48 protein-coding genes and 1 pseudogene (2 of these 49 running past the window's edge) are annotated in these 57,671 nt (G+C 56.9%); 11 read left to right on the top strand and 38 right to left on the bottom strand.

Going from position 1 to position 57,671, the window contains the following annotated elements; genetic code table 11:
• The 5 genes from H7B67_RS06945 to moaA form a co-directional block, all read right to left on the bottom strand.
• Nucleotides 1-1,080: the 5' portion of a hemolysin family protein gene (locus H7B67_RS06945; RefSeq protein WP_185119054.1), read on the bottom strand. It extends 324 nt beyond the left edge of the window; only the first 1,080 of its 1,404 coding nucleotides appear in the window; its start codon is at nt 1,078-1,080; its stop codon lies off the left edge, out of view.
• 66 nt (nt 1,081-1,146) lie between these two features.
• Nucleotides 1,147-2,301, bottom strand: coding sequence for a radical SAM/CxCxxxxC motif protein YfkAB (gene yfkAB / locus H7B67_RS06940; protein ID WP_185119053.1), 1,155 nt, complete (start codon nt 2,299-2,301; stop codon nt 1,147-1,149).
• Nucleotides 2,302-2,413: 112 nt separating this feature from the next.
• On the bottom strand, nt 2,414-3,514 hold the full coding sequence (locus H7B67_RS06935; RefSeq protein WP_185119052.1) for an HD-GYP domain-containing protein: 1,101 nt from the start codon (nt 3,512-3,514) through the stop codon (nt 2,414-2,416).
• A 239-nt stretch (nt 3,515-3,753) separates the two neighbouring features.
• Nucleotides 3,754-5,196 (bottom strand): bifunctional metallophosphatase/5'-nucleotidase, encoded by a 1,443-nt coding sequence (locus H7B67_RS06930; protein WP_245363255.1) that lies wholly within the window; start codon nt 5,194-5,196, stop codon nt 3,754-3,756.
• A 63-nt stretch (nt 5,197-5,259) separates the two neighbouring features.
• Nucleotides 5,260-6,267, bottom strand: coding sequence for a GTP 3',8-cyclase MoaA (moaA, locus tag H7B67_RS06925; RefSeq protein ID WP_185119051.1), 1,008 nt, complete (start codon nt 6,265-6,267; stop codon nt 5,260-5,262).
• Nucleotides 6,268-6,392: 125 nt separating this feature from the next.
• On the opposite strand from moaA, the gene H7B67_RS06920 reads away from it, so the two are divergent.
• Complete coding sequence (locus H7B67_RS06920) at nt 6,393-7,127, top strand: molybdenum cofactor biosynthesis protein (RefSeq protein WP_185119050.1); 735 nt, start codon at nt 6,393-6,395, stop codon at nt 7,125-7,127.
• Between the two features lie 85 nt (nt 7,128-7,212).
• On the opposite strand, the gene H7B67_RS06915 is transcribed toward H7B67_RS06920, so the two are convergent.
• Nucleotides 7,213-8,427 (bottom strand): C40 family peptidase, encoded by a 1,215-nt coding sequence (locus tag H7B67_RS06915; protein WP_342592391.1) that lies wholly within the window; start codon nt 8,425-8,427, stop codon nt 7,213-7,215.
• Between the two features lie 173 nt (nt 8,428-8,600).
• On the opposite strand from H7B67_RS06915, the gene H7B67_RS06910 reads away from it, so the two are divergent.
• The gene (locus tag H7B67_RS06910) at nt 8,601-8,846 is read left to right on the top strand and encodes a PLD nuclease N-terminal domain-containing protein (RefSeq protein ID WP_425353882.1); all 246 of its coding nucleotides are present in this window, start codon (nt 8,601-8,603) and stop codon (nt 8,844-8,846) included.
• A 70-nt stretch (nt 8,847-8,916) separates the two neighbouring features.
• Here H7B67_RS06910 and sufB read toward each other — a convergent pair whose 3' ends face one another.
• From sufB to H7B67_RS06880, 6 genes are all read right to left on the bottom strand, one after another.
• Nucleotides 8,917-10,314 (bottom strand): Fe-S cluster assembly protein SufB, encoded by a 1,398-nt coding sequence (gene sufB / locus H7B67_RS06905; RefSeq protein WP_185119049.1) that lies wholly within the window; start codon nt 10,312-10,314, stop codon nt 8,917-8,919.
• 30 nt (nt 10,315-10,344) lie between these two features.
• The gene (gene sufU, locus H7B67_RS06900) at nt 10,345-10,794 is read right to left on the bottom strand and encodes a Fe-S cluster assembly sulfur transfer protein SufU (protein ID WP_185119048.1); all 450 of its coding nucleotides are present in this window, start codon (nt 10,792-10,794) and stop codon (nt 10,345-10,347) included.
• Complete coding sequence (locus tag H7B67_RS06895; RefSeq protein ID WP_185119047.1) at nt 10,778-12,007, bottom strand: cysteine desulfurase; 1,230 nt, start codon at nt 12,005-12,007, stop codon at nt 10,778-10,780. The genes sufU and H7B67_RS06895 overlap by 17 nt, the downstream gene beginning before the upstream one ends.
• Nucleotides 12,008-13,315 carry a Fe-S cluster assembly protein SufD gene (sufD, locus tag H7B67_RS06890; RefSeq protein WP_185119046.1) on the bottom strand — a complete coding sequence of 436 codons (1,308 nt, stop codon included), beginning with the start codon at nt 13,313-13,315 and terminating at the stop codon, nt 12,008-12,010. It lies immediately after the preceding gene.
• Between the two features lie 23 nt (nt 13,316-13,338).
• Complete coding sequence (sufC, locus tag H7B67_RS06885) at nt 13,339-14,118, bottom strand: Fe-S cluster assembly ATPase SufC (RefSeq protein WP_185119045.1); 780 nt, start codon at nt 14,116-14,118, stop codon at nt 13,339-13,341.
• Nucleotides 14,119-14,348: 230 nt separating this feature from the next.
• Nucleotides 14,349-14,921 (bottom strand): DUF1802 family protein, encoded by a 573-nt coding sequence (locus tag H7B67_RS06880; protein ID WP_185119044.1) that lies wholly within the window; start codon nt 14,919-14,921, stop codon nt 14,349-14,351.
• 280 nt (nt 14,922-15,201) lie between these two features.
• Between H7B67_RS06880 and mtnK the strand changes: the two genes are divergently transcribed.
• The gene (mtnK, locus tag H7B67_RS06875; protein ID WP_185119043.1) at nt 15,202-16,410 is read left to right on the top strand and encodes an S-methyl-5-thioribose kinase; all 1,209 of its coding nucleotides are present in this window, start codon (nt 15,202-15,204) and stop codon (nt 16,408-16,410) included.
• A gap of 88 nt (nt 16,411-16,498) precedes the next feature.
• Nucleotides 16,499-17,572, top strand: coding sequence for an S-methyl-5-thioribose-1-phosphate isomerase (gene mtnA, locus H7B67_RS06870; protein WP_185119042.1), 1,074 nt, complete (start codon nt 16,499-16,501; stop codon nt 17,570-17,572).
• Nucleotides 17,573-17,589: 17 nt separating this feature from the next.
• On the opposite strand, the gene H7B67_RS06865 is transcribed toward mtnA, so the two are convergent.
• Nucleotides 17,590-17,910, bottom strand: coding sequence for a YunC family protein (locus tag H7B67_RS06865; RefSeq protein ID WP_185119041.1), 321 nt, complete (start codon nt 17,908-17,910; stop codon nt 17,590-17,592).
• 220 nt (nt 17,911-18,130) lie between these two features.
• On the opposite strand from H7B67_RS06865, the gene H7B67_RS06860 reads away from it, so the two are divergent.
• A complete protein-coding gene (locus tag H7B67_RS06860) occupies nt 18,131-18,550 on the top strand; it encodes a hypothetical protein (protein WP_185119040.1) in 420 nt (139 codons plus the stop codon).
• Nucleotides 18,551-18,600: 50 nt separating this feature from the next.
• On the opposite strand, the gene H7B67_RS06855 is transcribed toward H7B67_RS06860, so the two are convergent.
• From H7B67_RS06855 to pckA, 3 genes are all read right to left on the bottom strand, one after another.
• Nucleotides 18,601-20,316 carry an EAL domain-containing protein gene (locus tag H7B67_RS06855; protein ID WP_185119039.1) on the bottom strand — a complete coding sequence of 572 codons (1,716 nt, stop codon included), beginning with the start codon at nt 20,314-20,316 and terminating at the stop codon, nt 18,601-18,603.
• Nucleotides 20,317-20,400: 84 nt separating this feature from the next.
• On the bottom strand, nt 20,401-20,775 hold the full coding sequence (locus H7B67_RS06850; RefSeq protein WP_185119038.1) for a DUF423 domain-containing protein: 375 nt from the start codon (nt 20,773-20,775) through the stop codon (nt 20,401-20,403).
• A gap of 191 nt (nt 20,776-20,966) precedes the next feature.
• The gene (pckA, locus tag H7B67_RS06845; protein WP_342592390.1) at nt 20,967-22,529 is read right to left on the bottom strand and encodes a phosphoenolpyruvate carboxykinase (ATP); all 1,563 of its coding nucleotides are present in this window, start codon (nt 22,527-22,529) and stop codon (nt 20,967-20,969) included.
• Between the two features lie 313 nt (nt 22,530-22,842).
• On the opposite strand from pckA, the gene yhbH reads away from it, so the two are divergent.
• Nucleotides 22,843-23,988 carry a sporulation protein YhbH gene (gene yhbH / locus H7B67_RS06840; RefSeq protein WP_185119036.1) on the top strand — a complete coding sequence of 382 codons (1,146 nt, stop codon included), beginning with the start codon at nt 22,843-22,845 and terminating at the stop codon, nt 23,986-23,988.
• Here yhbH and H7B67_RS06835 read toward each other — a convergent pair.
• Nucleotides 23,985-24,914 carry a LysR family transcriptional regulator gene (locus H7B67_RS06835; RefSeq protein ID WP_185119035.1) on the bottom strand — a complete coding sequence of 310 codons (930 nt, stop codon included), beginning with the start codon at nt 24,912-24,914 and terminating at the stop codon, nt 23,985-23,987. The two genes, yhbH and H7B67_RS06835, sit on opposite strands and share 4 nt — an antisense overlap.
• Nucleotides 24,915-25,049: 135 nt before the next feature.
• On the opposite strand from H7B67_RS06835, the gene H7B67_RS06830 reads away from it, so the two are divergent.
• The 3 genes from H7B67_RS06830 to H7B67_RS06820 all read left to right on the top strand — a co-directional run bounded on the left by H7B67_RS06830 (nt 25,050) and on the right by H7B67_RS06820 (nt 27,581).
• Complete coding sequence (locus H7B67_RS06830; RefSeq protein WP_185119034.1) at nt 25,050-26,069, top strand: alpha/beta fold hydrolase; 1,020 nt, start codon at nt 25,050-25,052, stop codon at nt 26,067-26,069.
• 238 nt (nt 26,070-26,307) lie between these two features.
• The gene (locus tag H7B67_RS06825) at nt 26,308-26,919 is read left to right on the top strand and encodes a TetR/AcrR family transcriptional regulator (protein ID WP_185119033.1); all 612 of its coding nucleotides are present in this window, start codon (nt 26,308-26,310) and stop codon (nt 26,917-26,919) included.
• A gap of 23 nt (nt 26,920-26,942) precedes the next feature.
• Nucleotides 26,943-27,581: a nitroreductase family protein gene (locus H7B67_RS06820; protein WP_185119032.1), complete on the top strand. Its 639-nt coding sequence runs from the start codon at nt 26,943-26,945 to the stop codon at nt 27,579-27,581.
• Nucleotides 27,582-27,706: 125 nt separating this feature from the next.
• Here the strand turns inward: H7B67_RS06820 and H7B67_RS06815 are convergent, their stop codons facing one another.
• From H7B67_RS06815 to H7B67_RS06790, 6 genes are all read right to left on the bottom strand, one after another.
• Nucleotides 27,707-28,741, bottom strand: a complete 1,035-nt coding sequence (locus H7B67_RS06815; protein WP_185119031.1) for an ABC transporter substrate-binding protein — start codon at nt 28,739-28,741, stop codon at nt 27,707-27,709.
• A gap of 71 nt (nt 28,742-28,812) precedes the next feature.
• On the bottom strand, nt 28,813-29,832 hold the full coding sequence (locus tag H7B67_RS06810; RefSeq protein WP_185119030.1) for an ABC transporter permease: 1,020 nt from the start codon (nt 29,830-29,832) through the stop codon (nt 28,813-28,815).
• 15 nt (nt 29,833-29,847) lie between these two features.
• On the bottom strand, nt 29,848-31,362 hold the full coding sequence (locus H7B67_RS06805; protein WP_185119029.1) for a sugar ABC transporter ATP-binding protein: 1,515 nt from the start codon (nt 31,360-31,362) through the stop codon (nt 29,848-29,850).
• 1,021 nt (nt 31,363-32,383) lie between these two features.
• Nucleotides 32,384-33,370, bottom strand: a complete 987-nt coding sequence (locus H7B67_RS06800) for a substrate-binding domain-containing protein (protein ID WP_185119028.1) — start codon at nt 33,368-33,370, stop codon at nt 32,384-32,386.
• A gap of 5 nt (nt 33,371-33,375) precedes the next feature.
• Nucleotides 33,376-35,136 carry a sensor histidine kinase gene (locus H7B67_RS06795; protein WP_221468681.1) on the bottom strand — a complete coding sequence of 587 codons (1,761 nt, stop codon included), beginning with the start codon at nt 35,134-35,136 and terminating at the stop codon, nt 33,376-33,378.
• 22 nt (nt 35,137-35,158) lie between these two features.
• The gene (locus H7B67_RS06790; protein WP_185119026.1) at nt 35,159-36,781 is read right to left on the bottom strand and encodes a response regulator; all 1,623 of its coding nucleotides are present in this window, start codon (nt 36,779-36,781) and stop codon (nt 35,159-35,161) included.
• 273 nt (nt 36,782-37,054) lie between these two features.
• Between H7B67_RS06790 and H7B67_RS06785 the strand changes: the two are divergent.
• A pseudogene (locus H7B67_RS06785) lies at nt 37,055-37,333 on the top strand (methyl-accepting chemotaxis protein); the annotation flags it as partial.
• Between the two features lie 62 nt (nt 37,334-37,395).
• Here H7B67_RS06785 and H7B67_RS06780 read toward each other — a convergent pair.
• The 7 genes from H7B67_RS06780 to H7B67_RS06750 form a co-directional block, all read right to left on the bottom strand.
• Nucleotides 37,396-37,923, bottom strand: coding sequence for a DUF2812 domain-containing protein (locus tag H7B67_RS06780; RefSeq protein ID WP_185119025.1), 528 nt, complete (start codon nt 37,921-37,923; stop codon nt 37,396-37,398).
• Nucleotides 37,920-38,267 (bottom strand): PadR family transcriptional regulator, encoded by a 348-nt coding sequence (locus H7B67_RS06775; protein ID WP_425353881.1) that lies wholly within the window; start codon nt 38,265-38,267, stop codon nt 37,920-37,922. The genes H7B67_RS06780 and H7B67_RS06775 overlap by 4 nt, the downstream gene beginning before the upstream one ends.
• A 177-nt stretch (nt 38,268-38,444) precedes the next feature.
• Entirely contained in the window at nt 38,445-39,308 is an 864-nt protein-coding gene (locus H7B67_RS06770) for a glycine betaine ABC transporter substrate-binding protein (protein WP_185119023.1), read from the bottom strand.
• Nucleotides 39,309-39,327: 19 nt separating this feature from the next.
• Nucleotides 39,328-40,158 (bottom strand): ABC transporter permease, encoded by an 831-nt coding sequence (locus H7B67_RS06765; protein ID WP_185119022.1) that lies wholly within the window; start codon nt 40,156-40,158, stop codon nt 39,328-39,330.
• Entirely contained in the window at nt 40,142-41,356 is a 1,215-nt protein-coding gene (locus tag H7B67_RS06760; RefSeq protein WP_185119021.1) for a quaternary amine ABC transporter ATP-binding protein, read from the bottom strand. Before H7B67_RS06760 ends, H7B67_RS06765 begins: the two co-directional genes overlap by 17 nt.
• A 234-nt stretch (nt 41,357-41,590) precedes the next feature.
• Nucleotides 41,591-42,220 (bottom strand): GntR family transcriptional regulator, encoded by a 630-nt coding sequence (locus tag H7B67_RS06755; protein ID WP_245363254.1) that lies wholly within the window; start codon nt 42,218-42,220, stop codon nt 41,591-41,593.
• 125 nt (nt 42,221-42,345) lie between these two features.
• Nucleotides 42,346-43,077, bottom strand: a complete 732-nt coding sequence (locus H7B67_RS06750; RefSeq protein ID WP_185119020.1) for a ThuA domain-containing protein — start codon at nt 43,075-43,077, stop codon at nt 42,346-42,348.
• Nucleotides 43,078-43,262: 185 nt separating this feature from the next.
• On the opposite strand from H7B67_RS06750, the gene H7B67_RS06745 reads away from it, so the two are divergent.
• Nucleotides 43,263-44,195: an AraC family transcriptional regulator gene (locus H7B67_RS06745; RefSeq protein WP_185119019.1), complete on the top strand. Its 933-nt coding sequence runs from the start codon at nt 43,263-43,265 to the stop codon at nt 44,193-44,195.
• Nucleotides 44,196-44,315: 120 nt separating this feature from the next.
• Here the strand turns inward: H7B67_RS06745 and H7B67_RS06740 are convergent, their stop codons facing one another.
• The 8 genes from H7B67_RS06740 to H7B67_RS06705 form a co-directional block, all read right to left on the bottom strand.
• Nucleotides 44,316-45,482: a sn-glycerol-1-phosphate dehydrogenase gene (locus tag H7B67_RS06740; protein ID WP_185119018.1), complete on the bottom strand. Its 1,167-nt coding sequence runs from the start codon at nt 45,480-45,482 to the stop codon at nt 44,316-44,318.
• Nucleotides 45,483-45,537: 55 nt separating this feature from the next.
• Nucleotides 45,538-46,578, bottom strand: coding sequence for a LacI family DNA-binding transcriptional regulator (locus H7B67_RS06735; protein WP_185119017.1), 1,041 nt, complete (start codon nt 46,576-46,578; stop codon nt 45,538-45,540).
• Between the two features lie 1,206 nt (nt 46,579-47,784).
• Nucleotides 47,785-51,783 carry a DUF5695 domain-containing protein gene (locus H7B67_RS06730; RefSeq protein WP_185119248.1) on the bottom strand — a complete coding sequence of 1,333 codons (3,999 nt, stop codon included), beginning with the start codon at nt 51,781-51,783 and terminating at the stop codon, nt 47,785-47,787.
• Between the two features lie 579 nt (nt 51,784-52,362).
• Nucleotides 52,363-53,397, bottom strand: coding sequence for a Gfo/Idh/MocA family protein (locus H7B67_RS06725; protein WP_185119016.1), 1,035 nt, complete (start codon nt 53,395-53,397; stop codon nt 52,363-52,365).
• 51 nt (nt 53,398-53,448) lie between these two features.
• Entirely contained in the window at nt 53,449-54,273 is an 825-nt protein-coding gene (locus tag H7B67_RS06720; RefSeq protein WP_185119015.1) for a carbohydrate ABC transporter permease, read from the bottom strand.
• Nucleotides 54,270-55,154: a carbohydrate ABC transporter permease gene (locus H7B67_RS06715; protein ID WP_185119014.1), complete on the bottom strand. Its 885-nt coding sequence runs from the start codon at nt 55,152-55,154 to the stop codon at nt 54,270-54,272. The genes H7B67_RS06720 and H7B67_RS06715 overlap by 4 nt, the downstream gene beginning before the upstream one ends.
• A 161-nt stretch (nt 55,155-55,315) precedes the next feature.
• Complete coding sequence (locus H7B67_RS06710) at nt 55,316-56,725, bottom strand: ABC transporter substrate-binding protein (RefSeq protein WP_185119013.1); 1,410 nt, start codon at nt 56,723-56,725, stop codon at nt 55,316-55,318.
• A gap of 246 nt (nt 56,726-56,971) precedes the next feature.
• Nucleotides 56,972-57,671: the 3' portion of a response regulator transcription factor gene (locus H7B67_RS06705; protein ID WP_185119012.1), read on the bottom strand. It continues 344 nt past the right edge of the window; only the last 700 of its 1,044 coding nucleotides appear in the window; the start codon falls outside the window, past its right edge; the stop codon is at nt 56,972-56,974.

The following is a 57,671-nucleotide window of genomic DNA, read 5'->3' as shown; positions in this document are numbered from 1 at the left end:
TTTGGTTACGATGCTCGGAGGCTCGTTGTCGAATTCGTCGTGAATCTCGCCGACGATCTCCTCCAGAATCGTCTCGGCGGTCAGCATCCCCGCCGTGCCGCCGTATTCGTCGATCACGATGGCCAGCTGGGACTTGCGCTTCTGCATCAGCTTCAGCACCTTGCTGATCTCCATCGATTCCGGAACGCTAAGGATCGGACGCATGAATTCCCGCAGGTCGTGCTCCTCGTCGGGATCGGCCGTGAGCAGGTCGGTAATATGGATGAAGCCGATAATCTGATCCTTGTCGTCGACCGCGAGAGGGTAACGGGTATGCTTCGTCGCATAGGCGACTTTCATGTTCTCCCTCATGGATTGATTCGTGAACATGCAGTCCATATCCGTCCGGGGAAGCATAACCTCGCGAGCGACGCGGTCGGCGAATTCGAAGACGTTATCGAACAGCGTCATCTCTTCCTTGTCGATGATGCCGCTTTTCGCGCTTTCGTTCATCAGGATGCGGATTTCTTCTTCGGTGTGAACCTCATGCTCGCCCGCAGGTTGCACCCCGATCGCTCTAAGCAGCAGATTGGCCGCGCCGTTCAGCAGCCAGATCGCGGGAAGGAACACGCGATAGAACATAAGCAGAGGCCAGCTCAGCCATAGGGACACGCCTTCCGACTTCTGAATGGCGAGAGACTTCGGCGCCAGCTCTCCGAGAACGATATGCAGGAACGTAATCACGACAAAGGCGATGATAGCCGATACCGAATGGATAACCGTCTCATCGGTGACGTTCATCTGAGCCATCAAGGGCTCCACGATCAGCTCCGCGATCGCCGGCTCGCCCACCCAGCCAAGTCCGAGCGACGCGAGCGTAATCCCAAGCTGGGTAGCGGACAGATAAACGTCCAGCTTGCGGTTTACCTTAAGCGCGTATTTCGCCCTGCCGTTGCCTTCGTTGACCAGTTGGGTAAGCCGGCTCTGGCGTACCTTGACAAGCGCGAATTCGGCGGCGACAAAAAAACCGTTCAGAAACACGAGGATCAGAACGATAAGCAAATTCCAGAAGATAGAACTCCATATGAATTCCGTATGCAAAGTAGCAACTACCCCTTCAATATAGGTAATCCCGCTCCATCCTCTAGATAACCGATAGAATGACGGTTAAATCAAGGAACGGCGACGGGTAAAATCGACTTCCTTGAAGTACATATCCGATACGAGGAGATTAGGACCGCAGCATCCCGCGGAAGGGCAGTGGCAATCGACCTTCTTCTGCAGCGAATGATCCTGCCATTTGGCGAAGACGTCATCCAGCTTCTCGCTCTTGACATTGCCGAACGGCGGAATCGCCGCGAAATCCGTTACGTAAACGTCGCCGCTGAACAGGTTCACGTTCACCCGGTTACGGCCGTCCGGATCGTTGCGGACCGTGACGTTCGGTTCGGCCGCTAGCCGCTTGACCAACGCCAGCTCCCGTTCGTCGGACCCGCAAGCGAAGAACGGCAGCGTGCCGAACAGCATCCAAACGTTCGGATCCCGGCTATCGAGCAGGGAATTTATGCTGTCCATCATCTGCTCCCGCGTGATAACGGGAAGATTCGACGCGAACGAGCTCGGATACATCGGATGAACCTCGTGCCGCTGGCAGCCCATCTCCACGATGAGCTTATGGATCTCGTTCATTTTGTCGTGGGTTCTGTAATTGATCATCGATTCGGCCGACACGAAGACGCCATCATTCGACAGGCGGAGGGCGTTCTCCATCATCCGTTCGTAAAGACGCGCCGTCGCGTTCGCGCTGACGGAACGGCCGGAACGCGCGAATCCGACCTGGTGGAAGTCGGAAGCCTCCGTATAATTGAACGAGATGTGCATCACGTCCAAATAAGGAGCGATGATCTCGTAACGGGAATAATCCAACGTAACGTTGGAGTTCAGCTGCGACCGGATTCCCCGGGAACGGGCGTACTTCAGCAGCGGGAGCAGAATCTCGCGTACCGTCTCCTCGCGGAAGGTCGGTTCTCCTCCGGTTAAGCTTATGGTCTCCAATTTCTCGACTTCATCCAGTCGACGGAATATCAGATCCATCGGAAGGTGAGGCGATTCCGTCATCGTCAAGCTGTCGCCGACCGCGCAATGCTCGCAGCGCATGTTGCACAGGTGGGTGACGGTGAACTCGACGCTCGTCAGCGCGTGCCGTCCGTAACGCTGAAGCGAACGAATCGGATCCCAAGGATCGTATTCGGGCGTCAGAGGCGTCAGATCGGAAGGCGGCGCGAAGCGCGGGCGCAAGTTCGGTGCGGTAAAGCCGTGCATGGCAAGTACTCCTGTTCTCATGTCTGAATATATAGCCTATTGTACTTGTCGTATCGCGGGAAATCAAACAAAAGCCCCGGGATCGCCTATCCCGGAAGCTTCGTTTCCCCGTCTATCGGTCCGATGGACCCGCATCGATCTTCGAGATCATCACCGACAGATGCTTGGACAGATCCAGATCGTAAGGGACCTTAAGGTCGGCTCCGTTCTCGTCGGTAATCACTCGAACGATAGGGCGATGAACGCTGGCCGAGTTGATATCGACCACGATCGCCGTCTGTCCCGTGCTTAGAATCACGCTGATGCCGACCGGATAAATCGCCACCTTGTCCCGGAAAATTTTTAACATCGAGGTGTCGTACAAGGTGCCGCTTCCCGCATAGAGCGTTTCGATCGCTTGATGGGGAAGCAGCGGATCCTTATAGATGCGATGGCTCGTCATCGCGTCGTAGGAATCCACGATCCCGATCCACTTCGCGTATTCGTGAATCTCGTAACTTTTAAGTCCTCTTGGGTATCCTGTTCCGTTTAATCTCTCGTGATGTTGGTACGCGCAATGGGCCACGATCAACGGAATGTTCGGTTCGTCCTTGAGGAGGTAATACCCTCTCTCCGCGTGCCTCTTCATCTCGTCGTATTCTTCCGGAGTCAGGCGCCCCGGCTTCATCAGCACGTTCATCGAGATCTGGGTTTTGCCGATGTCGTGCAGCAGCGCCCCGAGACCTATTGTCATCAGCTCATCCGAGCCATATCCATGCGCCATGCCGAGAAGCACCGTATAGACGCATACGTTCAATGAATGCATGTAGAGGTAATGGTCGACCGTATGCATGTTCATCAGCATGATGAGAGCGTCTCTGTTGCGTTGAAGGTCGTCCAGTACGTGATGCATGAGCTGGCGCACGGTCTTGCCGACATAAGGGTAGGTCCCCGTATGGCGCTTGCCCGGGAGGTCCACCAGATCACGGAATACCGAGCGCAGCGTTTGGAGAGCCCGCCGGCTCGTCTCCTCGCTAAGCAGCTCCGGGGCTTCGATTCCTTCCGTCCGAGGGTCTTGCACGTACAGATAATGAATGCCCTTCTCGCTAAGCCTGCGCAGCAGGTTCCCCGTAAGCTCGACTCCTTCTGCCAACAGCACGATGCCCTCATCGGAATAGATCCTCTTTCCCAGCTTCATGCCGGGAAGTATCGAGGAGATCGGCATCATGCGCATTCGTAACGAGTCCCCCTCTCTTAGATGAATGGTTCGTCTTTCCTAAAATCTCCCTATGATTAATTTAAGAGATTTGGAAGATTAGTACAAGATATTTCATCGTAAAACGACACAATTCGTCATTTTCATGAAGAAAATGATCGAATTTCCGAATAAAAAAGAGCTCTCCATGATCTTCGTTCATCCCAAGACCGTAGAGAACTCTTTATATTCCGTCAAGAAGATCGCCTGTATCCATCCTACCCGATAACCGATACCGGGTGCCTTCGCAAGCGTCTGCAGTCCCGTAACGCGGACTCGTCGCGGAGCGCTTCGGCGAGGACGTCCCGGATAAATTCCGGAAGAAAATAGTTCAGCACGCGCCCTTCCTTCAGTCCGAGATAGCCGATCCCGAAAGTAAACATATCCAGCGTTCCTATCGCGTATTCGGCGTTCTCGTCCAGAGGCTCGCCGTCGACGATGACGCTGACGACCTTCTCCCGGGGCGGCTTCGACTCGTCGATCACCCATTCGATTCCGTCCACGCTTAACGTTCCTAGAACGCGGCCGCGGAAGCCGAAGCCTTGAAATTCGAAGCCGATGAACTCGGGAAGCAGGCTCTCCTCGAGCGCCTCTTTAAGACGAGAGCCTTTCAGCAAAATCAGGCAGGGATTGATGGGAGAAGGGCAGACGGAATGGACGTCCAGCTCGGTGACGGGACCTGCCGGGAACCCCCCGAGCAGCTGTCCCGAATTGACCAGCCCGATCCGCGCCCCCGTCGCGCGGCGGACCGCGGCGGCGAGCAAGGTTCCAAGCGGAGACTCCTTGTCCTCGCGCAGGTCCAGCGGCTCCGCCAGCGTCGCGATCGTGCCGCTCATGGCGGCGATAGCCCGCTTCCTGTATTCCTCGATGAGACCGGCCGCGGCCGGATCGGCCGGGTAAGCTTCGGTCGGATCGGCGCTTCCCTCGATCCGAAGGGCTCCGCTGGCGGAATCCCTGCGGACCGTTACCGTTCCGACGTACCTTCCGAACTTGCCTGCCGCGCAGATCATGGTATTCCCGACTCTTAGCGGCACTTCGAGCAGATGATGGGTATGGGCTCCGAGTATGAGGTCGATCCCATCGACAGACGAGGCCATTCGCTCGTCGTGCTTAAGTCCGAGATGAGAGAGAACCACGACGAGATCCGCCTGTCGCCTCAGCTCCGGAACATATCGTTCCGCCGCCTGAAGGGGATCGGTCGCCGTCCATCCCAAGAGCTCGTAGAAGTCCCCGAACGCGGCGGTGAGCCCGAGGAGGGCGACTCTCAAGCCCGCTCTCTCGATAATCGCGTAGGGCTTCATCCATTCCGGATGGGTTCCCGTCCCGGTTACGATCAAATTGGCGCAGACGACCGGATACGGTGCCCCCGCGAACAGCTCGTCAAGCTGCTCCCTCGTGTAGGACAAGCCTTCGTTGTTGCCCATGCCGACCGCATCGTACTCCAGATAATCGAGAAGCGCGCGGTTGGCGCCGCCGTTCGTTCCTTCCGTTTCCATGCGGGCCCTATCCAGGAAGTCGCCGCAATCCAAGAGCAGAAGATCGTCCGACGGGCATCTTTCCTTTATTTCACGTATATAAGCCGCTATTCGAAATGCTTCTTCGAAATGGCTATGAATATCATTCGTATGGATCAAGGTCAACGTGCCTGTGCTATCGCTCATCTCAACCTCCTGCAAGCGCCCGTCGGGCTGCTTGCTTCCCATTCTATGACGTGAATAAGCGGCTTACCCTCCGATTTGAGACATTCTCCGGTCCGTCGGAACGTGGGATTGAGCCTCTCCGGCCAGCAGCGCCGCCATCTCGTGGTTCTCCGGCTTGATATCCATCGCCCGAAGGAACAAGCGGTCCATCGCTTCCTTGGAACCGAGCGCCGGCCGAACGTTCAGCTCGTCCATCCAATAGAGGCAGGGCTTGATATTGCCGTCGGCGGTCAGCCGAAGCCGATTGCAGCTCTTGCAGAAATGGTCGCTGATCGGATGGATCAAGCCGAAGGTGCCGGCTCCGCCCCGGATGCGCCAATTCTCGGAAGGCCCGCTTCCCTGCGGCGCTTCGGAATCGGCCGAATCTACGATGAAGCCCTGCGCGGCCGCAACTTCGAGAACGCGATTTAACGGCAGGTAATGGTTTCTCCAGCCGGCATCGTCATGGCCGATCGGCATATATTCGATAAATCGGATATGAAGGGGCTGCTCGTAGGACATTTTGAGGAATTCCGCGATTTCATCCTCGTTGATGCCCTTCAGCAGCACGCAATTCAGCTTGATGGGAGTCAGGCCTGCCTTCGCTGCCGCCTCGACGCCTTCCATCACCTTTCTCAGCTCGCCTCTTCTGGCGATAAATCGGAACCGGGACGGATCGAGCGTATCCAAACTGATGTTCACCCGGTTCAGGCCCGCCTCCTTCAGTTTCTGGGCTTGCGAGGCGAGAAGCAGCCCGTTGGTCGTCAGGGCGATCTCCTTGATTCCATCAATCGCGGAGAGCTTGCCGATCAACTGGTCGAGATTCGGCCGGACAAGCGGTTCGCCTCCCGTGATTCTCAGCTTGGAGATTCCCAGCCCGGCTGCCGTCTCCACGACCTCGGCGATCTCGTCGAAGCTAAGGAGCTTGCTTTGGTCCATGAACGTCATGCCTTCTTCGGGCATGCAATATAGACAACGCAGATTGCATCGGTCCGTCACCGAAATCCGCAAGTAGGTATGTTTTCTCCCGTATCTGTCGATCAATTCCCGCATGTCTACCCCTCCTCGAGCCATCCTAGAGACACGGCTATCCTCTTCCTAGCATAACATTTTCGCACTCGTTATGGTATGCTTGTGTTAGGAAATCTCCCTAACGGAATGGAAGGACGGGCACGAGCATGCAGATGTGGAAAATCACCTTGTTCGCAGGACTGGCCGAGCGTCTTCAGACGAGATCCCTCAGCCTAGAATATGCGGAAGAGACGCTGACGGCGGCGGAACTGAAGGATCGGCTGAAGCGGCTTTATCCCGAGCACGCGGAGCTGATCGCCGTCTCGTTCATGGCATGCAACCAGACGTTCGCCGGCGACGAAGCCGAGCTTCGGGCTACCGACGAGCTCGCATTGCTGCCTCCGGTATCGGGCGGGTCGGGCGCCGAAGAAGTCCCCTCGCCGGGCGGGACGGAAGGCGAGCGTTATTCGATCACCGAGGAAGTTCTCCGGGCGGACGCGGTACAACGCCTTGTCGCCCACCCCGATCATGGCGCTTTGCTTTTATTCATAGGAACGACAAGGGAATGGACGGCCGGATCTCGAACGATGACGCTCGAGTACGAGGCCTACGTTCCCATGGCCCTTCAGTCGATGAAGGCGATCGGTGACGAGATCGCCGAGCGCTGGCCGGGCTCGCTGGTCTCGATCCATCATCGCATCGGGCGCGTCGATATCGGCGAAGCGAGCGTCATCATCGGCGTATCCTCCGCTCACCGGGCCGACGCTTACTCGGCGAGCCGGTATGCGATCGATCGGTTGAAGCAGACCGTTCCGATCTGGAAGAAAGAAGTATACGAGGACGGCACGGAATGGAAGGGGCATCAGTTGGGGCCTTGGAATCCTCTCGCCCCCCTCGAATGAAGACTTAGGCCTAATCGAATCCTAGACGCAAACGATAAGGAGCTATTCCCTCGATCATCGGTCGAATCGAAGGAATAGCTCTTTGTCAGTCCGGAAGCACTCTCTTCGCGAAGAGGAACGTTCTCGCCCAATAAGGCTTGTCGATCGGCGTGATCTGAACTCCGTCCTCCGGCTTCGGGCTGGCGTGAATCATGTTGCCGTCGCCCATGTAGATGGTGACGTGTCCCACCGTTTCGTCGCTCTTGAACCGGCCCGGAACGAAGAAGTACATAAGGTCTCCCTTCTTCAGGTTTTCGCGGGATACCGTTCTTCCCAGCTCGGCTTGATCCCTTGCGACGCGGGGCATCGAGACGCCATGCTTGCCGTATAGCAGCTGGACGAAGGACGAACAATCGAATTTGCCCGTATCCGAGTACTCTCCGGCTCCAAAGTCGTATTTGACACCCAAATACTTCTTGGCTTCCGAGATCAGCTCGTCTGCTTCCTGGCTGCTTGAGCCGGAATGGGCTCTTATGCCGGCGCTCGTACCGTTATTGGGGCCGACGCCGCTATTGGGACTCGTCCCAGTATTGGAGCCGATGCCGTCATTGGGGCCTATGCCGTTAATGGAGCCCGTGCCGTCGTTGGCGCTTGAGCCTCCGTAACTCAAACCTCCGCCGCCCAAGCTTCCCCCGCCCAAGCCCCCGTCTCCTAAGCCGCCGTCTCCCGAAAGGCTGCCGCCGGCATCCAATCCATGAAGGCCTTGGGATTGGGCCGCTTCGCGCGGGCTAACCGCCTGCGACCTGATTCCTTTACCGAGAATCTGGTCCGTAACCGGGTAGAAAGAAACCGTCTTCGAATCCGCCCGGAAGGCCGCTACGTCGCCGAACAGCTTTTGAAGCCCGCGCACCGGCACGTAAAGGCGATTGCTCTCCTGAATCGTCGGAGCCGGCAGCTCGATCTTGTCGTCTCCTTTCTGGACCGTGCTGGCTCCGGGCTTGAATTTCCAAGCGGCGTCGTTGTCGCCGATTCCGTAATGCCCGTCATTCAGCCATTTGGCGTGAAAGCCTATCGCCCTGGCCACATCTCCAAGCGCGACATATTCGGTGTTCTGGATCGTCTTCACGTTAACGATGCTGGGCGAGCTCTGCTCCTCGACCCGGGTCTGTTCCAGCGTCTTCACTTTGACCGGGCCGGAATACTTGTGCAGGCTGCCTTGGGTATCCCCCGGGTTGCTTGCGCAGCCCGAAGCTCCCGCCGCCATTGTCAGAACGAGGGCGGCAAGCGCCGCGCGGCTCGTTGCTCGTTTGATTGTACCCACCTTGTCCCTCTCCTTAGCTCGCCTATTTCATATCCTCCAGATAGAATGGTTTGCTCCCTTTGAATTTATCCAGAAGCGCGACCGGAACGGGAAGGAGGCAGGGTTGCTGGAACTTTTAAGCATGTTTCACGTATAATTGTTAAACCATTACCCATTGCAAAGGAGTATTTCGAGTGGGAACGATAACGGACGGCGGCGGTTTCTTTGGCGGGATTATTTTGTTTTTCTTTCTCTTTTCCGTCTTGCTTTTTATCCTCCACATCGCCATTTGCGTGTGGGCCTATCGAGATGCATTAAAGAAGGGCAGAAGCCAAGAGTTTGCCCTCCTTATCTTAATCGGTCTCTTTTTCTTCCCCGTTCTCGGACTGATCGTGTACCTGCTTATTCGCAACGACAATGGTTCGAGGTATCGATATTAACAAGAAAAAACCTTCGCGACTGCCCGCCCCCAGGCGAGAGTTGCGAAGGTTTTTGCGTTGAGTGAGAGGATTAGCCGATCGAGCCTTCCATCTCGAACTTGATGAGGCGATTCATCTCGACCGCGTATTCCATCGGCAGTTCCTTCGTGAACGGCTCGATGAAGCCCATGACGATCATCTGAGTCGCTTCGGCTTCGGACAGGCCGCGGCTCATCAGGTAGAAGAGCTGGTCTTCGGATACCTTGGATACGGTCGCCTCGTGCTCGAGCGTCACGTTGTCGTTCATGATCTCGTTGTACGGGATCGTGTCGGACGTCGATTGGTTATCGAGAATGAGCGTGTCGCACTTTATGTTCGACTTCGCCCCTTCCGCGTTGCGTCCGAACGACGCGATGCCGCGATACGTTACCTTGCCGCCGTGCTTCGAGATCGACTTCGATACGATCGTCGAGGTGGTGTCCGGCGCCAGGTGAAGCATCTTCGCTCCGGCGTCTTGGTGCTGGCCCTTGCCGGCGACGGCGATGGAGAGAACCATGCCCTTCGCTCCGCGTCCCTTCAGGACGACGGCCGGATACTTCATCGTCAGCTTGGAGCCGATGTTGCCGTCGACCCACTCCATCGTCGCGTTCTCTTCCGCGACGGCGCGCTTCGTCACGAGGTTGTAGATGTTCGGCGCCCAGTTCTGGATCGTCGTATAGCGGACGCGTGCGTCCTTCTTGACGATGATCTCGACCACGGCGCTGTGCAACGAGTTGGTGCTGTAGACCGGAGCCGTACAGCCTTCGACGTAGTGCACGAAGCTGCCTTCGTCGGCGATGATGAGCGTGCGCTCGAATTGGCCCATGTTCTCCGAGTTGATCCGGAAGTAAGCCTGCAGCGGAATTTCGCACTTGACGCCCTTCGGCACGTAGATGAAGCTGCCGCCGGACCATACGGCGCTGTTCAGCGCGGCGAACTTGTTGTCCGCGGCCGGTACGACCGTCGCGAAGTATTCCTTGAACAGCTCGGGATATTCGCGAAGCGCGGAGTCGGTATCCATGAAGATAACGCCTTGCTTCTCGAGATCCTCTTGCATGTTGTGGTAAACGACTTCCGATTCGTACTGGGCGGAGACGCCGGCCAGGAACTTCTGCTCGGCCTCCGGAATCCCCAGCTTATCGAAGGTAGCCTTAATCTCTTCCGGAACTTCCTCCCACGTCTTGCCTTGCTTCTCGGACGGCTTGACGTAGTATTGAATGTCGTCGAAGTCCAGTTCGTCAAGGTTGCCTCCCCAACGGGGAAGCTTCATCTTGTTGAACTGCTCCAGCGACTTCAGTCGGAAATTCAGCATCCATTCCGGTTCGCCCTTCATCTCCGAGATCGTGCGAACGATCTCCGGAGTCAGCCCCTTACCGGATTGGAAAATGGCTTTGTGCTCGTCGCGGAAGCCATATTTATATTCTTCCAAATCTGGCATTTGCTTTGCCATGACGATCATCCTCCTTCTGTTCTAGTTTAGTTATTGTTCGATCCCTTCATGCTCGCCTTGGCCGCTCTCGACGCCCTTGCGCAGAGCGTTCCACGACAGGGTCGCGCACTTGATGCGGGCCGGGAATTTATTGACGCCGGCCAATGCATCGATGTCCTCGTACTCTTCGAACTCGGTTTCTTCGCCCTTCATGAGCGAAGAGAACTTGTCTGCCAGAGAGAGAGCCTCGGCGGTCGTCCTGCCCTTGACCGCGTCGGTCATCATCGAAGCCGAAGCCATGCTGATGGAGCAGCCTTCTCCCGTGAACTTGGCGTTCTTCACGATGCCGTCCTCGATATTCAGCTGAAGGCTGATCCGGTCTCCGCAGGTCGGGTTGTTCAGGTTGACTGTTACCGAACCGTCCTCCAGAGCTCCGCGATTGCGGGGGTTCTTATAATGATCCATGATGACGCGGCGGTAAAGATCATCTAACGGGTTCATAGCCGAAAAACTCCTTTGTCTTCAGTAGCGCTTCGGCGAGACGGTCCACGTCTTGTTCGGTATTGTACAGGTAAAAGCTTGCCCTTGCCGTAGCGCTCTGCTCCAGCCACTTCATCAGAGGCTGGCAGCAATGATGTCCGGCGCGGATGGCGATGCCCTCGGTGTCGAGCACCGTCGCCACGTCATGCGGATGAACGTCTCCCAGGTTAAACGTCACGAGTCCGACCCGCTTGTCGGCCGGCGGCCCGTAGATCGAGATGCCGTCGATCGCCGACAGGCGTTCGTAAGCGTACTTCGCGAGCTTCTTCTCGTGGCGGTCGATATTGTCGAGGCCGACGCTCTCGAGGAAGTCGATCGCCGCCGCGAGTCCGACGGCTCCCGCGATGATCGGAGTTCCCCCTTCGAACTTCCAGGGAATCTCCTTCCACGTGGAGTCTTGAAGACCCACGAAGTCGATCATCTCGCCTCCGAACTCCATCGGTTCCGTCTTCTCAAGCAGAGACGCCTTCCCGTACAGAGCGCCGATTCCGGTCGGCCCGCACATCTTATGGCCGGAGAACGCATAGAAATCAACATCGAGCGCCTTCAGGTCGACCTTCAGGTGCGGAGTGCTCTGAGCGCCGTCGACGACGATAATCGCTCCGTTCTTGTGGGCGATCTCCGCGATCTTGGCGATCGGGTTGACCGTCCCCAGAACATTGGATACATAAGCGATGGAGACGATCTTCGTCTTCTCCGTCACCGTGCTCTCGATGTCGGCCAGCGAGAGCGTACCGTCCGGCTGCAGCGGGATATACTTCAGAGTCGCCCCCGTCGCCTTGGCGGCCTGCTGCCACGGAATGATGTTGCTGTGATGCTCCATATGGGTGATGACGATCTCGTCGCCCGGCTTCAATACTTGGCGGGCATAACCATGCGCCACCAGGTTGAGTCCGGTCGTCGTGCCGCGCGTGAAGACGATCTCCCTGGGCGCGGCGTTCAGGAACCGGGCTACCTTCTCGCGGGCGCCTTCGTAAGCGTCCGTTGCGCGCGAGCCTAGCGTGTGCACGCCGCGGTGCACGTTCGCGTTATCCCATTCGTAATAGCGTTTGACCGCTTCGATGACGCTCCGCGGCTTCTGGGAAGTCGCCGCGTTGTCCAGATAGACGAGCGGGTGACCGTTAACGTCCTGATGCAGTATCGGGAACTCGGCTTTGAGCGCGATCGGATCCATTTACCCCAGCTTCCTTTCGAGAATGCGTTGCAGCTGCTCGCGGACTCCCTCGACCGGAATCTCGGAGACGACCGGATCCAAGAACCCGTGGATGATGAGTCGTTCCGCTTCCTCGCGGGAGATGCCGCGCGACATCAGGTAATACACCTGCTCCGCATTGACCTGGCCTACGCTCGCGGCGTGGCCGGCTTTGACGTCGTCTTCGTCGATAAGAAGAATCGGGTTGGCGTCGCCGCGGGCCTTAGGGCTCAGCATCAGAACCTTCTCGGTCTGCTGGCCGTTCGCCTTCGTCGCGCCCTTCTCGATCTTCGTAATGCCGTTGATGATGGCAGTCGCTTCGTTCTTCATCACGGCGCGGGTGATCATGTCGCTCTCGGAGGACAGACCGTAGTGAACCGCGCGCGTCGTGATGCTCATGCGTTGGGAGCCCGTTCCGACGGAGATGATCTTCGCGTCGGAAGTGGAGCCGTTGCCCTTCAGGATCGACTTCGTGTCGACCAGCGTGTTGCCGTCGTGCAGCTCGCCGACGATCCATTCGATGCGGGCATCCTTATCCAGAATGGCGCGACGGTAGGTCACGTCGATCGCCGTGCTGTCCAGATGATGGACGGATGCGTAGCGGACGCTCGCGCCCGGCTTCGCGAATACTTCAACCGCCGCATTATGAAGCAGCGTCGCCGAAGGATTCTCGCCCAGCTCGGAGAACGTGTGCTCGACGAACGTCACCTGGCTGTTCGCATCGGCGACGACCAGTATATGGGGAACGAACGTCGCTTCCGCGTCGTCCGCGAACAGAATCGCTTGAATCGGCTCTTCGATGACGACGCCGCGCGGCACGTAGAGGAACACGCCGCCGTTCCAGAGAGCCGCGTGCTGAGCGGAGAGCTTGTGCTCGTCGCGGGCATAAGCGGTCATCAAGTGGGCGCGAACGAGTTCTTCGTGCGAGCGAGCGGCTTCTTCCAGGCTGGTCAGAACGACGCCCTTCGCCTTCAGCTCGTCGGACAGACGGGTGTAGACGACGGAAGAATTATGTTGAACGATTAGGGCGTCGACGTCCTGTTCAGGAAGCTGAGCCGTAATCGTTGCCGGCAGATCCGCCTTTGCGGCGACGGCCGCGCCGGGGCGATGCGCGCCTTGAACATCCAGCGTCCAGCGCTGAATCGGCGTCTTCTCCGGCTGCGGAAGCTCCAAGGTGGACGCCCATTCGCCGGCTTCCTCGCGCCAAGCCACGAGCCAAGCGGGCTCGTTCTTGCTGCGGGACAACGCAGCCGCGGCCTCGCGGCTAAAAGAGGTGGTCGGTGTACTCATGATTGCTAGCCTCCCTTATCCTCTTAGGCCTGGCCGACCGTCTCGTCGACGATGCCCAGTTCTTCTTTGACCCAATCGTAGCCTTCGGCTTCCAGACGCTCGGCGAGCTCGGGACCTCCGGACTTCACGATACGGCCCTGCATCATGACGTGAACGAAGTCAGGCTTGATATAGTTAAGCAGACGTTGGTAGTGGGTGATGATCAGGAAGCTGCGCTCCGAGGAACGCATCGCGTTCACGCCGGCCGCGACGATCTTCAGCGCGTCGATATCGAGGCCGGAGTCGATCTCGTCGAGAATGACGAGCTTCGGGTCGAGCATCATCATCTGCAGAATTTCGTTCCGCTTCTTCTCGCCGCCGGAGAAGCCTTCGTTCAGATAGCGGTGCATGAACTCCGGATTCATCTCGAGTTCCTTCATCTTGCCTTCCATCAGGCGAACGAACTTGATCAGGGAGATCTCGTTGCCTTCGCCGCGGCGGGCGTTGATCGCGCTGCGCAGGAAGTCGGCGTTCGTGACGCCCGTGATTTCGCTAGGATATTGCATGGCGAGGAACAGTCCCGCGAGCGCTCGCTCGTCGACGCCCATCTCCAGAACGTCCGCTCCTTCGAGCAGAACCTCGCCGTCCGTCACTTCGTACTTAGGATGTCCCATAATGGAAGAAGCAAGAGTGGACTTACCGGTGCCGTTAGGTCCCATGATGGCATGGACTTGGCCGCCGTCGATCTTCAGGTCGAGGCCTTTCAGAATTTCTTTACCTTCAATGGCCGATCTCAGGCCACGGATTTCGAACAAGCTGGACATATCTTTTCCCTCCAGGTGATGAGGACTCCAAAGTCGCTGCGGTTGACCGCTTGCGGCAGGCCTAAAGCTGCTCGGGCGACAAAATCAACGCTTGGTTCATCCTTATTTATAATTATTTTAATTTGATTCTCACTGATTCTCAACCTACATTTTATGAAAATCCGATGAAAAACGCAAACGAAACGATATTGCGCGTGATTTCGATCACAGACATCGACCGTTCGACTTGGCTAAAATCCTTGAATGGCTCGTTTAACGGCGGTTTTTCGCTCCTCGAACGTCTCCTCGTCCAGAACGGGGATTCCCCGCAGCTCCGGAACCGGATCCTCGAACCGCAGCCAGGACTTGCAGCCGCCATAGCTCGTCTTCATCGGAACGAGCACGGGCTCTTCCAAACGGTACATCCGAAGCACCAATACGTGGAGCGGCTTCGTTCTTTTCCACTTCAACCGCTCTTCCGCGTATTCCTCCGTCCATATATGCAGGTCGCCCAGACGGGACAGCGTCCCGGCATCCGTCACCTCGATGTCTTCCTCGACCTCGGCGTACGAAGCGATCCTCACCGCTCCCGGATGAGCTTCCGCCTCCGCGATCGAAGCGTCGATTCCCTCTCTGGATTCCGGCTTCACCAGCTCCGGCCGCTGATGCTCGTAAGATGGGAATAAATAAAAACGAGGGCTCTCCAAGCGGAATTCCTTCGTCTCCTCCGCTATGCCGCCCTTGCGTAGCACGATGATCTGCCGGCCGCTCTCCAACGCGTCCACGGCGACCGCCCACTCCCGAAGCGCTATCTCCCGTTGCATTCCCGCGTCTCTCCTTCCTTTCTCTATATTCGGATTATAACATAACGGTTATTGCTGGATGAAATGTTCCGCTTCCCTTATAATAATAGAATAAATTCAGGCACGGCCTTGACCGACCGCGGAAAGGCACAGCCCTGGAGATGCCGTTCGTCTCCTTGCTGTGTCTTTTTTCTGAGTGCGGCCCCGCGGCTTTTAACCGCCGAGCGGTTGCCTAATCCTGTCTGCAATCCTGCGACTGGGTAAGGACAAGCAAGTTGACCTTTACTGGAGGTAGAACAGAATGAGCCAATATCATCCTTTAACCGAAGCGGAAGCGATCGAGATCGCCCGCACGATCAATGAAGTTTTCCCGACGGGAGAAGAGCTTGTCTCCAAGGAGATCGGGGACGGCAACCTGAATCTTGTCTTCCATATTACGCAGCCCGCGACCGGCGCCAGCCTTATCGTGAAGCAAGCTCTGCCTTACGCGAAGGTAGTCGGCGAATCGTGGCCCCTGTCCCTGGACCGCGCCCGCATCGAGAGCGAGGCTCTCGTTAAGCAGGGAGAGCTCGCCCCCGGCCTCGCTCCCCGCGTTTACAAGACCGACAACGAGCTGGCCCTGACGATCATGGAAGATCTGAGCGACCATGTCATCATGCGCAAGGGACTGATCGAAGGAGGGGTTTATCCGAAGTTCGCGGAGCATATCTCGGAATTTATCGCGCGCACCCTCTTCTTCACCTCCGACCTGGGCATGAACCAGCAGGAGAAGAAACGGCTCGTGGAGAGCTTCATCAACCCGGACCTGTGCAAAATTACCGAAGACCTGATTTTCGAGGATCCCTACTACGATTCACCGAACAACAACATCGAAGCTCACCTTCGCGACGCGGCCGAAGCGATCTGGGCGGACGAAGAGCTGAAGCTGGAGGTCGCCTTCCTGCGCGAGAAGTTCCTGACGAACGCGCAGGCGCTGCTTCACGGGGACCTTCATACGGGCAGCATCTTCGTCACCCCGGATTCCACGAAGGTGATCGATCCGGAATTCGCCTACTACGGACCGATGGGCTTCGATATCGGAGCCGTGTTCGCCAACCTGCTGCTGAACTACGCTTCCCAAGAGCACTGGAGCGCGGACGAAGCCGCTCGCCGCGACCGCCGGGCTTACCTTCTGAACACTATCCGCGACATCTGGACCCTGTTCGAAGCGAAATTCCGCAAGCTGTGGAACGAGCACGGGGCCGACCGCGTCTTCCGTGCGCCCGGCTATCAAGACAGCTATCTGTCGAGGCTGCTTCAGGATACGGTCGGCTTCGCGGGGGCGAAGACCGTCCGGCGAATCTACGGCCTCTCCCACGTTGCCGACATCGACTCCATTCCGGACGCGGGAGCCCGCGAGCGCGCCCAACGGCTGGCCTTGTCCATCGGCACTTCCCTCATCAAGCACAACCGCAAAGCGGTTTCGATCGAGGATCTTCTGGACATCGCTTCGGCGGCGGTCGCCAAGTAATCGACCGAATCGGATATTCGCAATCCGCACGGGGAAAATATCGCATCGGCCGGACGGCGTTCCGGCATAACGAGAGGAGTTACGCAGCATGATCGAGCATGGAGGTTCCGCCGCTTCGAAGGTATTGCAATCGGTCCGTTGGGCGGATGGAGTATTGGATTTATTGGATCAACGGCTTCTGCCCGAGCAGACCGTTTACCTGAAGCTGACCACGCCGCAGGACGTATGGGAAGCGATTCGCGAGCTGAAGGTGCGCGGAGCTCCGGCTATCGGCATCTCCGCCGCTTACGGCGTCGTGCTCGGCATTCAAGGTTTCGAAGGAACGGCATCGGAGCTCGCCGAAGAAGCGAAGCGCCATGCGGAGTACCTCGCCACTTCGAGACCGACGGCCGTCAATCTGTTCTGGGCGCTCGATCGCATGACGGCGAAGGCGGCTTCTCTTTCGGAAGCAGGCGCTTCCGCCCCGCATGCCAAGGACGAGCTGCTTAAGGAAGCCCGACTCATTCAGTCGGAGGACGAAGAGACGAACCGTCTTATCGGCGAGCATGCCCTGACGCTGTTCCAAGACGGCATGGGCGTGCTGACGCACTGCAACGCCGGCGGCCTCGCGACCTCCAAATACGGCACCGCGCTCGCTCCGTTCTACCTCGCCCTCGAGCAAGGCATATCGCTTAAAGTGTTCGCGGACGAGACCCGCCCCGTGCTGCAAGGCGCGCGGCTTACGGCCTTCGAGCTTCAGCAGGCCGGAGTCGACGTGACGCTGATCACGGACAACATGGCGGCCCACGTCATGTCCAAGGGCTGGGTCCAAGCCGTTATCGTCGGAACGGATCGCGTAGCGGCCAACGGCGACGTCGCGAACAAGATCGGAACCTACGGGGTGGCCGTACTGGCCAAGGCGCACGGCATTCCGTTCTATGTAGCTTGTCCGATGTCCACCATCGACTTGACTACCGCGACCGGAGCCGAGATCCCGATCGAGGAGCGCCATTCGGACGAGGTCACGAATGCCTTCGGGCGCCGGACGGCGCCTGAAGGGGTGAAGGTGTACAACCCTGCCTTCGACGTTACTCCGAGCGAGCTGGTGACCGCCATCATTACCGAGAAGGGAATCGTTCGCGCTCCGTACGAGACTAACCTTAAGGCTTTGTTTAATAAGTAAACCTATGCGGCGATGGTTCAGGAGGCGGCATGTCCCCGGGCTATCGCCGCTATGGCGTCGTATCCCTTCATTCCGGGCACGATGCCAAGCTCCCGCGCGGTATCGGTAACGGATTCGAGCGGAGACTCGAGCAGTTGGTCGAACGTGCGCACGCCGACGGCGCGGCCCGCGATGATTTTGCGCTCCTTGAGCCGCGTGTTGAGAAGCTCTACGTCCAGCGCTCCGCACATGATATAGCCGTCGTTTATCGTGATTGCAAGAAGGGTGGTTCCCGGCAGCAGGACTTCTACGCCTACCGCGATATGGCCTTCCACTTCGATCGGAACGAGTCTCATCATCGATGATCGCCTCCCCATGGAGATAACGAAGGTAACAACAAGCACTGACAGTAGTCCATTCGAACCATACTATGCCGGATCCACTCATAAGGTCCTATTTTCCAAATGGGCATTCACCCAATTAGTACTATTTGAACCAATCGAAACATGATATATTATTGCTAACGGTATCCTTGCTGATATCTGAATGATGCTTTGAACTCGGGGGATTGGATCAGCCATGACAAAAAACAAAGCTTCGGCAGACGGTTCATACCTCTTCCAAGTCGACATCTTGGTCCGGGCACCGAGCAACGGCATCGCCATGGAGAAGCTGCTTCACCTTCTGAACGAAGGCGAATTGGAAGACTACCGAATCGTATCCGGAGTGCAGCTTGGGGAGACGATCCAGCAGGAGCTTGACTCCACGGACCGCCCCAGCCCGATACTGACGGACAGTCTCGACGCTAAAATAAGAGGATTTATTCAATCGAACAAGCTGATCCGGGTCAATCTGAACCGCGGCAAGGGCGTCAAGCAATCCATGCCCTGCCGGGTCGTCAACTTCGATCCGGAACAGATGCTGCTCACGCTCTATCATGTGGATGAGAAGAGAGTCTACTCCGTCTACATGTACGAGATCGACGACTTCATTGAGTAGAGCAAACAAAGGCCGAACCTTAAGACACCTTAAGGTTCGGCCTTTGCCGTTCATATCGAGAAGAAAGAGGCGTTCGTATCCGGTTGGCTGTTCCGGTAAAGAAGACTTTCGATCCCCGCCTTCGGAAGCGGAGGGCTGCCGTAATAGCCTTGCATCTCGTCGCAGCCGTGCTTGCGAAGGAATCGAACCTGCTCGATCGTCTCCACCCCTTCGGCGATCACCTGAAGCTGCAAATTGTGGGCCATCGCGATGATCGCCGCCACGATCGCGGCGTCGCTCGGATCCTGCTGTATGTCCCTTACGAAGGAACGATCGATCTTGAGGCATCCGATCGGAAAGTTGCGCAGATAATGGAAGGAGCTGTAGCCCGTTCCGAAGTCGTCGATGCTGATGCCTACGCCAAGCCGCGCCAATTGCTCGAGGAACGACGTCGCCCGCTCCACGTCCATCGTCATGCTCTCCGTGATCTCCAGCTCCAGGTACTTCGGGTCCAGGCCCGTCGCCTCCAGCACGCCGGCAATCTTCCCGATCAGGTCGCGACGGGAGAATTGGCGGACCGATAAATTCACGGATACGGGAATCGGGGCCAGGCCGGCTTCCTGCCATTCCTTGTTCTGGCGGCAAGCTTCCTCGAGCACCCATTCCCCAAGCGGAACGATGATTCCGCTATCCTCCGCGGCCGGAATGAATTCCCCCGGCGGAACGAGCCCGCGAGTCGGATGATGCCAGCGCACGAGCGCTTCCATCCCGACGATCCGGCCCGTGGCCAGATCGTACTGCGGCTGATAGTGAAGCAGGAATTCATTGTTCTGCAGAGCCTTCATCAGTTCATGATGCAGCTTGAGGCGGTGAAGAGCTTGCTGATCGATGTCCGACGTATATTGGTGGTAGTCGTTGCGGCCGTTCTCCTTCGCCTTGTTCAAAGCGGTATCCGCCTTCTTCAGTAGAGACCCGGCGTCGTCTTCCGTCCCTTCGCCGATCTTGATGCCGATGCTCACCGACACCTGAATGGGGGATTCTCCGAGCAGGAAGGGCTCGTCGAACAGGCTCATCAGGCTGCGCATCCGATTCGAGATGTCCTCGTCGCCGTCCACGTCCAGCAGAATGCCGGCGAACTCGTCCCCCTCCATTCGGGCAAGATCCCCTTCCCCCTGGAAAAACTGGGTGAGCCTCGCCGCGATGAGCAGCAGGAGCATATCGCCGGTTTCTCTTCCGTACGAAGCATTCACAAGCTTAAAGTGATCGACGTCCAGATAACAGACCGCGAGCCTGCTTCCCTGCTCGTTCGACTCCTGCAGCCGGTTCTGCAGATACTCCAGGAATAAGCGGCGGTTGGGCAGCCCCGTCATGTCGTCGTAATGCGCCAAGTAGTGATTGCGTTTAAGCGATCTCTTATGCTGGGTGACATCCTGCATCACCAGGACCGCGCCCATAACCTCGGTATCGCGAAGAATCCGGGTCAACGTTACGTTCAGATCGACCGCATGCCCCGATTTATGTACGATTCGAATGTCTTCCGCGACATTCTCGCCTTGAAGCGCGCGCCTTAAGGCTTGAACGCCCGCTTCATACGATGAAGGATCCAGCCATTTCGCGAACGATTCGCCGATCATCTCCGCTTTGGAGAATCCGAAGAAATCGTTGGAATCCTGATTCAAGTCGAGCAAGCGCCCATCGCTGCTCAAGACGGCTATCGTGATCGGACCGTTGTATATCGAGTTTAGAAGCTCGAGCTGATAAGACGTTCTGTCGGACCATCCGTTCACTAGGCTACGTCCTTCCTCCCGTCCGGGAAACATGACAAATGATGTATGATATTCATTATATAACAAAATTCGACATTTATGAACTCATTCCGTTTTGCGGGCGCCGAGGATCGCGCAGATCCAACCGGCGATGAACGAGGCTCCGCCGAGCGGGGTGATCGGACCGAAGAAGGTTAACCCGGTCAGCGACAAGCCGTACAGGCTCCCCGAGAACAGAATGACGCCAACGACAAGAAGCCTTCCCGCCCAAAGCAGGTTTTTGCCGGAACCGAAGCGGTCTCCCAGCAGAGCGACCAGCAGAATGCCGAGGCCGTGATACATCTGATAGCGCACCCCGGTTTCGAACGTCTTCAAATCGTCCTCGGAGATCCTCTCCTCCAGCATATGGGCGCCGAACGCCCCGAGTACGACGGCCAGAAGCGCAACGAAAGCGCCGATCATCGCATATTTCCTTACCAATGGGAATCCTCCTTTTGACACGATTCATGTTGAACTGCTCTCATCATACCCTTTTCCGCGGCGCCGCGCTATGAACGATTTGGGACAAATTGCTTGCTCGAAACTCTCTGACCGATGATCGGAATCACAGAAAAAAAGAATGCGATAGAACAAGCCGCTCAAGCGACATGCACCACCGCATCCTTAGGAGACTATTCGACTTTAGGTCCCGCTTGGACGATCTCGGGCGGCAGCTCCGGCTCGTACCTCTTGAAATTATCCGCGAAGCGTTTGGCCAGCGCCGTCGCGCAGACGTCGTAATCGGCCGGATCGGACCACGTTCGGCGAGGATTCAGCACCTCCGCGGGAACTCCCGGAACTTCCGCCGGAATGTCGAGGCCGAAGATCGGATCCCGCCCGAAGGGCGCATCTTCCAACGTTCCGTCGATCGCCGCCGCAATCATTTTTCTCGTATGCGCTAGCTTCATTCGCTTGCCCGTGCCGTAAGCTCCGCCGGTCCAGCCCGTATTCACCAAGTAAACTTTGGCGTCGTGCTCTTCGATTCGGCGCCCTAGCATCTCCGCGTATACGCTCGGGTATAAAGGAAGGAAAGGAGCCCCGAAGCAGGCGGAGAACGTAGCCTCGGGCTCCGTCACCCCTCTTTCCGTCCCCGCCAGCTTGGAGGTATATCCCGATAAGAAATAGTACATCGCTTGAGCTTTGGTTAACCTGGAGATCGGCGGAAGCACGCCGAAAGCGTCGGCCGTCAGGAATAGAATGACCTTCGGGTGCCCGGCCCGGCCGGAGGCGACCGCGCCCGGGATATATTCCAACGGATAGGCGGCGCGCGTGTTCTCCGTTATCGCATTGTCGCGGTAGTCCGCTTTGCGCGAAAGGGGATCGACGGCCACGTTCTCCAGGACGGCGCCGTACCGGATGGCGTTCCAAATCTGCGGCTCGCTCTCCTCCGAGAGACCGATGCATTTGGCGTAGCAGCCTCCCTCGAAATTAAAGATTCCCCGGTCGGACCACCCGTGCTCGTCATCCCCGATCAAATGCCGTTCCGGATCGGCGGAGAGGGTCGTTTTCCCCGTGCCGGATAATCCGAAGAACAGCGCGACGTCCCCCTTCTCGCCCACGTTGGCAGAGCAGTGCATGGGGAGAATGCCCTTCAGCGGCAGCAGATAATTCAGGACGCTGAAGATGGATTTCTTCATCTCCCCCGCATATTCCGTACCGCCGATCAGAACGACTCTCTTCTCGAAGGAAATGATGATGAAGGTCTCGGATTGGGTGCCGTCCGTCAGCGGGTCTGCTTTAAAGCCGGGAAGCGAGATCACTTCGAAATCCGGCTGGCGTGTGATCGGCGCTTCGCCGGACGGACGGATAAACAATTGGCGGGCAAACAAATTGTGCCAGGCATATTCATTGACGACGCGAATCGCCAAGCGATGCTCCTCACCCGCGCCCGCATAGCCGTCGAACACGAATAAATCCCGCTCCTCCATGTAATTCAGAGCTTTGCGGTACAGCCCCTCGAACCGCTCCGGCGAGATCGGCTGATTGACGGTCCCCCATTGAATATGGCTAATGACCGATGGCTCGCGAACGATATACTTGTCCTTCGGCGAACGTCCCGTATACTTGCCTGTGCTCACCTGCAGAGCGCCCGCGGAGGTCAGCACGCCCTCCTTCCTGGCAAGAGCGGCTTCTATTAATTGCGGTACGGAAAGATTGGAATGGATCGTAAACTGCTTCAATACTACGTTCTCCACTCTGGAACCTCCTACGCTCAATGTGCGTTACATTTTCTATATGTGACTCATTTATGAACACATTGTACATCACAATTCCATTTGGAACATAATTTATATTTATTTGTGGTGTAATATAAAATTTTTATCGCCTATTGTGAAAATTCCGCTAGTTTCGGGTAGAAGGGGACCGCTAGATTTGGACTTATTTCGTTCACATAACCGCTCACCATCTGAATATATTGAATAACACACGATTTTTACTCATGCTGAACAAATTCCCCAACCTTGACGCAATGCTCTCCTAAACAAGAAAAAAGGTGGTGTCCACGCCATGACTGAACCGGCATTCATCCTGTCGCGCGAAGACTGGTCATTGCATCGCAAGGGATACCAGGATCAGTCGCGGCATCAACAGAAGGTACGCGAGGCCATCAAGCAGAACTTGCCCGACCTGCTGTCGGAAGAGAATATCGTCCTCTCGGACGGGAGGCAAATCATCAAGATTCCGATTCGCAGCATGGAGGAATATCGCTTCATCTATAACAACAACAAGCGCAAGCATGTCGGCCAAGGGGACGGCGACAGCCAGGTCGGCGACGTTCTCGGAACCGACCCCCAGAGCGCGAACGGCAAGGGCGAAGGGGCCGGCGATCAGCCGGGCGACGACGTTGTGGAAGCGGAGATCTCCATTGCCGAGCTGGAAAACCTGCTGTTCGAGGAGCTCGAGCTGCCTTACATGAAGCGCAAGGAGAAGGAGCAAATCGAGACGACGGACGTTCGCTTCACCGACGTTCGCCGCAAAGGGATCATGTCCAACATCGACAAGAAGCGGACGATCCTGGAGAATCTGCGCCGCAATTCCCGCGAAGGCCGTCCGGAGATCTCCGGCATCTCCCCCGACGATCTGCGGTTCAAGACTTGGGAGGATATCATCAAGCCCCAGAACAATGCCGTGATCCTCGCCATGATGGATACGTCGGGTTCCATGGGCTCCTTCGAGAAATACTGCGCGCGCTCCTTCTTCTTCTGGATGACGAGATTCTTAAGACGGCAGTATGAAAAGGTGGAAATCGTGTTCATCGCGCACCATACGGAAGCCAAGGAAGTGACCGAGGAGGAATTCTTCACGCGCGGCGAGAGCGGCGGGACGATCTGCTCGTCCGCTTATATCAAGGCGTTGGAGATTATCGACAGCCGTTTCTCCCCCTCCCTCTACAACATCTACCCCTTCCATTTCTCCGACGGCGATAACCTCACGAGCGACAACGAACGATGCGTTCGGCTCATCAAAGAAATTCTGAATGTTGCGAATATTTTCGGCTACGGCGAAGTCAACCAGTACAACCGCTCCAGCACCCTCATGTCCGCCTACAAGCACCTGGAGCATCAGCAGTTCCTGTACCACGTCATCAAGGAGAAAACCGAGATCTACAGCGCCCTCAAGACGTTCTTCAAGAAGAGGGAAGCCGTGAGTTAAAGCATGCGAGAGCGATCGTCTTCTCCTTCGGAGGCGATCGCTTCTTTCATTCCGCGCCTTGCCGCTTCTATGAAAGCGGACAGAATCGGCGAAAGCCACTTGTCTTTATGCCATAACATCTGCGTATGCACGCGCAAATCCGGTATTTGCCAGGGAAGAGCAACCAGTTCGCCCCGCTCTACTTCGGTTTCCGCAACAATCTCGGGAAGAAAGGCAATGCCGATTCCCGAAATGGCGCATTGTTTAATGGCTTCGGCGCTTTGAAACTCCAAATAAGTAATACTATCGATGCCCCCTCTCTCGAATGCCCGGTCGAACATGGTTCGATAGGGACAACCCTTTTCATTCGTCAGGAACGCTTCTCCGTGAAAATCATCCAGCTGCAATACGGGTCGTTTGGAGAGACGATGGTCCGGAGCGGCGAATAAGCGGAACGTTTCCTCCAGCAGCGGTTCCACCGCAAGTCCCGTCGAGCGAATGGGTTCGTCCAGCATAAAGACGACATCCGCGGCTCCCTCGAAGAGCGTTTGCTTGAGCTGCTGATTCGGAACGGAGCGGAAGATGAGCCGGACTCCCGGATGCTGCGAACGAAATAATTTAAAGACAGCCGGAAGCCGATAGGCGCAAATAACCTCGTTGGCGCTTATCGTTAAGGTGCCGCTTAGGTTGTCATTATCATGTACGATGCTACGGGCTTCGTCCAATTTGTCTAGAACGTCCTGGATTTGAGTCAAAAAGCGTTTGCCCTCATTCGTGAGAACAAGCTGCTTGCCCAAGCGGTCGAAGAGACGAACGCCAAGCTCGTCCTCCAATGCTTTGATTTGCATCGTGACGTTGGAGGGGACGTAGCTCAGCACTTCCGCCGCCCGACTGAAATTTAAAGTAGACGCTACCGTGCGGAACGTATTCAGTTGGCGCAATTCCATCCTGCTATCCCTCATTACATTCAATATTTTTGAATATTGCTTTGAATTTTAATCACTTTTATTGAAAATATCACAGGCCTATACTTAGCACAAGAAATACATTCTTATGTTTCATCATGAAGGGAGCGACAAGCGATGGATTATGAGATTTTCGATTTGGGTGACGTCACCTTGCAATCCGGCATGACGTTGCCGAGCGCTTTTCTTGCTTATAAGACCTATGGAAGATTGAATGCAAAGAAAGATAATGTCATCGTCTATCCGACCGCTTTCGGCGACTGGCACGTTCAGAATGAATGGCTGATCGGCAACGGCATGGCGCTAGATCCGCAGAACTATTTCATTATCGTTCCGAATTTGCTGGGCAACGGATTATCTTCGTCACCCAGCAACACGCCTCCCCCATTCGACCGGGCTAACTTTCCGCAGGTAACCATCTATGACAACGTTAAATTACAGCATCGGCTGGTGACCGAAAAATTCGGCATCGAGAAGATCGCTCTCGTCGTCGGATGGTCAATGGGAGGCATTCAATCCTTCCAATGGGGAGCAAGCTATCCGGACATGGTGGAACGAATCGCGCCTTTCGCCGGAGTCGCCAAGACTTGGCCCCAAACGCACGTGGTCCTGGAAGGAATGAAAGCTCCGCTTCTGGCCGCGGTCGGTTTCGATTCAAGCAAGCTAAACCAGTTGACGTCTGAGGACATGCGCGCCGTTGGCCGCGTGTATGCAGGCTGGGGCTTATCGCAGGCGTTTTACAGAGAGGAGCTTTACCGCTCGATGGGATTCGACTCCTTGACTGATTTCATGGCAGGCGTCTGGGAAGACAGCTTCATGAAGATGGATCCGCACAACGTCCTGGCCATGATATGGACAGGCCAAAATGCAGATATTAGCGCGAACCCCGCCTATAACGGAGACTTCGACGAGGCGCTCCGAAGCATCAAAGCGCTGGCCTGCGTCATGCCGGGGAGCACGGACCTCTTCTGCACGGCGGAAGATAACGAATACGAGGCAAAGCTAATCCCTAATGCTGTTTTTAGTCCTATCGAGTCGATCTGGGGCCATTTTGCCGGACGCGGAATTAACCGTGTCGATAATCAATTTATCGACGACAACCTAAAACGCTTGTTGGCGCTTGGTACGAACGAATAGATCCTCTGCAGGCAAGAAGGCAGGATAAGGCATTCGCCGATCCTGCCTTTTTTTAAGCGGATGCACGGCGCAATAATGGATAAGTCGCCATTACAACCACTCCGACAAAAGCAGCCGTTACTCCCCTATTGACTGACAGTCAGTCAATAGGTAGAATAAGTTTATTAAATTGACTGACATTCAGTCAATTGGATATTATTAAAACAAGACAGGAGTGAACGGAAAAGGAGAGCTATCCATGCCGAGAATTTCCAAGGATCCAAAGGAACGAAAAGATGAGTTGTTAAATGCCGCAATGGAGTTGTTTGCTGCCAAGGGCTATGAACAGACCTCGGTCAGCGATATCGTCAAAAAAATCGGAGTTGCCCAAGGGACGTTCTACTACTATTTCCAATCCAAAGAAGAAGTCGTCAACGCCGCTTGCGAGCGTACCTTGGCCACAAGACTCGAACAAGTAAAGCTCTTGGTCGAAAGTACGCAATGGAATGCTCTTGAGAAGCTTACGCGTCTATTTACGGAAGCTTCCCCGAACGAGGAAGACGTAGACGTCTTTGAATTCCTGCATCAAGAAATCAACAGCACCCTGCATCAGAAATGGATCGTCGCCGAGATCATGGCCTTGCTCCCCTATGCTCGGCAAATCGTTCAACAAGGCGTGGAAGAAGGAGCATTCCATGTTCGGCAGCCGGAACTGGCCGCGGAATTTTTGCTAGTAGGCGCCTCCTTCTGGTTTGACAAAGGGATTTTTGACTGGAATGAACAAGAATATGAAGCGAAACGGCAAGCGCTGTCCGATATTATCGACCGTTTGCTTGTCGGCAGCCCTCCCGCTTCTCCCGATGCTTCATAATCATAAGAAGGCAGGAACACCAGATGACTACATCGAATAAGGTTCTGGATTTTAACGAGGTTATTCACGGACGACGTACCATTAAGAAATACGATCCGGAGGTAAAAATCAGCCGGGAGGAAATGAGCCAAATCTTGAAGGAAGCTACTCTTGCGCCGTCCTCGTTCAATTTGCAGCCGTGGCGGTTCGTTATCATAGAAAGCCAGGAAGCCAAGGAGAAGCTGATCGAGATTGCGCCGTTCAATTCGACGCAAATCTTTACCTCCTCCGCTGTCATTGCCGTGTTTGGCGATCTCCGGTTTGCGGACCGAGCCGATGAGATTTATGGCAAAGCGGTAGAACTCGGCCATATGCCGCAGGAGATGAAAGATAAGATTCTGGCGACTGTCGTACCTATATTCGATCGTTTCTCCGTTCAAGAAAAGCGTGAATCCATGATGGTTGACGGCGGACTTGTATCTATGCAATTATTGCTATCCGCTTACGCGCATGGCTACGCCACCAATCCGATGGCCGGGTTTAACAAAGAAAAGATGGCAGAAGCGTTCGGGCTGGATGCCGCGCGTTACATCCCGATCCTTATTATTTCGATCGGCAAAGCGGCAGCCGAAGGCCGCCCGCCCGTTCGATTGCCGGTAGACGATATTGCGCAATGGAAATAATGCTAGTCCGCGGGACTTCTAATATTCGAGTAAGTTATTCATTGGGAGGGAAGTAGCGCTTGCCTAACTTTCTTCCATGAAGAAGGGAGGCCGCAACGTTCGCGGCCTCCCTGCCTGCTTCCGGATTATTCGTACAGAACCGCCTTGATCTGCTCGTCGTCGATATTGTTCTTGTCGTACCAATAGAAGCCGGTATCGATGTTCTTCTCGACGGTTTCGCCCTTGATCGCCGCGACCGCCGCCTTCACCGTCTCGTAGCCGATGCCGATCGGGTTCTGCGTGATCGCGCCCGCCATCTTGCCGCTGCGGATCGCATCCAGTTGCGCCTTGCCGGAGTCGAAGCCGATGACGACGACCTTGCCGTCCATCTTCGATTCGGCGACGCCGTTCAGGACGCCGATCGCCGCGCCTTCGTTCGTGCCGAAGATGCCCTTGAGATTCGGGTGGGCTTGGAGAATCGCCTTCGTGAGGTCGGTCGCCTTCAGGTGGTCGCCGCTGTATTGGATATCGACGATCTTGATGTCCGGGTATTTCTCCTCGATCTGCTTCACGAAGCCCTCGCGGCGGTCGACGCCGGTGCGGCTCGTTTGGTCGTGCGCCACGACGGCGATCTCGCCGCTGCCCCCGATAAGCTCCGCCATCTTGTCGGCGGCGAGCGCGGACGCCGCCCGGTTGTCCGTCGACGCCGTCGTCACCGGAATGTCGCTGTCGACGCCGGAGTCGAACGCGATGACCGGAATGTTCGAGCTCTTCGCCTTCTCGAGGTATGGCAGCGCCGCCTTGCTGTCCAGAGCGGCGAAACCGATCGCGTCAGGCTTCTTGTCGAGCGCGACCTGCAGCATCTCGAGCTGCTTGTCGACCTGCTCCTCCGTCTCCGGTCCTTCGAACGTGATCTCGACGTTAAGCTCCGCCGCCGCCTTCTCGGCTCCGATCTTGACCGCCTGCCAGAACTGGTGCTGGAAGCCCTTGGAGATGATCGGGATGTACAGCTTCTCGCCGGAAGCCGCGGGATTGGACGCCGCCGGCTTGCTCGCTTCGGGCGACGCCGCTCCGCCATTGTTGCCTCCGTTACCATTATTGTTCGATCCGCATGCCGATAATGCCAGTACTCCGGCCAACAATAGAGATGCGGTTGACCATGCTCTCAAGCTCTTTTTCATAGGAATGCTCCCCTTTAACGAATGTGTTTGATAGCTTTATATAATCTTCGGGATCGAAGACCATATCGGAATCAAGCGGCTTTCTTGCGTCTGAGCATGTCGGCGTAAACCGCCAGGAAAATGACGAAGCCGACGACGACCGTCTGCCATTCCTGCGGCACGGACAGAATTCGAAGCCCGTTGGTCAGCACGCTCATGATGAGAGCGCCGATGACGGTGCCGACGATGGTGCCCTTGCCTCCGCTGAGAGACGTTCCGCCGATGACGACGGCGGCGATCGCTTCGAGCTCGTAGCCTTGGCCGAGAGCCGGCTGGGCGGAGTTCAGCCGGGAAGCGATCAGAATGCCCGCGATTCCGGTGAACACTCCGGCTATCGTGTAGATGACGATTTTCCAGAAGCCGACGTTGACGCCGGAGAGACGCGTCGCTTCTTCATTGCTGCCGATGGCGAAGTTGTAACGTCCGATCAAAGTCCGGGTCAGCAGGAGACTGCCGATAATGGCGGCCGCGAAGAAGATCAGCACCGCGTTCGGGATCGTGAAGCCGGGGAAAATATCGCCGAGCAACGAGCCGAGGGAAATGTCAGTGAAGCCTTTGGCGTCCGTGAAATAGACCGGCTTCGTTCCCGAGATGACGAGCGCGAGCCCCTTGGCGATCATCATCATCGCGAGCGTGGCGATAAAGGGAGGAATGTTCAGCTTCGACACCGCGTAGCCGGAGACGCAGCCGCACAGCGCGCCGGTCAGGATGCCGACCAATAGGCCGACCCAGATCGGCGTCCCCCAGAAGCTGATGCTGACTCCCGTCATGACCGCGCTGAGCGTCATGACCGTGCCGACCGAGAGGTCGATGCCCCCCGTGATGATGACGAAGGTCGCGCCTAACGCCAGCACGCCCGTGACTGCCGTCGACAAGAGAATGCCGACGATGTTCGAGAACTGGAAGAAGTTCTCGGAGGCGAGCGAGAAGACGATCAACAGGACGATCAGACTGCCGAATGCGAGAAACTGCTGCCAAAATCCGCTTTTGAACCGAAAAGGCTGCTTCCCCGTCGGGGTTTGCGGCTCAAGCGCGAGCGACGTTCTTTTCATGACGAATCCCTCCGTTTAGGCGTAAAGCTCCTCTTCTCTTCTGGTTGCGTACTGCATGATCGTTTCCTGCGTCAGCTTGCCGTCGTTCACGAGATCGGCGGTGACCCGGCCCTCGCACATGACGAGAATCCGATGGCTCATCCGCAGGATCTCCGGCAGCTCCGAGCTCATCATGATGATGGACTTGCCCTGCCGGGCCAGGCTGTCGAGCAGCTTGTAGATCTCGCTCTTCGCGCCGATGTCGATCCCTCTCGTCGGCTCGTCGAAGATGAGGATGTCGCAATCCTTCGTGAGCCACTTGCCAATGATGACCTTCTGCTGGTTGCCGCCGGACAGGTTCCTCATCTGCTGATGTACGCCGGGCGTCTTCACCTTTAAGTTCTCGACGACTTTCTCCGCGGACTCGCGAATGCTTGCCTTGGACATCCACGACAGCTTGGAAAACTCCCGGAACGAAGAGATCGCCACATTGGACTGGACGTCCAAATCGACGAGGCAGCCGTAGCGCTTGCGGTCTTCGGACAAGTAGCCAATTCCTTCCTTCACCGCTTGGTGGGGATTCGCGATCCTGACCTTTTTCCCCCGCACGTAAATCTCGCCGGAATCGATCGGATCCGCGCCGAAGATCGCTCGCGCCAGCTCGGTGCGTCCCGCTCCGATCAAGCCGGACAAGCCCAGAATTTCTCCTTTGCGGAGCTGGAAGCTGACGTTCTTGATCGTCTTGCCGCGCCGCAGCCCTCTTACGTCAAGCACGACTTCCCTGCTCTGCGACAGCGTGTCCGAAGAAGCATGGTGGAATAGCTCCCGTCCGACCATCATCGCGATGATCCGATCGACCGTCGTCTCCTTCGTCGGCACCGTATCGATGTAGCTGCCGTCCCGCATGACGGTGATCCGGTCGGAGATTCGCTGCAGCTCCGCCATTCGGTGCGAGATGTACACGATGCCGACTCCGCGCGCCCGCAGCCTGCCGATCATGACGAACAGCTCCTCGATCTCGGTGTCGCTAAGCGCCGCGGTCGGCTCGTCCATGATCAGCACCTGCGACTCGTAGGAGATCGCTTTGACGATCTCGACCATCTGCTGCTTCGCCACCGTGAGACTGCCGACGAGGGACGTCGGTTCGATATCGAGGTTCATCTGCTTTAGCAGCTGCTCCGCTTGCTTGTTCAGCTTCTTATCGTCGAGCAGAATCCCGGCCCACTTCCGCGGCTCCCTGCCGATAAAGATGTTCTGCGCCACCGTTAGATCCGGAGCGAGGTTCAGCTCCTGGTGGATCATGCTGATGCCGAGCTTCTGGGCGGCCTTCGTGTCCGCGATCTGGACGGGAGCGCCTTTGAACTCGATCTCGCCGTCGTCCATCTGGTAGACTCCGGTCAGGATTTTCATCATCGTCGACTTGCCGGCTCCGTTCTCCCCGACCAGCGCGTGAACCTCTCCCGCCAGCAGCTCGAACCGGCAGCTCCTCAACGCATGCACGCCGGCGAAGCGCTTCTCGATTCCCTTCATGCTCACGAGCGCTGCGCTCATGTCCGTTCCTCCTTCCGTGTTGCAGGTGTTTTGGTACTTTTGGTTTTTGGTTCTTCTGGTTTGTCTGGTTCTTCTAGTTTCTGGTTCTTCTGGTTTCTGATTGTTCTGGTTTCTGGTTGTTCTGTTCTTCTGTCCGTCTTGCTGCTTTTGTTCTTGCTACTCTTGTTACCGATATTACACGCCTAATGGAATCGCTTACATGTAGTTTTTTACGGAAACAGTCGAAAAAAATGCGGAGGTTGAAGTTGTGCGTCTGACCCTATGAGGAGTTCCATATGTGGCGAATACAAAAGAGTGGTACCACCACGTATCACTCTTTCGACCATAACCTGAAATCTTCGCCGATGTGGGGTACCACATACCACTCTTTCGCCCATAACCTTAAGTCATCGCCGATGTGTGGTACCACGTACCACTCTTTCGCCCATAACCTCAAGTCATCGCCGATGTGGGGTACCATATACCACTCTTTCGCCCATAACCTCAAGTCATCGCCGATGCGGGGTACCACGTACCACTCTTTCGCCCATAATCTCGAGTCATCGCCGATGTAGGGTACCACATACCACTCTTTCGCCTATAATCTCGAATCATCGCCGATGTGGGGTACCACGCACCTCTCTTAGTCAAGTAGCTCCCTTCAAATACTTCGCTCAAGAGAGTAACCTGACTACCTTCTTCGGCTCATCCCCCACCAATCGACGCAAGAGAGTAGTTTGACTACCTTCTTCTGCGCATCCCCCCAGCAATCGACGCAAGAGAGTAGCCTGAATACCTTCTTCCGCTCATCCCTCCGCCAATCGACGCAAGAGAGTAGCCTGAATACCTTCTTCGGCGCATTCTCCCACGAATCGACGCAAGAGAGTAGCCTGAATACCTTCTTCAGCACATTCCCCCAACAATCAACGCAAGAGAGTATTCTAACTACCTTCTTCAGCACATTCCCCCAACAATCAGCGCCCCAAGCCCCCAATAAGCACAAAAAAACGGGCGCGCGGCCCGTTTTTCTCCCAACAGCTTCTTATCTATCATAGAACGGAAACAGCAGCTTCTGGTTCTCTTCCTCGTACATGTTCCTCTTCGTGATGACGAGGGAGCCGGTGTCGATCACCCGCGGAACCGACGCTCCGCCGAGAGCCTCCACCGCCGTCTTGATGCTCAGATACCCCATCTGAAAAGGCTTCTGAATGATCGTGGCCTGCATGACCTCCTCCTCGAGCAGCTTGATCTCGTTGACGGAGCTGTCGAAGCCGATCAGCTTGACTTGCCCCGCCAGGCCCAGCTCCTTGATCGCCCGCGCAGCGCCGACCGTCGTCGGCTCGTTCAGGCCGACGATGCCCCGCACGTCCGGATGTTCCGAGAGAACCCGCTTCGCAATCTCGTAAGCGTTCGATAACGATCCGGCGGCATCGAAGGTGTCCATCAGCTCGATGCCCGGTTTGCCTTCCAGGACCGACCGGACTCCCCGGTCCCGGTCGATCAGGGAAGCGGCGGTCCCTACGAAATTGAGGATCGCCACCTTGCCGGTCCCTTCCAGATGGCGCAGCATTTCGGTCCCCGCCGCTTCGCCCGCCTTGATGTTGTCCGTGGCGATCACGCTCTCGGGGACATCCGAATCGATGCCGGAATCGACGATGAAGAACCGGATTCCCCGGCTCTCCCCCTTCTCGACGACGGGCACCAGGCGGTCGATATCGTTGGCGGCGAGTATGATGGCGTCCGGCTTCTTCTCGATCGCGTCCTCCACGAGAGCGATCTGCCCGTCGATATCGGCTTCGGACCGGGAGCCGGTTATCGCGACGGACGGCCCGAATTCGTTCGCGGCGACCTCGATGCCGTCCATCATCACCTGCCAGAACTCGACGGAATCGTCGGTTGATTTGATGATGACTTGAATGTCGAGGCGATCGGGCTTGGAGAACCTGTCCACCAGGTATCCGCCGAGCAAGACCAAGAGGAAGGCGGATATAACGACCAGCACGATCGTGCGAAGACGGCTTGCGATCATCTCTGTCACTCTCCCGAATCGTTCCTATCCGTTATCTTGGGCAGCCGAAGCGTAACCTTCGTTCCCTCGCCCGGGCGGCTCGAATAGACCAGTCCGTACGGCACCCCGAAGTAAAGCTGCAGCCGCTCGTGTACGTTCCGAACGCCGACGCCCTTCCCGTCCTTCCGCCCGGCGTTCGGACGAAGCAGTCCCTTAAGGGTCTCCTCGTCCATGCCGATCCCGTTGTCCTCGACTCGCAGCAGCAGCTCGTTCTCCGTCTCTTCCGAGGCGATCGTGATGAAGCCCATGCCTTTCTTTTTCTTGATTCCATGGTAGATGGCGTTCTCCACGATGGGCTGCAGAATGACCTTGATCGTATAGTAATGCATCGCGGAATCCCCGATATCGATCGAATAATCCAGCTTGTCGCTGTAGCGCATCTGCTGGATTCGCAGATAGTTCGCGATATGTTCGATCTCGTTGCGAAGAGGCACCAGCTCCTCCCCCTTGCTGATCGAGGCGCGGAACAGCTTGGCGAGGGCCGACGTCATCGCGATGACCTCCCGGTTCTTGTTGCTCTCGGCCATCCAGACGATCGAATCGAGCGTGTTGTACAGGAAGTGAGGATTGATCTGCGCCTGAAGCGCGTTGATCTCGCTCTGCCGCTTCTGCTCCTGGTCGTGGATCACCTGATTCATCAGCTCTTTGATTTTGCCGACCATGAGGTTGAACGCCCGAGCCAGCCTTCCGATCTCGATCGTTCTCGGAACCTGCACGTGAATGTCGAAGTTGCCTCGCTCCACTTCCTTCATATGCTTCTCCAGCTGCCGGATCGGACGGCTGACCCGCTGCGCGAGAAAGACGGCGATCACGGCGGCCAGCGCGACGCACGCCAGCCCGAGAACGAGAAAACCGACCTTCAAATTATCCGAATTCTGGGCGAGCTCGTTTACGTAGGAGACCCCGACGATTTTCCAACCGAAGTCGGAATCCCGCACCGTATACATCCGGCTGTCGTCCCCTTCGTCGCTCACGAACGTTCCGTTTCTCGCCTTCAGCACCTCGCCGATCCTCTCGGACTTCAGGTTGCTGTAGATCAATTGCTGCTGCGGATGATAGACGATCCGCCCATTCTGATCGACGATAAAGACATACCCGCGATGCCCGAGCTTGATGTCCTTCAGAATGTCGTTCATGACGCTGAAGTTGAGATCGACCAGGAACACGCCCAGGCTCCGTCCGTCCGGTGCGATCAGCTCCCGGCTTAACGATACCACCCACGGATATCGGTCTTTGAAAATAGGCTGCACGTGAGAAGACGAAATCACGTTGGCCCCGTGCGCCGCTACGGCATCCTGGTACCACTTCATGCTCCTCAGATCGATATAAGGGTTCCATATGAGATCCTGTCGGCCGGTCAGCAGCTTGTCGCCGTTCCCGATAAGGTTCACGGACGCGATATCGGTGCGCGAGACGAGCATCGATTCCAGGAAGTCGGTGACGGTTCCCTTCAGCTTCTTCTCTTCATCCGGGCTCGGGAACGAAGAAGCCGAGAGGTAATCGATGACGGTGCGATTGTTCGCGACGAGGTCGGACATGTACAGCATGCCGTTCACGTACGACTCGATGTTCTTGTTCACCTGCTTGACGAGCTCCGTCGTGTACGATTCCGCGTTCGCCTGCACGGATTCACGGGACAGGTAATACGAGGTTACGCCCATGATCAGGATCGTCAATAGGATCACGGCGACGAAGACGAGCGCGATGTGGGTTTGAAAGCTGCGCATTCGAAAAAGAAGCCTCACGGAATCACGCTTTCCTGGTTGTCGTTTTAAGCCGGTAATCGGTCGGGGTGTCGCCGCAATGCTTTTTGAACACTCCGCTGAAGTAGTGGGGATCGCCGTACCCGACCTCGTGGGCGACCTCGTAGCTCTTCATGGAAGTGTTGGCGAGCAGCTCCTTCGCGCGCTCCATCCGCTCGCTCGTCACATGCTCGATCAGCGTTCGTCCGGTGTTCTGTTTGAACAGGGCGCTGAAGTAGCTCGGGCTCATCGAGATATGCTTGCAGACCGAAATCAAGCTCAGCTCCGGGTCCTTCAGGTTTCTGCGGACGAATTCCAGCGCTTTGTTCACCGATTGGAGGCTTTGGTCTTCCCGCATGCCGCGAACCTGGGTCACGAGCGAACGGAACAGCTCCCGCATCCATTGCTGGGTCTCGTCGAGCGATTCGAGGAACGCCATCTGCTGGACCTGGCTATAGGCGGGCTCCGACATCCGCCGATCTTCCGAGGTCATCTCGCAGAACGCGTGCATGATCGTCAACACGATTCTCTGCAGGTACATCTGGCAGACCTCCAGCGGAAGAAGGCTCTCGCGGATGCCGGCAAAGAGCCGGTTCACCGCCTCGTCCATCTCTTCCAAGGTTCCCGTCTTCAGCTTCGTGACGAGCTCGTTCTCCCATGCGACGACCGGCACCTCCTCCGGCTTTCTGCGCCGCTCGATGTCGGATAGCCGGATAATCGCGTTATCGCCGATGACGAAGCGGTACTCGAGCGCCGAGAGCGCCGTCCGATGGGCGAACAGCACATCGTCCTGCTCATGACGGCAGCTGTAGCCGATTCCGACGGAGAGCTTCACGGGAAGAATCTCCGTTATCGCTTGGTGCGCTTCCTCGGCGATCGCGAGCGCCCTCTCCTGAAGCTCCTGAGGGTCATCTCCCGACAGCAGGGCAAACACCCGATTTTCCCGATCGCGAAAAACCGCCGTCCCCTCTCTGCGTTCTATTAATTCTTGCGAAACGTTAAAAACGGCGAAACGGATGAGCTGCTGGTCGGTCGCCGTGGCGGGAAGCTCCCACTCGTAATCGTCGACGTCGATCGCCAGCTCCGCCAGATACGGGCCCGCCCATTCGATCCGGTAGTATCGGAGGCCCTCGTCCCTCTGCCGAATCGGCATCGCCGAGGTCATCAGCCTCTCCAGGAATCTCTCGCGCAGGATCGGCATGCTCTCCGTCATCTCGCGTTTCAGCTTCTCGTAATCCCGCTCTTTGCTTCGTTTGGCATCCAGCTCCTCCCGCAGCTTAAGCAGGATCTTGCCGAGCTCGGAGGATGTAACCGGTTTCAAAATATAGTCCACGGCTTGAAGCTTAATCGCCTGCTGCGCGTAATCGAAATCGTCGTACCCGGTCAGAATGATCACCTTGGCCTCCGGGAACTTTACCCCCAATTCGCGAGTCAACTGAAGCCCGTCCATGAACGGCATCCCGATATCCGTCAGGACGACGTCCGCCGGTTCCCGCTTCATGGCCTCGAGCGCGTCTTCGCCGTCTTCGTACACTCCGGCGCATTCGAAGCCGAGCTCGGTCCAATTCATCTGGTTCTTGATCGCTTCCCTAACCAACACTTCGTCATCCGCGATGATCAGTTTGTACACGGAACAGGCCCTCCCTCACGGCAAGCTCGGAACTTCCTCTCCTAGACAGACTCTACTTAAGAATAGCGGCTCGATCGGAGAGGGGGCAATGGGGAATTTTCTCCTCTTGGTAGAAGAATTTACTCTCCTCTAAGCGGGGAAGGAAAATTCAACGGCGATTTTTCCAATTTCTTCATTTCGGCAAGGCTAATTACCGATAAAAAAGATAGGTGCTATCAGTACTAAATCAAATTCGCAGCGAGAAAGGACTTGAAGAGCTAGAACGCGGCGGTCGAAGCCGCACGCGTCGGAGAGCTCGGAGCCGGGTTCAACGTCGTCGCCAAGGAAGTCCGTAAGCTGTCCACGAGCACCAAAGACGCCACGAGCGAGATCGAGAAGTCGCTTCTCTCCGTCCAACAATCCATCAAGCAGATGGAGAACGAAATCTCCCAGACCGCGAACGCCTCCCGGGATCAAGCCGAGCTCGTCGCCCAATTCATGTCCGGCATCGAGCAGATGAACGAAACGAATCAGAAGCTGAAGGAATTCTTCGAAAAGCTCGTGTCCGTATAAGCTATTTTAATGGCAAGAAGCAGGGGGTTTTCTCCCCTGCTTCTTTGCCTTGCGCTTTCCTATCACTTTGTCATCTCCTTAACCTTCTTGTTAAGCTTTACATAGCCGAAGCCGAGCGCGAAGAAGATGAACGCATAAATCGCGAGGATAACGATTCGAATAGGTCCCGGTCTCGATAGGTTAAAGGACATAATGCCGAGGTTGCACAGGAATAAGACGGCTATCAGCGACTGGATCCGTTTATAGAGGGCGATGAGCGACTCGCGATCGGTGTACAGTTGAGGGTTCTCCCCCTCCCTCCATTCCTTCCGAAAGTAATGCCACATCGCTCCGTAAGAGCAAACGTACTCCCATCCGGCGTCTTTGTACAAGTCGATATATTCTTGCTTTTTCTCTTTATTGTTCAAGCCGCCCTGGTAATCCAGCCGATACGTATATCGTACAGACGGATCGCGTTCGAACGTGTACTTGATGAAGTTGATCTTCTCGAAATGAAGCCCCTCCGCCGACCGCTCGTTCAGCCAATCCTCTTCTTTCTCGTGTTCCCAACTTAGAGATAACCGGTAACGCTTCTCTTTAGCCGTTGTCATGTTCCGCGTTCCTCCCCTATGCTCAGTGCGTGTTTGCCCGATTCCAACAATTCTTCCAATCTCGCGATCTCCGCTTTCACGACGGCGCGTCCCTCGTCCGTGATCGCGTACATCTTCCGCCGGGAGTCCATTCCTTCCGGAACCGGATAGTTGTCGATGACCCCTTTGTTCAGCAGGGTGTTCAGCGCCGTGTACAGCGTGCCGGCACCGATCTTCACCCGTCCGCCGCTCATCCTCTCCGCTTCTTGCATGATCCCGTAGCCGTGCGACGGTTCCACGTACAAGGAGACCAGGATATAGTAGAAAGCTTCCGTCAGCGGCAGCATGTCCTTCCATTTCTCCAATCGGGTTCCCCCCTTTTCCTGACGATTTATATCGCCATTCATTATATCGTGTTTCGATACATCGTATGTCAGTATATTAAAACGCGATACATCGATTGTCAATATACTTGAAGAAAATAATGACAAAAAAGCTTCCGACCCTGACAGTCGGAAGCTTAACGCAATACCTAATCCGGATTATTCGATCCCTTCCACCCAAGCGTTCACCTTGTCTTCGTTAGCCGCCACCCAATCCTTCGCGGCGTCTTCCGGAGAAGCTCCTTCTTGAATGGCTACCATGACCGCGGCCATATCGTCCGGGGTCCATTCGAACTTGTCGAGGAAGGCGTAAGCGTCCGCTTTGTCTTCCTTAAGGCCCTTGCGGACCACCGTATGGATCTGCTCGTCCCCGCCGTAGACGCCCTTCGGATCCTCCAGGTACTTCAGATCCATCTTCGCGAACATCCAGTGCGGCGTCCATCCCGTGACGACGATCGGCTTCTGCGCGTCGTATGCCTTCTGCAGCTCCTGAGCCATGGCGGCGGAAGAGCTCTCCACGAGCTTATAATCGCTCAGGGCATACTCTTCCATCGCCTTCTCCGTCGCCATCATGATTCCCGCTCCCGGCTCGATCCCGATGATTTGGCCGTCCAAAGCGGTCAGCGTATCCGCGTTCTTCAAATCCTCGATCGACGTGATATCCATGTAGGCCGGAACCGTCAAGCCGGTCTTCGTGCCGTTCAGGTTAGGGCCGAGATCCTCGATGTCGGAAGCATACTTCTCCATATAGGAAGCGTGAGTGCTCGGAAGCCAAGCGGCGACCATCGCGTCGGCGCTGCCGTCGGCGATCCCTGTCCACATCGGGCCCGCGTCGACCTGCAGCATCTCGACTTTATAGCCCAGCTTCGTCTCCAGCACCTCGCGGACGACGTTCGTGCTCGCGATCTCCGAATCCCAAGCGACATAGGCAAGCTTAATGGACTTGTCCCCGCTTTTCTCCGAACAGCCGGCGAGAACGCCGATAATTAGGACCAACGACAGCAACAAACCCCATTTTCTCATGAATGAATGCAACTCCTTCTTATTTTTTCTTGAACGCCGATTGCGTCAAGCGGTCAAGCAGAATGGCCATGATGACGATGGCGATGCCGGCTTCGAAGCCGACGCCGGTCTTCGCCTGCGTGACGGCCCGGTACACGTAAGCGCCGACGCCCTGCGCGCCGATCATCGACGAGATGACGACCATCGACAGCGCTAGCATGATCGTCTGGTTGATGCCGGCCATCATCGTCGGCATCGCGATCGGAAGCTGCAGCTTAAACAGCTTCTGCGCCGGGGAAGAGCCGAAGGCGTCCGCCGCCTCCGTCAGCTCTCCGGGAACCTGGCGAATGCCGAGGTTCGTCAGCCGGATCGTCGGCGGAATCGCGAAGATGATCGACGCGATTACGCCGGGAACGACGCCGAGCGAGAAGAACGAGACGGCCGGCAGCAGGTAGACGAACGCCGGCATCGTCTGCATGAAGTCGAGAATCGGGGTCACCGTATTCCGGACGGCATTGCTTCTCGCGCAGGCGATTCCGATCGGGACGCCGAACACGATCGACAGAATCGAAGCCGTCAAGACGAGGGCAAGAGACTGCATCGACGGCTCCCATAAGCCGAGGTTGTCGATGAGCAGCAGCCCGATCACGGCGAACGCGGCGAGCTTCCACTTGCCGATCCAATAAGCGAGGGCGGCGATCAAGACGATCAGCACGAGAGAAGGCGCCGCGGTCAGCGCGACCTCGATGCCGTCCACCATTCCCCCGATGACGGCGCGGATGAAGTCGAACAGCGGCCCGAGATGGTCGGTCAGCCAATCCTCTACGCTCTCGACCCAATCCCCGATGGGCAGCTTAGGCACGTTGTTCATAGAAGGCTCCTCCTTCCGATGCGTCGCGGTTGCCCGCGAGAGTGGACATCACCGCGCCCTTGATAAGAATGCCTCGCAGCCTTGACTGTTCGTCCACGACCGCGATCGGCAGCTTCGCCTCCGCCATCGAGTCGAACAACCCGTTAAGCACTTCGTCGGGGGGAACCATGACGACATTCGTTTGAATGACCGCCTCGAGCGGAAGGTTCTCCTTCACCGCCCGCGAGGCGTCGTCCGCGGTGACCGCTCCGAGCAGTCTCTTCTCTTTGTCCGTCACGTATAGGGTGGAGACGCCGCTCTCCCTCATGAGCTGCAGCGCGACGCGAGGCCCTCTTTCGGGCGTGATCGTCTCCGGCCGGATCATGGCATGCGACGCGGTCAGCACCTTCGACAGGTCGACGTCCTCGACGAACCGTTCGACGAACTTGTCGGCCGGCCGGGTCAGGATCTCCTCCGGCGTGCCGATCTGCACGATCGAGCCGTCCTTCATCAAGGCGATGCGGTCGCCGATCCGAAGCGCCTCGTCGAGATCGTGCGTGATAAACACGATTGTCTTCTTCATCCTAGCTTGAAGCAGCAGCAGCTCGTGCTGCATGTCCTTGCGAATGAGCGGATCGAGCGCGCTGAACGCCTCGTCCATGAGCAGGATGTCCGGGTCGTTCGCGAGTCCGCGCGCAAGACCTACGCGCTGCTGCATGCCCCCGCTCAATTGATCCGGATAGCTCTGCTCCCAGCCCTCGAGGCCGACGAGCTTCAGCGCGTTCATCGCCAGCTCCCGTCTTTGCTTCTTCTCGATGCCCTGCACTTCGAGGCCGTATTCGGCATTCGCGAGCACCGTGCGATGAGGGTACAGGGCGAACTTCTGGAAGACCATGCCGATATGCTTCCGCCGCAGCTCCCTCAGCTCGACTTTGTTCATTCCGACGATGTCTCTTCCCTTGAACAGGACCTGACCCGACGTCGGCTCGATCAACCGATTCAGCAGCCGGACCAGCGTCGATTTGCCGCTTCCGGACAAGCCCATGATGACAAAAATTTCTCCAGGCTCAATTCCGAAGCTGGCCTGATTGACCCCGATCGTCATCTTCGTTTCTCTGTAAATTTTCTCCTTGGACCATCCCTGGCCCAACAGCTTTACCGCGTGCTTCGGATCATGGCCGAATACCTTGGTCAACTGCTTCACTTCGATAATGGACATGAATCGAATCACTCCTTGCTACCAAAAAATTTCAGTCCCCCGGTCATAGACTTAGAGAACTATAACAAAATATTATTCATCAGACAACCCCGAAAAGAATTTAAAGTTGTTAGTTGCGAGGGAAAGACAACCCGCTCGGGCTGGCATAACGAGAGTGCGAAGGGAGCCAAAAAAGGGCCCAAAACGCAATAAAAAAAGCAGCCCGCGGCCTTGGCCGCTGCTGCTTCGGTGCTTTTATATCCCCCGAGGTCCGTTGATGAATTCCTCGGTCTTCTCGTATACTTTGTCGTTGCCGACGACGACGAGGACATCGCCTTCGAGCAGGACGACGTGCGGTCCCGGCGAGATGGAGACGTTGGTCCCCCGGCGCAGGGCGATGATCGTCGCTCCCGTGTTCTGCCAGAACTGCAGGTTCGCGATCGACATGCCGATGACGGGCGAATGGGGCTTGATCGACAGCTCGACCGGATTGTACGGCCTTAAATTCTTGAGGCGGTCGGAGGCTTCGATAATCTCGAGAAACAGAGATTCGAACCGCCTGTCCATCACCTGCTTCTCCTTCAGCAGAAGCTGCAGATCCTGGCGAAGCGAATAAGCCGACTTCAAGTAATTGTTCTTCGTGATGTACTCGTGCGCCTTGGAGCTGGAGACGATCGCGATCTCCTTGCCCTGGGACACCGACACGATATTCTCTTCCTTCAGCAAGCCGATCGCTTTGCGGATCGTCTCCGGCGAGACGTGGTATTGCCCGGCGAGGATCGATCTTCCGGAGATCTTGCTCCCCTCGGGAATCTCTCCGCTGACGATGCGCTGGGCGATATCGAGCGCGATCGATTTATAGCCCGCTTTTTCCATGTCCGACATGACTGTGCGATTCCCCTGCCCTTACCCTGCGAAATAATCATCCACAGCATACGACTTTCGCGGGGAAAAGTAAACCGGAGAATGCAAAAGCCGCTCGCGCATTCGCGAACGGCGGTCTAAACCGATTATTTTCCCGGCTTGATCTCCTCTAGAGGCTGCGCGTTGCCGTACTTCGGGTACTCGCGAGCGACCGGAGCCGCCCACTTCACGGCGTTGCCGATGACCCGGCGAACCTGCGGGTTGAAGTACGTCGGATACGTCTCGTGGCCGGGACGGAAGTAGAAGATTTTGCCCGCGCCGCGCGAATAGCAGCATCCGCTGCGGAACACCTCTCCGCCTTCGAACCAGCTGACCATGACGAGCTCGTCCGGCTGCGGGATGTCGAAGTGCTCGCCGTACATCTCCTCCTGCGGAAGCTCGATGTACTCTCCGATGCCGTCCGCGATCGGATGAGCCGGATTGACGACCCAGATGCGCTCCTTCTCGTCCGCCTCCCGCCACTTCAAGTCGCACGACGTTCCCATCAGCTTTTTGAAAATTTTCGAGAAATGACCTGAGTGCAGCACGACCAGCCCCATGCCTTGAAGCACCCGCCCATGCACCCGTTCGACGATCTCGTCGCTTACTTCTCCATGCGCCATATGGCCCCACCAGATGAGAACGTCGGTATCGTCAAGAACCTCCGCCGTCAGGCCGTGCTCGGGCTCGTCCAGCGTCGCCGTCCGGATCTTGCCGCTCACGTCCAGCCCTTCGGCAATCGCGGCGTGCATCCCGTTCGGATAGACGGAAGCGACCTTCTCGTTCGTCTTCTCGTGACGGTATTCATTCCAGATCGTAACATTCACATTAGCGCTCATTGCCACACCTCGCCTTTGATCTCAATTTCACCTCCATTGTAGTCAAACCGACTTCGGCAAACGATTACACGATCGATTCATTTTTTCCGGTATTCTGCTATCCCCTATTCCGGACAGTAGTTCTATGCTACTCTAATCTTACGTAATTCTGTGAATCGTACTTGCCTATGGAGAGGGGAAGCTCCATGTATCCGGATATGTATTACGAGCAAGTTTACTACCAGAATCCGTTCCTCGCCATACGGATCTGGCAGATCGATCAGGAAGCGCAGAATCGCGCGACCGAAGAGCTTCGCATTCGCGTCGAACAGAACTGGCAGCAATCCCGCTATTCCGGCTGGCATTATCACGAGGAAGTCGAGTTTCTTCTCGTCTTGAACGGGGAGCTTACGGTCTTCTACAAGGAAGAGCGGATTCCGCTGCAGCCCGGCGACGTCGTCGTGTTCGGCTCCTCCGAGCCTCATACCACCCTTCAGACGAGCAACGGCAACTTGAGTTATATCGTGTTTCAGATCGACCTGCGCAAATACTGGGATCCGAGCACGCTCAACAGCATGCAGCATTTCTCCGAGGTGATCCGGCCGCTGAGCTCGGTGAATTATATTTTCCGGGAAAAGGAGGACGTGCGCCTGCGGATGGGGGAGCTGATACGGGAGATTTACGGCGAGATGAACGAGGGGAAGGTCGGCTACGAGCTCGCCGTCTCCTCCGCGATCAAGAGCATGCTGCTCCAGCTGCTGCGCAACGACAGCAGGCAGCGGCTGCATTACAGCAACAACAGCCTGCTGACCCGGCTCCAGCCCGCCCTCGCTTACGTGGAGGAACGTCTGGACGAGAGAATCTCGGTCGCCGATGCCAGCAGGCTGGTGAATATGAGCTATACGCATTTTATCAAGACGTTCAAGAAAGGCGTCGGGATGTCGTTCACCGACTTCGTCGTGCTTAAGCGGATCAAGAAAGCCGAGCAGCTTCTGCTCACGAACGACCGGTTAAGCATCGCCGAAGTGGCCGAATCGGTCGGATTCACGAACATCGGCCATTTCTACGAGATGTTCCGCCGGTACAACGACTGCTCCCCGAAACAATTCAAGCAGAGGCTTCAAGAGAGCTCGGGGTAATTCGATGCCGGATGAATTAATGACGGGTATAGGCTGGTGACTATCTGGTGAAGCGGGTTATGTCGGATGATGCCGGGTTAAGCGGATTAATGGGCCAAACGCTCCTGCCGAGTCTCCCGCTTACCTACTCTCGTTATACGCCCGAAGCAGAGTATGCCGGTTCATCCGAATGCGATGGGCCGTTTGCAGGCTTCTCGCCAGCAGCTCCTCGCTCACTCCCAGCTCCGAAGTCTCGGAAGGACCGCCCACCTGCCGCAGCCATCCCTTGATCGTCTCGACGGACGGGATTCTCGCCAGCTCCTCCCGGATCGCGCCCTGCTTCTCTTCCGGGAGAGAAGGCAGCGGTCCCTTCTCCGCCAGCTCCTTGTACAGTCCCGCAATGACTCCGCACGCCACGCCTACCTTCGCTCCATGAAGAATCTGTTTGCGTCCCGTGCGCAGGAATTCCATCTCCCAATAATGCGATAGATGATGCTCCGCTCCCGAAGCCGGATGGGACTGCCCGAGCAGCAGCATCGCGAAGCCGGATTCCACCAGCGCCTCCGTCAGGATCCGAATGCCTTCCGGCGAGCGGCTTGCAATCTCGTCCACGCGATCGACGCACTTCCGAAGAGCCTCGCGGGTCATCTCGGCCACGACGCCGGAATAAACCTCATCGGCCGACGCCCGGCCGAAGCTCCAGTCGAATAGGGAAGTGAACTTGCCGAGCATGTCTCCGAAGCCTGCCGCGACCAAAGCCGACGGCGCCTTCGTCAGAATGTCCAGGTCGGCGAAGATCGCGGACGGACCGATCGTCTGGATCGTCGTCTTGTCCCCGCGAAGAATAAGGGGGGCTCCGACCGAGTTGAAGCCGTCCACCGAAGGCGCCGTCGGCACGGAGACGAACGGGACGGAGACGGCGTAGGCGGAGAAACGGGCGATGTCGTGAAGCGTTCCGGATCCGACGGCCAGAATGACCTCCGCGCCGAACTTCTTGACGTCGAGAATCAACTGGACGAGAGAAGCTTCGTCCGCGATAACGTCCCCTTGCGCATTCGGGGCGACGAGAGTCGCCTGCGCCCGGATTCCGGCCTGGACGATCGCGGCTTCGATCGATTGGCCCGCAATCTCATATGTCGTTTTGTCGGCGACAAGGCTGACTCGCGCGTAACCCTTCTCCTTTAAGTATGGGGCAATCTTGCGGATGGCCCCGGATTCTATCAACACGGGATCGATCTCCAGCGAGGCGGTCGCGGCTCCCGGCATTTGCGAGGCTGCTGCGCGTACTTTGTTCATCATATCGCTCATTGGTCTCTCTCCTTCTAGGGTGGATTTTTTAGAAAAAAGGGAACGGTCTGCAGCATCAATCTCCCGGAGGAGGAGCGACGGAATCTCTCAGAATAAGCTTGCAGGCCGGGCTCTGGTTGCGGTCGACCTCTTCTCCCCGGATGGCCTTCATGAGCGAATCCATCGCCCGATAACCCATTTCGTGCAGGGGAAGCTCAAGAGTCGTCATGCGAGGGGTCAGATAGCCGCTGAACTCGCGGTTGTCGAAGCCGATGACGGACAGCTCTCCGGGAACGGCGACTCCCGCTTCCGAAGCGGCGCGGAGGACGCCCGCGGCCATGACGTCGTTCATGGCGAGGATCGCGGTCGGCGGCTCCGGCAGCGACAACAGCTCTTGCGCCAGGCGGAAGCCCGATTCGGTCTCCCAATCCCCCATCTTGATCCAATCCGGATTAAACGGCAGCGAGAACTCGGTCACCGCTTTGTAGAAGCCGTTGAACCGCATCCGCGAAGGCAGCGAGTCCATCGTGCCGCTGATGATCGCGATCTTGGAATGGCCTTGCTTCACCAGATAAGCCATGGCGTCATACGAGGCTTGCTCGTCATCATACTGGATCGAGATATCATCCTGAGTATAGCAATACGTATAAACGATAGGCTTGCCGTGCGTATCGATCATTCCGGTAAGGTCGCGAGGATGCACGCCGATGTAGACGATTCCTTCCACCTGCTTGCCCTGGAGCTCGGCTACGGCGTTCTCCATATGCTTGCGGTAGCTTTCGACCCGGTCGAACCCTCTCCCGATTCTTTTGTCCAGCCGCAGGTTCGTCAGAAGGATATGCAGATCGTGCCGGTCCGCATAATCGTTGATCCCGTCGATAATCTCGGGCACGTTGAACACCGTCACGTCCTCGGCGATGACGCCGATCGTGTCGGTCCGCCGATTCTTCAAGCTCTGGGCGATCGCGTTCGGCTTGAAGTTCAGCTCCTCGATGACCCGCAGCACCCGCTCCTTCGTCGCCGGCTTGACGTTGCGGGTTCCGTTCAGCACATACGAGACGGTCGCCGTGGAGACATTCGCTCTGGCGGCGATATCCTTGATTCCGACTTTGCTCATTCGCGGACTGCCTCCACTTCTCTGCTTTCGTTGGTAATCGGGAATTGGTGAATCGGATAGTGAGTATCGGACAATCAAGAATCGTACAATGGTGAATCGCTATTTGCTCAGGCATTTCGCAAAATAATTTAATCGTTTAGATATATATTAATTTTGTTATATCACGCTTAATAATTCAGACGCAAGGATAAACCGTAGGTTGGGGAAAGCCGATGTAGCGCACCTAGCGCACCACTTTTGCTCATTCCCCTGCATTCTCGCCAATGTAGTGCACCCCGTGCACCACTTTAGCTCGTTCTCCCGCATTTCCACCAATGTAGTGCGCCCAGTGCACCACTTTAGCTCATTCTCCCGCATTTCCACCAATGTAGTGCACCTAGTGCACCTCTTTAGCTCTTTCTCCCGCATTCCCGCCAATGTAGTGCACCCAGTGCACCTCTTTAGCTCATTCCCCCGCATTCCCGCCAATGTAGTGCACCCCGTGCACCACTTTAGCTCGTTCTCCCGCATTTCCACCAATATAGTGTGCCTAGTGCACCACTTTAGCTCATTCTCCCGCATTTCCACCAATGTAGTGCACCTAGTGCACCTCTTTAGCTCTTTCTCCCGCATTCCCGCCAATGTAGTGCACCCAGTGCACCTCTTTAGCTCATTCCCCCGCATTCCCGCCAATGTAGTGCACCCAGCGCACCACTTTAGCTCGTTCCCCCGCATTCTCGCCAATGTAGTGCACCCAGTGCACCTCTTTAGGTCGTTCCCCCGAATTCCCGCCGATGTAGTGCACCCAGTGCACCACTTTAGCTCATTCTCCCGCATTTCCACCAATGTAGTGCACCCAGTACACTACTTTAGCTCGTTCTCCCGCATTCTCGCCAATGTAGTGCACCCAGTGAACCACTTTAGCTCGTTCTCCAGCATTCTCGCCAATGTAGTGCACCCAGTGCACCTCTTTAGGTCGTTCTCCCGCATTCTCGCCGATGTAGTGCACCCAGCGCACCACTCTAGCTCGTTCCCCCGCATTCTCGCCAATGTAGTGCACCCAGTGCACCACTTTAATTCGTTATCCCACTTCTGCGAATAAAAGCCGCTCCCCGATTGGCGGAACGCGCCAACCGGAAAGCGGCCGACTTCTTTACTGCCCTAGCCGTGCTTGCTGCCCTTACTTCCCCTGATATCTAGTTCCCGCACCTCCCGACCTTACATGCTTTACATCCCGTACACCTTCCACTTTTCGATTCCGGTGGAGGTCGTTGCTTTCGCCGTGATGTTGAGCCTTATCTTGTTGGTCGACACCGGATCGAACGTCGTCACGTTGTACTGGTTGCCAAGCACCCCTAGCCCCGAGGGGTTGGCCACGTTCACCCACGCGGTTCCGTTCCAATACTGAATCGAACAGGAGGCCGGCAAGTCGATGCCCGAGTCGTCGTCGAACCAATAGACCTCGACCTTCGAGATCGTGTAGTTCTGGCTGAAGTCGTATTGAACCCATTGTGTTGTCCCCGGATTGTTCCAGTTGCCGTAGACCGGATGGCCGCGATCGTTCGAGCTGGTCGGTTCATACGTATCGTTGAGACCCGCCAAGCTCTCCCAGGAGGAGACGAAGGAAGTCGTCGCCGTGCCGAGCGGAGCGATGTCGGCCGCGGTGCCCGCCGAGACGAGCGCCGAGATCTCCGCGGCGCTGAGCGCCCGGCTGTAGATGACGAAGTCGTCGATCGAGCCGTTGAAGTAGGGATCGCCGGAGAACGCGGAGCGCCCGATCCAATTCTGCGTCGTGTTGCCGAGGCTTGACGGATTCAGCGTCATGCCCGTGTTCGTCGCCGCTTGAACTCCGTCGACGTACAACCGGCCGGTCGAGCCGGACAGCGTCACCGCCACGTGCTTCCACACGCCGGTCGGGAACGCGGCCGTCGAGCTGATCCGCTGCTCGCTGCCGTTGCCGCCCGTCGTGATCGCGAAGCGCAAGCCCGCGCCTCCCGGCTGCGGCGACAGGAACATATAAGAGGACGTGCTCGAGCCGATATCGAAGATCCGCGTCCAGTTGCTTAAGGAGTTCGCCTTCACCCAAGCCGCGATCGTCAGCTCCGTCGCCCCGTTCGCGATTCCGTTCGGCATGCTGACATAGCCGTTCGAGCCGTTCAGGCTGACCGCGTTGCCGTTATGGCCGGCCGCCCACGTCGCGCCTCCGTTCAACGCGCCGTTCTTGCCGCCGCCGGACGAATCCGCCGCGCTCGTTCCGCTTGTCTCGTCGAACGAATAGCGGACAAGCACATCCGCAAGAGGCGCGTTCACGGTAATCGTGACCGTATCCGTCGCCTGAAGCGCGGAATCGCTGGCCGTCAGCAGGAATACGTACGTGCCGGGAGCGGTGACGGTCGCCGTCGTGTTCAGCGCGCTTGCGTTCGCGATCGTTGCCGTGCCCGGACCGCTTTGCAGGCTCCAAGTCGTCGTCACCGTGCTGCCGCTAGGCAATCCGTCGTCGCTTGCCGTGCCGGAAAGCGCGATCGAGGCTGGCAGCGTTACCGTCGCGTTGGAGCCGGCATCGACGACTGGCGGACCGTTCACCGCCGCTCCCTGCTGGAGCTTGATGTCGTAAGTCGCCGCCGTGCCGATGCTGAGGCTCACGGTTGTCGTGCCGCCCGTCGCGTTAACGGATCCTGCGACGTTATTGTCGACGAGAATCTGGTACGTTCCGGCAGCAAGGCCCGTGAAGCTCACCTTCGTCGTATGAGCCGTTCCCGGCGTGACGTTCTTCAGGGTGAAATTCACGAAGTTTTTGGCCGCGGCTACCGTCGCGGACGTGTATTTGTCCCGCTCCATCGTCATGTTGAATTTCTGGGTGATCAGGTTCAGCTTCTGGAACACCCCGTCCTTCGGCGTCACTTGATAGTTCCCGCCCGATTGCGTCACGTCACAGCCGTAGCAGTACAAGCCGAAGATCGGGTCGACCGCGACGTCGGAGCTTAGGATCCGGATCGCCCCGAACAAGCCGAGGTCCGCTTCGCCGGACATGCCGCGCCAGCCGTTCTGCAGCGGGCCGCCGCCCAAGCCGAGCGCGTCATAATTGCCCTTCTCCGCCTGGTAGGTCCAGGCCACCGCGCCGATATCGGCCGGATCCGAGCTGATCTGGCCGGAGTTGATCGCCCCGACGTTGGCGATCTTCGCCGCGTAAGACATCCGCTGCTCGACTTCCGGCGTCGTCGAATGGTTCCGGACCCAATCGTCCATCGCGTAGCCTGCAAGCGATACGGTGTATTGGAAATTCCACCAGTTCTCGCCCGTGATCGTGACCGGGTCGGCATAGTAATACCAGACCGGCATATGGCCGCGCGCCGCCCTCGTCTTGGCGTTGATCTTGCTCTTGATCGTAGTGTTGTTGTTCATCTTGGCGAGCGTATAGACGGCTTCTTCCCCGGTGTTGTCATAGTTGTATTCCGAGCCGTAAGGATACGTCGTGTTCGCGAAGTTGTTGTACTTCGTCGCCATCTTGGCGATCACGTCGTTCGCCTGCGCCGTGTATCCTTCGTCCTGAAGCGCCTTGATCAGCTCCGGCGTCGTCGATTCGCCCATCAGCCCCGTGTTCCAGTTGTAGGCGACCGGTCCGTCGTACAACGCTTTGAAAATGTTATAAGCCCGAAGAAGATAGGTCGTGCTCGGGTTCTGATAATTAATCAGGTCCGGATACAGCTTCGAAATCTTATACATGCTGAAGAAAGTATTGTAGATATGAGGATAAGCGTATCCGCGATAGGTAGGCGTCGTGTTGGGAGCCGGCATGAGGAAGTCGTAGATCAGGTAGTCGGAGTGATTGGTCGCCATCAGGTTCTGCCAGATGGCCACCTGCAAGTATTGATCGACCGCCGTAACCTCCGACGCCACCGGCGTCTGCACGTTTTTCTCCGCCAGGAACTGCCCGTGAGTATAGCCCCAGTCGTCTCCCCAGCCCCAATACCCGTTGAAAACGTTGCGCTTCGAGTTCGTGTGCATCATCCAATCGTCGAACACCTTGTCGCGGATGTCTCCGGGGACGTTCCACTGCGTGCTGTTCACCATGAACGTCGAGTGCCGCTGCAGCGCGTCGGCGATCGGCTCGATGGCGTAGAACTGAAGCACCGTCTTCTCTCCGTTGCCGTAATTCACGGTGATGTTGTTCGGTCCCAGGCGGCTCATCGTCAGCGAGTACAGGTGATGCCCCCCGGCCGACGTTCCTAGCGAGGTGATCGTCGTCTCGGACGGGTACTGCGCCGTAACCGAAGTAATCGTCTTCGACGTGCGAAGATCGAACTTGGCTGTCAGGTTCGTCGGCACGATCATGCCGGGAACGACCGTGACGTCGATGAGCCCTTCGCTGTAAAGCCGATCCTTCACCGCATTCTCGTTCGCTACCTTGATGAGCTTGAACGCATAGGTTTTGCTGGCGCCCGGAGCGAGCGTCAGGCTCGTGTTCGGCAGGTAGCCGCGGTTCGTGCTCTTGATGACGTTGGAATGAATGTAGAACACGTTCAGCCCTTCCGGCCAGCCGCCTTGATCGGCGGCCCACTTGCTGCCGGGATGCTCTTCGATTCTCCAGCGATCCTGGTACTCGAAGCCCGCGCCGGTCGACGCGTCGGGAATCATCAACAGATAAGGCCCGATGCCGCTCGGCCGTCCGATCGTAATATAAGAGCCGTTGTTGCCGACGAAGGAATGGGTCAGCACCCGAGTCTCGTAGATCGCGTCTCCTCCCGACCAATATTCGTTGAACGGAAGCGGAAGGCCGAAATCCCCGATCTCGAGCGTTTGCGAGCTCGTGTTCGTCACCTCGATTCCCCAGCGGATGTAATCGTCCACGAGAGAATACGTCTCGACGACCTTGAAGTTCTTGACCCCGTTCGCGTTCGTCGAGTTCTGGTAAGTGATCGTCGCGGTGTTCCCGCTCTGGCTCTGGGTGCGTCCGTCCGACGAGCTCTGGGTGAGCGCGGTCTGCCAGGCTCCCGTACCGAGCCGATACTTGAACATGAGCTCCCCGACCCACTGGTGATCCGCGGTGTTCTGCTGAGGAGCATTCGTCGCGTTCATGACGTAATTCGTCGGGAAAGTATCCCCGACCAGCTGAATCGAGGTAATCTCGCCGTTCGTTCCCGTCTGCACGTTATAAGTGCCGTTGGACAGCGTATACGCCCAAGCGGACTTAGGGACAAGCAAGACGCAGAGAGCGACGGCAACCATGAAGAACGCGATCAGAACAACCCGCTTCGGAATCCGTACGCCGTGAGAAAGCTGACTCATCACTCTTCCTCCTTTTCGACCCGATCGTTGTTCAATATCATTTCTCTCCCCTTCCGTTCGGTCGAATCTCTCTTCTCCCAGCTGCCTCTGCCGGCTCTCCCATCACCTCCCCGCCGTCTCTGAAAATAAAGCGCTTACATATCAAACGAATGCGCGACAACCTCTCAAACTTCTAATTGTACAGAAGTGGCTGTCACCTTTCTTCCTGAGCTTTATTTTATCTAAACGTTTAGATTTTTGATTGCAAAGCTTCTTTCCAGAAATCGATAAAAATTCGGCTTGCTTTGAGTCGACGGGAGCAAATTCTATGTAATAGGGGGTGATTTGCTAAAGTTCGAAGAGAATTGCGGCGTCTTAGGTGGAGGGTAGGTACCGCGATTATTTCGTTGCTCGCGAAATCTAAACGTTTAGTTTTACTACACCACAGTTATACCATGGCGTCCGCCGGGTTGCAAGCGCTTTTTTTGACGTCTTTATGAAGAGAGAGCGGCCTGCTCGGCCGCTCTCTCATTCTCGCATTTAATCGTATTGCACGACGACCGGCTGGCGGGTGCGGGCCGATTCCATGATGGCGAGAATGACCATCGTCGTATTGTAGGCGTCTTCCATCGAGACGAGGAACGGCTCTCCGGCGATAAGCTGATCGACGAAGTGGCGGATACTCTCGTAAGCGAAGCCTTTCGGCTTGCCGTGAATGAAATGCCGTACGAGCAGGTCCGGGCGGTCCGCCTTCGTCTCGGTGAAGCGCTCGAGCATCTGGCTGTGCGTCGGATCGATATTGAACATTCCCTTGGTGCCGGTGATGTTCAGCTTCATATCGTTCACGTTCGGGTTCGTGTTCGGCGTGATCCAACCGTTCTCCATCGTAGCGATGCCGCCCTTGCGGAATTCGAGAATCGTCTGGTAGACGTCGGTCGTGTCGACGCCGAGGTCCTTTAGAACTCCGGCACGCGACACCGAGTACACCCGCTCGACCTCGTCGTCGAACAGCCAGCGGAGAACGTCTACGCTGTGGTAGCCGAGGAACCAGAGGATCGACGAGCGCGCGGCCCACGGCAGCAGATCGGTCGCGACCCACTTGATGTCGTTCAGCCGGTAGTACGCGCTGTACGGCTCTCCAATGTCCCCGTCCAGGATCGATTGCTTCGGAATGGCGAACAGCGGGCTCCAGCGGCTATGCAGGTCGACCATCATCCTCACGCCGTTGCGGTTGACGGCTTCCATGATCTCCAGCGCTTCCTCACGGCTCGTCGTCAGCGGCTTCTCGATGATAAAATGCTTGCCGGCATTGGCGCAATCGACCGCGATTCGGGTATGGGCGAAATCAGGAGTCACGATCGCCACCGCGTCGATATCGGCCGAGCGGAGCATCTCTTGGTGATCGGAATAGACGGCCGATTCGGGAAGATTGAATTTGGCGGCGAGCGCCAGGGCGCGTTCGCGGTTCAGATCGCAGATCGCCGCGAACTCGGCGTTCGGATGATCGTTATAAATAAAGGCATGAGTCTCTCCCCACGTTCCCGCGCCTACGATACCCATTTTGATTTTCGACATGTGGTCCATCGCCTTTCCATGATGTGAAGTTGAACGATTCGATTGAATGGCTTATTTGACTCCGCCGAACGTCAGGCCGCGGATCATGTACTTCTGCACGATCATCGCGAAGATCAGCACCGGAAGGATGGTGACGACCCCGATCGAGGACATCTCGCCCCAAGCGACGCCGGATACGGACAGGAACAGCGTCACGGTCGTCGGCAGCGTGCTCGCCTGGGAGCTCGTCAGGAACAACGCGAAGACGAACTCGTTCCAGGAGTTGATGATACAGAAGATCGCGGTGGCGATCAGGCCCGGAACGGCAAGCGGCAGGATGATCTGAACGAACACCCGGAACCGCGACGCTCCGTCCACGAACGCGGCCTCTTCCAGAGCGACCGGGATTTCCTCGAAGAAGCTTCGCATCATCCAGATCGTGAACGGAATGTTGAACAGCATGTAGGCCACGATCAGCACGATATGCGTGTCGAGCACGCCGATCAAGCTCGCCATGACGAACAGCGGAATGACGGACGCCATCGGCGGCAGCATTCTCAGGCTCAGCACCCAGAAGGCGCGATTCTCTTTCTTCTTGAACTCGAATCTGGCGAAGCCGTAAGCGGCCATCCCTCCGATGAAGATCGACACGATCGTGGTCAGAATCACGACGATGGCGCTGTTCTTCAGGTAGTCGACGGCGTTGCGGTCCTCGAATACCGCCTTGTAATTCTCGAACGTCGGCGAGAAGAACCAGACGCTCGGGTCGTACGTGAGAGCTTTGTCCTTAAGGCTTACGAGAATCATCCAGAACATCGGGAAGATGCACAGGATGCAGACGATCAGCAGCAGGAGACCGGTTCCGATCCCGAGCTTCTTGCTTCCGTAGGCGTTCATCCTCGGTTCTCCACTCCTTTCCGGTAGGCTCGAATGAGGAACCAGCTGATAACCGTGATCAGAACGAGCAGGACGACCGAGACGGCGGCCGAACGGCCGACCCAGCCGGTCTGCGCGAAGCCGAGGCGATAGACGTGCATGCTCAGGAATTCCGTGGAGCTTCCCGGCCCGCCTTGGGTGAGCGAGTACGGAATGTCGAACGTCTTAAGCGAATCGATCGCACGGAAGACAACGGCGAGCAGAATCATCGGAAGCAGCAAGGGCAGCGTGATATAACGGAAAATCTGAGTCCGGTTCGCGCCGTCGATGGCCGCCGCCTCGTAAGGCTCGGACGGAAGCGAGCGCATGCCCGCGTAGATGATGAGGGCGACGAACGGAGTGTTCTGCCAGACGTCTACGAGCACGGTCGAGAGAAAAGCGTTCTCGGCGGACAGCCAGATGACTTTGCCCCCGACGAAGCCCAGCAGGTAGTTGACGACGCCGTTCTCCGCGTTCAGCATCAGCTTCCAGATTTGGCCCGTGATGCTTGGGGTCATGGCGATCGGCACGATCAGGCAGGCGAACGCCAGCGGCTTGAGCTTGAATTCCCTGTCGAGCAGAACCGCGAGCCCGAAGCCGAGCAGCAGCTCGATGACCGTGACGATGATCATGAACCCAAGGCTTATGCGCACGGAATACCAGAACTCCGCGTCTTGCCCGGAGAATAGGCGGACGAAGTTGTCGATCCCGACGAATTTGAAGTCCGGGTAACCGAGCTCATAGTTGGTCAAGCTTAGTCCGTATAGAAAAATCGTAGGAACGAACGTCAGGATTCCGAGAATGAGAAGGGCCGGACCGATGTAAACGAGATGCGGCCGATTGTGGAAATAACGGCGAAGCATAGGTGGTTTCTCTCCTTTCCGGAGCCCGTCCGAACGGCTCCGCGAGCCGTCCGGGCGGTTAAGCTGTTGCTTGTCCAGTCGCTAGTCTAGATGCATGACTTGGTGTCGTTCTCGATGTCGTTCATGGTGTCGTTTTCGATGTCGTCTCTGTTCTTGGCGCGTTACTCTCCGGTGATATCCGCGACTTCCTTCTGCGCCTTCTCGGCCGCTTCCTGAACGCTCATCTGGTCGAACATCGCGGCGCTGACGTAGTAGCCGACGCGGTCGAGAATTTGGCCGAGCTTCGGGCTCGGCGGAATCCAGGAGATTCCTTGCTCGACGAGAACGTTCGCGTCGTTAAGCGCTTCGAGCTGCACCGGGTAAGAGATGTTCGCCGCCGCGAGCTCGGCGTCCTGGTAGACGGACGTCCGGACGGGCACGCCGCCGCCTTGCACGTATTCCTTCGCCTTCTCCTTGCTGTTCATGTAGACGATGAAGGCCCATGCGGCTTCTTGTTTCTTGGAGAGAGAGGAGATCGACATGTTCCAGCCGGCCAGCGCGCTTGCGCGTCCCGCCGGGCCTTCCGGCGTCGGCACGAAGGCGACCTTGTCCGCGACCTGGGAGCCGCTTGGATCGAGAATGCGGTTCGCGAGCGCCGTCGCGTCCAGCCACATCGCGGCTTTGCCGGTCGTGAACGCGGACAGGGCTTCTTCGTGCGTGTAAGAGCTGACGTCCTTCGGAGCGTTCTTGAGCAGGTCGACGTAGAACTGCATCGCCTCGATCGTCTTCGGATCGGTCATCGTCGCCTTGCCCGTCTTCTGGTCGATGAAGCCGCCGCCGAAGTTGTACAGGATGCTCAGCAGGCCGGAAGCCGCGTGCGTGCCGCGTTGGGCCCGCATCGACACGCCGTACAGGCCGTCTTCCTTGCCGTTGAAGAACTTCGCGAGCTCGAGGAACTCGTCCATCGTCTTAGGCGGCTCCTTGCCGTACTTCTCGAACAGATCCTTGCGGTAAGCGATGAACCGGGTTTCGCCGGCCGTCGGAATGCCGTAGGTCACGCCTTCGTACTTGCTGATGCCGTTGCGGTAAGCGGGAACGATGTCCTCGTAGTCGAACCATTCCGGCGTCAGCGTCTTGTCCGCGATCAGGTCGTCGAGCGGCTCGACGATCTTCTTCGCTCCGTATTCGCTCATCCAGAAGCCGTCGACCATCAGCACGTCGTAGGTTCCGGTGCGGCCCGTGAAGTCGAGCAGCTGCTTGTTCTTCAGGTAGCCTTCTTCCATGACCTCCCACTTCACGTGGATGCCGGTCAACTCCTCGAATTCCTTCGTCATTTTCTGGAAGGAGTCCGTCGAAGGATGGCTCGCGAACGCGAGGTTGATCTCGGTTCCGTCGTACTTGCCCTTGATCGTCTGGCCCCACTCGGCAAGCGTGGCGACCGAGCCCGCTCCCGCTCCGGATGCCGAAGCCGTTCCCGATGCGCTCGGGCTCTCGCTTGCGGCGGGAGTCTCGTTGCTCCCTCCGTTCGAACAAGCTGCCAAAGAGGCGGTCAAGACGGATGCGACTGCGATTTGCATGATTTTCTTAGCCAATGTCGTTCTCCCCTTCTCTGGAAAATCGTGTTGCCTTCTGCCCCCGAATTCGCTCGAAACCTGACATGTAAGCCGAGGCACAAGACAAATTCTAGCGGTTGGAAAGGCTTTCAACAATGTACTCTGACACCGGGACTTGTCTTTTCGCAACTAAATACGGCCAAATACGTCCTATCGGACAAAAAAAACAAACCTTGACGTCAAGATTTGTTACATGCAAGTATGCGTTTGCAGAGGCAATGCGCTTCAACTTTTCTCTTTGTATTCCAGCGGAGAGATGCCGTAATGCTTCTTGAACACCTTGGAGAAGTACGGGTAATCGTTAAAGCCGCACTCCTCGGCGACCGCCGATATCTTGACTTCCGGCTGCTCCAGAAGCATCAGCCGCGCCTTCTCCAGCCGCAGCTCGTTCAGGTACTGGGTAATGGGCCTTCCCATGACCTCGCGGAACATCTTGCTCATATAGGCCGGGCTGACGCCGGAACGGTCCGCGAGCGCCTGCAGGTTCAGCTCCTTGTCCCCGTAGCGCGCTTCCATGTGCCGAATGGCGTCGTCCACGACCCTCTTGTTCCTCGGCGATCTTCGATCCGCGACATACGCGATCAACCGTTCCAAATATTGTTCCCAGCCGGCCTGCAGCTCATGAGCGGATGCGGCCAAGCGGCGGCGCTCCGGGGAAGAATCCTGCGGATATTCCTTCAGCACGAGGTACAGCTCGGATCGGAACAGCAGCTCGAAGTGTCCCATGATCCGCTTGAGCTCCGTCCAGGAATATCCTTTCCCCCGGCAGAAGGCGAACCACCGATCGAGCCTTTCGCGCATCTCGGCCCGATTTTCCGCCAGCACGTCCTTCGCCAGCCCGCTCGTCGCGCCCGACATCTCCCTTATCGTGTCGTCGTCCATCCGGGACGTCCACTTGGCCGGGTCCTTCAGCAGCGTCTTGGAG

Origin of the sequence: Cohnella thailandensis, from assembly GCF_014212135.1 — a bacterium.
Taxonomy (GTDB): Bacteria; Bacillota; Bacilli; order Paenibacillales; family Paenibacillaceae; genus Cohnella; species Cohnella thailandensis.
Note: the sequence above shows the minus strand (reverse complement) of the source record. Positions and strands in the feature narration are given on the sequence as shown.

Bases quoted from the DNA above. Each gene is read 5' to 3' on its own strand.
- H7B67_RS06825 (WP_185119033.1), top strand. From the start codon at position 26,308: ATGCCGAGAATTTCCAAGGATCCAAAGGAACGAAAAGATGAGTTGTTA.
- H7B67_RS06920 (WP_185119050.1), top strand. From the start codon at position 6,393: ATGCAGATGTGGAAAATCACCTTGTTCGCAGGACTGGCCGAGCGTCTT.
- H7B67_RS06730 (WP_185119248.1), bottom strand. From the start codon at position 51,783: ATGGTTGCCGTCGCTCTCTGCGTCTTGCTTGTCCCTAAGTCCGCTTGG.
- yfkAB (WP_185119053.1), bottom strand. From the start codon at position 2,301: ATGCACGGCTTTACCGCACCGAACTTGCGCCCGCGCTTCGCGCCGCCT.
- H7B67_RS06795 (WP_221468681.1), bottom strand. From the start codon at position 35,136: ATGCGCAGCTTTCAAACCCACATCGCGCTCGTCTTCGTCGCCGTGATC.
- H7B67_RS06740 (WP_185119018.1), bottom strand. From the start codon at position 45,482: ATGAGCGATATGATGAACAAAGTACGCGCAGCAGCCTCGCAAATGCCG.
- H7B67_RS06735 (WP_185119017.1), bottom strand. From the start codon at position 46,578: ATGAGCAAAGTCGGAATCAAGGATATCGCCGCCAGAGCGAATGTCTCC.
- H7B67_RS06810 (WP_185119030.1), bottom strand. From the start codon at position 29,832: ATGAAAAGAACGTCGCTCGCGCTTGAGCCGCAAACCCCGACGGGGAAG.
- H7B67_RS06930 (WP_245363255.1), bottom strand. From the start codon at position 5,196: ATGAGCGATAGCACAGGCACGTTGACCTTGATCCATACGAATGATATT.
- H7B67_RS06820 (WP_185119032.1), top strand. From the start codon at position 26,943: ATGACTACATCGAATAAGGTTCTGGATTTTAACGAGGTTATTCACGGA.
- H7B67_RS06780 (WP_185119025.1), bottom strand. From the start codon at position 37,923: ATGACAACGGCTAAAGAGAAGCGTTACCGGTTATCTCTAAGTTGGGAA.
- sufU (WP_185119048.1), bottom strand. From the start codon at position 10,794: ATGAACCCGTTAGATGATCTTTACCGCCGCGTCATCATGGATCATTAT.
- H7B67_RS06725 (WP_185119016.1), bottom strand. From the start codon at position 53,397: ATGTCGAAAATCAAAATGGGTATCGTAGGCGCGGGAACGTGGGGAGAG.
- mtnK (WP_185119043.1), top strand. From the start codon at position 15,202: ATGAGCCAATATCATCCTTTAACCGAAGCGGAAGCGATCGAGATCGCC.
- H7B67_RS06755 (WP_245363254.1), bottom strand. From the start codon at position 42,220: ATGTCGGACATGGAAAAAGCGGGCTATAAATCGATCGCGCTCGATATC.
- H7B67_RS06745 (WP_185119019.1), top strand. From the start codon at position 43,263: ATGTATCCGGATATGTATTACGAGCAAGTTTACTACCAGAATCCGTTC.
- H7B67_RS06895 (WP_185119047.1), bottom strand. From the start codon at position 12,007: ATGGATCCGATCGCGCTCAAAGCCGAGTTCCCGATACTGCATCAGGAC.
- H7B67_RS06770 (WP_185119023.1), bottom strand. From the start codon at position 39,308: ATGAGAAAATGGGGTTTGTTGCTGTCGTTGGTCCTAATTATCGGCGTT.
- H7B67_RS06815 (WP_185119031.1), bottom strand. From the start codon at position 28,741: ATGAAAAAGAGCTTGAGAGCATGGTCAACCGCATCTCTATTGTTGGCC.
- moaA (WP_185119051.1), bottom strand. From the start codon at position 6,267: ATGCGGGAATTGATCGACAGATACGGGAGAAAACATACCTACTTGCGG.
- H7B67_RS06800 (WP_185119028.1), bottom strand. From the start codon at position 33,370: ATGATCGCAAGCCGTCTTCGCACGATCGTGCTGGTCGTTATATCCGCC.
- H7B67_RS06760 (WP_185119021.1), bottom strand. From the start codon at position 41,356: ATGTCCATTATCGAAGTGAAGCAGTTGACCAAGGTATTCGGCCATGAT.
- H7B67_RS06880 (WP_185119044.1), bottom strand. From the start codon at position 14,921: ATGCAACGGGAGATAGCGCTTCGGGAGTGGGCGGTCGCCGTGGACGCG.
- H7B67_RS06715 (WP_185119014.1), bottom strand. From the start codon at position 55,154: ATGCTTCGCCGTTATTTCCACAATCGGCCGCATCTCGTTTACATCGGT.
- H7B67_RS06860 (WP_185119040.1), top strand. From the start codon at position 18,131: ATGACAAAAAACAAAGCTTCGGCAGACGGTTCATACCTCTTCCAAGTC.
- H7B67_RS06835 (WP_185119035.1), bottom strand. From the start codon at position 24,914: ATGGAATTGCGCCAACTGAATACGTTCCGCACGGTAGCGTCTACTTTA.
- H7B67_RS06765 (WP_185119022.1), bottom strand. From the start codon at position 40,158: ATGAACAACGTGCCTAAGCTGCCCATCGGGGATTGGGTCGAGAGCGTA.
- sufB (WP_185119049.1), bottom strand. From the start codon at position 10,314: ATGGCAAAGCAAATGCCAGATTTGGAAGAATATAAATATGGCTTCCGC.
- H7B67_RS06720 (WP_185119015.1), bottom strand. From the start codon at position 54,273: ATGAACGCCTACGGAAGCAAGAAGCTCGGGATCGGAACCGGTCTCCTG.
- H7B67_RS06750 (WP_185119020.1), bottom strand. From the start codon at position 43,077: ATGAGCGCTAATGTGAATGTTACGATCTGGAATGAATACCGTCACGAG.
- H7B67_RS06805 (WP_185119029.1), bottom strand. From the start codon at position 31,362: ATGAGCGCAGCGCTCGTGAGCATGAAGGGAATCGAGAAGCGCTTCGCC.
- sufD (WP_185119046.1), bottom strand. From the start codon at position 13,315: ATGAGTACACCGACCACCTCTTTTAGCCGCGAGGCCGCGGCTGCGTTG.
- H7B67_RS06865 (WP_185119041.1), bottom strand. From the start codon at position 17,910: ATGATGAGACTCGTTCCGATCGAAGTGGAAGGCCATATCGCGGTAGGC.
- mtnA (WP_185119042.1), top strand. From the start codon at position 16,499: ATGATCGAGCATGGAGGTTCCGCCGCTTCGAAGGTATTGCAATCGGTC.
- yhbH (WP_185119036.1), top strand. From the start codon at position 22,843: ATGACTGAACCGGCATTCATCCTGTCGCGCGAAGACTGGTCATTGCAT.
- H7B67_RS06830 (WP_185119034.1), top strand. From the start codon at position 25,050: ATGGATTATGAGATTTTCGATTTGGGTGACGTCACCTTGCAATCCGGC.
- sufC (WP_185119045.1), bottom strand. From the start codon at position 14,118: ATGTCCAGCTTGTTCGAAATCCGTGGCCTGAGATCGGCCATTGAAGGT.
- H7B67_RS06935 (WP_185119052.1), bottom strand. From the start codon at position 3,514: ATGCGCATGATGCCGATCTCCTCGATACTTCCCGGCATGAAGCTGGGA.